Source organism: Mesonia aestuariivivens (genome assembly GCF_019311235.1).
GTDB classification, from domain to species: Bacteria; Bacteroidota; Bacteroidia; order Flavobacteriales; family Flavobacteriaceae; genus Mesonia; species Mesonia aestuariivivens.
On record NZ_JAHWDF010000011.1, the window covers coordinates 1 to 57,223 of the forward strand.

At 34.3% G+C, this 57,223-nt stretch carries 66 protein-coding genes and 1 tRNA gene (1 of these 67 cut by a window edge); 50 read left to right on the top strand and 17 right to left on the bottom strand.

The annotated features are described in order from the left end of the window. Together KW502_RS10645 and KW502_RS10650 are read right to left on the bottom strand one after the other, a co-directional pair. On the bottom strand, window positions 1–3,255 hold a 3,255-nt coding region (locus tag KW502_RS10645), incomplete at its 3' end, for an FIDD domain-containing protein (RefSeq protein ID WP_219040542.1). Between the two features lie 145 nt (window positions 3,256–3,400). Then, window positions 3,401–4,528, bottom strand: coding sequence for a DegT/DnrJ/EryC1/StrS family aminotransferase (locus tag KW502_RS10650; protein ID WP_219040543.1), 1,128 nt, complete (start codon window positions 4,526–4,528; stop codon window positions 3,401–3,403). A gap of 95 nt (window positions 4,529–4,623) precedes the next feature. Here KW502_RS10650 and KW502_RS10655 point away from each other — a divergent pair, with 95 nt between their 5' ends. The 3 genes from KW502_RS10655 to KW502_RS10665 all read left to right on the top strand — a co-directional run bounded on the left by KW502_RS10655 (window position 4,624) and on the right by KW502_RS10665 (window position 6,489). Next, the gene (locus KW502_RS10655; RefSeq protein WP_219040544.1) at window positions 4,624–5,874 is read left to right on the top strand and encodes a 3-deoxy-D-manno-octulosonic acid transferase; all 1,251 of its coding nucleotides are present in this window, start codon (window positions 4,624–4,626) and stop codon (window positions 5,872–5,874) included. Between the two features lie 89 nt (window positions 5,875–5,963). After that, on the top strand, window positions 5,964–6,173 hold the full coding sequence (locus KW502_RS10660) for a hypothetical protein (protein WP_219040545.1): 210 nt from the start codon (window positions 5,964–5,966) through the stop codon (window positions 6,171–6,173). A gap of 37 nt (window positions 6,174–6,210) precedes the next feature. Further along, window positions 6,211–6,489, top strand: a complete 279-nt coding sequence (locus KW502_RS10665; protein ID WP_219040546.1) for a hypothetical protein — start codon at window positions 6,211–6,213, stop codon at window positions 6,487–6,489. Window positions 6,490–6,561: 72 nt separating this feature from the next. Here KW502_RS10665 and KW502_RS10670 read toward each other — a convergent pair whose 3' ends face one another. From KW502_RS10670 to KW502_RS10700, 7 genes are all read right to left on the bottom strand, one after another. After that, complete coding sequence (locus tag KW502_RS10670; RefSeq protein WP_219040547.1) at window positions 6,562–7,326, bottom strand: glycoside hydrolase family 16 protein; 765 nt, start codon at window positions 7,324–7,326, stop codon at window positions 6,562–6,564. A gap of 3 nt (window positions 7,327–7,329) precedes the next feature. Further along, window positions 7,330–9,618: a beta-glucosidase BglX gene (gene bglX, locus KW502_RS10675; protein ID WP_219040548.1), complete on the bottom strand. Its 2,289-nt coding sequence runs from the start codon at window positions 9,616–9,618 to the stop codon at window positions 7,330–7,332. An 85-nt stretch (window positions 9,619–9,703) separates the two neighbouring features. Continuing rightward, window positions 9,704–11,347, bottom strand: coding sequence for a glycoside hydrolase family 16 protein (locus KW502_RS10680; protein ID WP_219040549.1), 1,644 nt, complete (start codon window positions 11,345–11,347; stop codon window positions 9,704–9,706). A 16-nt stretch (window positions 11,348–11,363) separates the two neighbouring features. After that, a complete protein-coding gene (locus KW502_RS10685; protein WP_219040550.1) occupies window positions 11,364–12,986 on the bottom strand; it encodes a PKD domain-containing protein in 1,623 nt (540 codons plus the stop codon). Window positions 12,987–12,999: 13 nt separating this feature from the next. Continuing rightward, entirely contained in the window at window positions 13,000–14,490 is a 1,491-nt protein-coding gene (locus tag KW502_RS10690; protein ID WP_219040551.1) for a RagB/SusD family nutrient uptake outer membrane protein, read from the bottom strand. An 11-nt stretch (window positions 14,491–14,501) separates the two neighbouring features. After that, a complete protein-coding gene (locus KW502_RS10695) occupies window positions 14,502–17,561 on the bottom strand; it encodes a SusC/RagA family TonB-linked outer membrane protein (protein ID WP_219040552.1) in 3,060 nt (1,019 codons plus the stop codon). Between the two features lie 216 nt (window positions 17,562–17,777). Further along, entirely contained in the window at window positions 17,778–20,570 is a 2,793-nt protein-coding gene (locus KW502_RS10700; protein ID WP_219040553.1) for a triple tyrosine motif-containing protein, read from the bottom strand. Window positions 20,571–20,632: 62 nt separating this feature from the next. Between KW502_RS10700 and KW502_RS10705 the strand changes: the two genes are divergently transcribed. Further along, window positions 20,633–20,926 (top strand): hypothetical protein, encoded by a 294-nt coding sequence (locus KW502_RS10705; protein WP_219040554.1) that lies wholly within the window; start codon window positions 20,633–20,635, stop codon window positions 20,924–20,926. Between the two features lie 43 nt (window positions 20,927–20,969). Here the strand turns inward: KW502_RS10705 and KW502_RS10710 are convergent, their stop codons facing one another. Beyond that, the gene (locus tag KW502_RS10710) at window positions 20,970–21,884 is read right to left on the bottom strand and encodes an AEC family transporter (RefSeq protein ID WP_219040555.1); all 915 of its coding nucleotides are present in this window, start codon (window positions 21,882–21,884) and stop codon (window positions 20,970–20,972) included. A 247-nt stretch (window positions 21,885–22,131) separates the two neighbouring features. On the opposite strand from KW502_RS10710, the gene KW502_RS10715 reads away from it, so the two are divergent. Next, a complete protein-coding gene (locus KW502_RS10715) occupies window positions 22,132–23,142 on the top strand; it encodes a LacI family DNA-binding transcriptional regulator (RefSeq protein WP_219040556.1) in 1,011 nt (336 codons plus the stop codon). Window positions 23,143–23,187: 45 nt separating this feature from the next. Continuing rightward, window positions 23,188–24,012, top strand: coding sequence for a glycerophosphodiester phosphodiesterase family protein (locus tag KW502_RS10720; protein ID WP_219040557.1), 825 nt, complete (start codon window positions 23,188–23,190; stop codon window positions 24,010–24,012). A gap of 86 nt (window positions 24,013–24,098) precedes the next feature. Here the strand turns inward: KW502_RS10720 and KW502_RS10725 are convergent, their stop codons facing one another. From KW502_RS10725 to KW502_RS10735, 3 genes are all read right to left on the bottom strand, one after another. Continuing rightward, a complete protein-coding gene (locus KW502_RS10725) occupies window positions 24,099–25,172 on the bottom strand; it encodes a transporter substrate-binding domain-containing protein (RefSeq protein WP_219040558.1) in 1,074 nt (357 codons plus the stop codon). Between the two features lie 477 nt (window positions 25,173–25,649). Next, complete coding sequence (locus tag KW502_RS10730; RefSeq protein WP_219040559.1) at window positions 25,650–26,195, bottom strand: hypothetical protein; 546 nt, start codon at window positions 26,193–26,195, stop codon at window positions 25,650–25,652. A gap of 6 nt (window positions 26,196–26,201) precedes the next feature. Then, on the bottom strand, window positions 26,202–26,684 hold the full coding sequence (locus tag KW502_RS10735) for a hypothetical protein (protein WP_219040560.1): 483 nt from the start codon (window positions 26,682–26,684) through the stop codon (window positions 26,202–26,204). Window positions 26,685–26,731: 47 nt separating this feature from the next. Here KW502_RS10735 and KW502_RS10740 point away from each other — a divergent pair, with 47 nt between their 5' ends. After that, entirely contained in the window at window positions 26,732–27,004 is a 273-nt protein-coding gene (locus KW502_RS10740) for a hypothetical protein (protein WP_219040561.1), read from the top strand. Here the strand turns inward: KW502_RS10740 and KW502_RS10745 are convergent. Beyond that, the gene (locus KW502_RS10745) at window positions 26,997–27,215 is read right to left on the bottom strand and encodes a hypothetical protein (RefSeq protein WP_219040562.1); all 219 of its coding nucleotides are present in this window, start codon (window positions 27,213–27,215) and stop codon (window positions 26,997–26,999) included. The genes KW502_RS10740 and KW502_RS10745 overlap by 8 nt on opposite strands. A 138-nt stretch (window positions 27,216–27,353) precedes the next feature. Here KW502_RS10745 and KW502_RS10750 point away from each other — a divergent pair, with 138 nt between their 5' ends. From KW502_RS10750 to KW502_RS10905, 32 genes are all read left to right on the top strand, one after another. Continuing rightward, on the top strand, window positions 27,354–27,644 hold the full coding sequence (locus KW502_RS10750) for a hypothetical protein (RefSeq protein WP_219040563.1): 291 nt from the start codon (window positions 27,354–27,356) through the stop codon (window positions 27,642–27,644). Then, entirely contained in the window at window positions 27,625–27,825 is a 201-nt protein-coding gene (locus KW502_RS10755) for a hypothetical protein (protein ID WP_219040564.1), read from the top strand. Before KW502_RS10750 ends, KW502_RS10755 begins: the two co-directional genes overlap by 20 nt. A 124-nt stretch (window positions 27,826–27,949) precedes the next feature. Beyond that, window positions 27,950–28,546 carry a helix-turn-helix transcriptional regulator gene (locus KW502_RS10760; RefSeq protein ID WP_219040565.1) on the top strand — a complete coding sequence of 199 codons (597 nt, stop codon included), beginning with the start codon at window positions 27,950–27,952 and terminating at the stop codon, window positions 28,544–28,546. Window positions 28,547–28,744: 198 nt separating this feature from the next. Then, window positions 28,745–28,969 carry a hypothetical protein gene (locus KW502_RS10765; protein WP_219040566.1) on the top strand — a complete coding sequence of 75 codons (225 nt, stop codon included), beginning with the start codon at window positions 28,745–28,747 and terminating at the stop codon, window positions 28,967–28,969. Further along, on the top strand, window positions 28,969–29,172 hold the full coding sequence (locus tag KW502_RS10770) for a hypothetical protein (RefSeq protein ID WP_219040567.1): 204 nt from the start codon (window positions 28,969–28,971) through the stop codon (window positions 29,170–29,172). Before KW502_RS10765 ends, KW502_RS10770 begins: the two co-directional genes overlap by 1 nt. Window positions 29,173–29,312: 140 nt before the next feature. Beyond that, window positions 29,313–29,437 (top strand) — tRNA-OTHER (locus tag KW502_RS10775). 125 nt (window positions 29,438–29,562) lie between these two features. Then, window positions 29,563–29,742, top strand: coding sequence for a hypothetical protein (locus tag KW502_RS10780; RefSeq protein ID WP_219040568.1), 180 nt, complete (start codon window positions 29,563–29,565; stop codon window positions 29,740–29,742). A 1-nt stretch (window position 29,743) separates the two neighbouring features. Continuing rightward, window positions 29,744–31,405 (top strand): hypothetical protein, encoded by a 1,662-nt coding sequence (locus KW502_RS10785; protein ID WP_219040569.1) that lies wholly within the window; start codon window positions 29,744–29,746, stop codon window positions 31,403–31,405. Between the two features lie 28 nt (window positions 31,406–31,433). Further along, complete coding sequence (locus KW502_RS10790; RefSeq protein WP_219040570.1) at window positions 31,434–31,739, top strand: VVA0879 family protein; 306 nt, start codon at window positions 31,434–31,436, stop codon at window positions 31,737–31,739. Continuing rightward, window positions 31,739–31,933, top strand: coding sequence for a hypothetical protein (locus KW502_RS10795; RefSeq protein WP_219040571.1), 195 nt, complete (start codon window positions 31,739–31,741; stop codon window positions 31,931–31,933). Before KW502_RS10790 ends, KW502_RS10795 begins: the two co-directional genes overlap by 1 nt. Further along, window positions 31,930–32,238, top strand: a complete 309-nt coding sequence (locus tag KW502_RS10800; RefSeq protein ID WP_219040572.1) for a hypothetical protein — start codon at window positions 31,930–31,932, stop codon at window positions 32,236–32,238. The genes KW502_RS10795 and KW502_RS10800 overlap by 4 nt, the downstream gene beginning before the upstream one ends. Then, window positions 32,235–32,633, top strand: a complete 399-nt coding sequence (locus tag KW502_RS10805) for a hypothetical protein (RefSeq protein WP_219040573.1) — start codon at window positions 32,235–32,237, stop codon at window positions 32,631–32,633. Before KW502_RS10800 ends, KW502_RS10805 begins: the two co-directional genes overlap by 4 nt. Window positions 32,634–32,644: 11 nt before the next feature. After that, on the top strand, window positions 32,645–33,676 hold the full coding sequence (locus KW502_RS10810) for a nucleoid-associated protein (RefSeq protein WP_219040574.1): 1,032 nt from the start codon (window positions 32,645–32,647) through the stop codon (window positions 33,674–33,676). 139 nt (window positions 33,677–33,815) lie between these two features. Then, a complete protein-coding gene (locus KW502_RS10815; RefSeq protein WP_219040575.1) occupies window positions 33,816–34,145 on the top strand; it encodes a hypothetical protein in 330 nt (109 codons plus the stop codon). Beyond that, window positions 34,142–35,011 (top strand): DNA adenine methylase, encoded by an 870-nt coding sequence (locus KW502_RS10820; RefSeq protein WP_219040576.1) that lies wholly within the window; start codon window positions 34,142–34,144, stop codon window positions 35,009–35,011. The genes KW502_RS10815 and KW502_RS10820 overlap by 4 nt, the downstream gene beginning before the upstream one ends. Before the next feature lie 2 nt (window positions 35,012–35,013). Then, on the top strand, window positions 35,014–35,331 hold the full coding sequence (locus KW502_RS10825; RefSeq protein WP_219040577.1) for a hypothetical protein: 318 nt from the start codon (window positions 35,014–35,016) through the stop codon (window positions 35,329–35,331). Further along, on the top strand, window positions 35,321–35,551 hold the full coding sequence (locus KW502_RS10830; protein WP_219040578.1) for a hypothetical protein: 231 nt from the start codon (window positions 35,321–35,323) through the stop codon (window positions 35,549–35,551). The genes KW502_RS10825 and KW502_RS10830 overlap by 11 nt, the downstream gene beginning before the upstream one ends. 222 nt (window positions 35,552–35,773) lie before the next feature. Next, on the top strand, window positions 35,774–36,031 hold the full coding sequence (locus tag KW502_RS10835) for a hypothetical protein (RefSeq protein WP_219040579.1): 258 nt from the start codon (window positions 35,774–35,776) through the stop codon (window positions 36,029–36,031). A gap of 216 nt (window positions 36,032–36,247) precedes the next feature. Continuing rightward, a complete protein-coding gene (locus tag KW502_RS10840; protein ID WP_219040580.1) occupies window positions 36,248–36,472 on the top strand; it encodes a hypothetical protein in 225 nt (74 codons plus the stop codon). 368 nt (window positions 36,473–36,840) lie between these two features. After that, window positions 36,841–37,062: a hypothetical protein gene (locus KW502_RS10845; RefSeq protein ID WP_219040581.1), complete on the top strand. Its 222-nt coding sequence runs from the start codon at window positions 36,841–36,843 to the stop codon at window positions 37,060–37,062. A 240-nt stretch (window positions 37,063–37,302) separates the two neighbouring features. Further along, entirely contained in the window at window positions 37,303–37,557 is a 255-nt protein-coding gene (locus KW502_RS10850; RefSeq protein WP_219040582.1) for a hypothetical protein, read from the top strand. A 685-nt stretch (window positions 37,558–38,242) separates the two neighbouring features. Further along, complete coding sequence (locus tag KW502_RS10855) at window positions 38,243–38,707, top strand: hypothetical protein (RefSeq protein WP_219040583.1); 465 nt, start codon at window positions 38,243–38,245, stop codon at window positions 38,705–38,707. 54 nt (window positions 38,708–38,761) lie between these two features. Beyond that, window positions 38,762–39,304: a hypothetical protein gene (locus KW502_RS10860; RefSeq protein ID WP_219040584.1), complete on the top strand. Its 543-nt coding sequence runs from the start codon at window positions 38,762–38,764 to the stop codon at window positions 39,302–39,304. Window positions 39,305–39,376: 72 nt separating this feature from the next. After that, a complete protein-coding gene (locus KW502_RS10865) occupies window positions 39,377–40,534 on the top strand; it encodes a head maturation protease, ClpP-related (protein ID WP_219040585.1) in 1,158 nt (385 codons plus the stop codon). Window positions 40,535–40,547: 13 nt separating this feature from the next. Beyond that, a complete protein-coding gene (locus KW502_RS10870) occupies window positions 40,548–41,546 on the top strand; it encodes a hypothetical protein (protein ID WP_219040586.1) in 999 nt (332 codons plus the stop codon). Between the two features lie 17 nt (window positions 41,547–41,563). Then, on the top strand, window positions 41,564–41,989 hold the full coding sequence (locus KW502_RS10875) for a hypothetical protein (protein WP_219040587.1): 426 nt from the start codon (window positions 41,564–41,566) through the stop codon (window positions 41,987–41,989). Between the two features lie 3 nt (window positions 41,990–41,992). Then, on the top strand, window positions 41,993–42,571 hold the full coding sequence (locus KW502_RS10880) for a hypothetical protein (RefSeq protein ID WP_219040588.1): 579 nt from the start codon (window positions 41,993–41,995) through the stop codon (window positions 42,569–42,571). A gap of 9 nt (window positions 42,572–42,580) precedes the next feature. After that, complete coding sequence (locus KW502_RS10885; RefSeq protein WP_219040589.1) at window positions 42,581–42,901, top strand: hypothetical protein; 321 nt, start codon at window positions 42,581–42,583, stop codon at window positions 42,899–42,901. A gap of 119 nt (window positions 42,902–43,020) precedes the next feature. After that, window positions 43,021–43,782, top strand: coding sequence for a hypothetical protein (locus KW502_RS10890; protein WP_219040590.1), 762 nt, complete (start codon window positions 43,021–43,023; stop codon window positions 43,780–43,782). 146 nt (window positions 43,783–43,928) lie between these two features. Further along, on the top strand, window positions 43,929–45,209 hold the full coding sequence (locus KW502_RS10895) for a DNA modification methylase (protein WP_219040591.1): 1,281 nt from the start codon (window positions 43,929–43,931) through the stop codon (window positions 45,207–45,209). Beyond that, window positions 45,202–45,837 (top strand): thymidylate synthase, encoded by a 636-nt coding sequence (locus KW502_RS10900; RefSeq protein WP_219040592.1) that lies wholly within the window; start codon window positions 45,202–45,204, stop codon window positions 45,835–45,837. Before KW502_RS10895 ends, KW502_RS10900 begins: the two co-directional genes overlap by 8 nt. Window positions 45,838–45,929: 92 nt before the next feature. Then, on the top strand, window positions 45,930–46,238 hold the full coding sequence (locus tag KW502_RS10905; RefSeq protein WP_219040593.1) for a hypothetical protein: 309 nt from the start codon (window positions 45,930–45,932) through the stop codon (window positions 46,236–46,238). A 35-nt stretch (window positions 46,239–46,273) separates the two neighbouring features. Here the strand turns inward: KW502_RS10905 and KW502_RS10910 are convergent, their stop codons facing one another. From KW502_RS10910 to KW502_RS10920, 3 genes are all read right to left on the bottom strand, one after another. Next, entirely contained in the window at window positions 46,274–46,591 is a 318-nt protein-coding gene (locus KW502_RS10910; protein ID WP_219040594.1) for a hypothetical protein, read from the bottom strand. Window positions 46,592–46,782: 191 nt separating this feature from the next. Continuing rightward, a complete protein-coding gene (locus tag KW502_RS10915) occupies window positions 46,783–48,333 on the bottom strand; it encodes a terminase large subunit domain-containing protein (RefSeq protein ID WP_255554213.1) in 1,551 nt (516 codons plus the stop codon). Then, window positions 48,311–48,925, bottom strand: coding sequence for a hypothetical protein (locus KW502_RS10920; protein WP_219040595.1), 615 nt, complete (start codon window positions 48,923–48,925; stop codon window positions 48,311–48,313). Before KW502_RS10920 ends, KW502_RS10915 begins: the two co-directional genes overlap by 23 nt. Window positions 48,926–49,029: 104 nt before the next feature. Between KW502_RS10920 and KW502_RS10925 the strand changes: the two genes are divergently transcribed. From KW502_RS10925 to KW502_RS10975, 11 genes are all read left to right on the top strand, one after another. After that, window positions 49,030–49,383, top strand: a complete 354-nt coding sequence (locus KW502_RS10925; protein ID WP_219040596.1) for a hypothetical protein — start codon at window positions 49,030–49,032, stop codon at window positions 49,381–49,383. Beyond that, complete coding sequence (locus KW502_RS10930) at window positions 49,383–50,729, top strand: hypothetical protein (RefSeq protein WP_219040597.1); 1,347 nt, start codon at window positions 49,383–49,385, stop codon at window positions 50,727–50,729. The genes KW502_RS10925 and KW502_RS10930 overlap by 1 nt, the downstream gene beginning before the upstream one ends. Next, window positions 50,729–51,670: a DUF6712 family protein gene (locus KW502_RS10935; protein WP_219040598.1), complete on the top strand. Its 942-nt coding sequence runs from the start codon at window positions 50,729–50,731 to the stop codon at window positions 51,668–51,670. The genes KW502_RS10930 and KW502_RS10935 overlap by 1 nt, the downstream gene beginning before the upstream one ends. 52 nt (window positions 51,671–51,722) lie before the next feature. Beyond that, entirely contained in the window at window positions 51,723–52,619 is an 897-nt protein-coding gene (locus KW502_RS10940; protein WP_219040599.1) for a hypothetical protein, read from the top strand. A gap of 2 nt (window positions 52,620–52,621) precedes the next feature. Next, window positions 52,622–54,517, top strand: a complete 1,896-nt coding sequence (locus KW502_RS10945; protein ID WP_219040600.1) for a pyocin knob domain-containing protein — start codon at window positions 52,622–52,624, stop codon at window positions 54,515–54,517. A gap of 3 nt (window positions 54,518–54,520) precedes the next feature. Continuing rightward, complete coding sequence (locus KW502_RS10950; RefSeq protein WP_219040601.1) at window positions 54,521–55,180, top strand: hypothetical protein; 660 nt, start codon at window positions 54,521–54,523, stop codon at window positions 55,178–55,180. Then, window positions 55,180–55,554 carry a hypothetical protein gene (locus KW502_RS10955; protein ID WP_219040602.1) on the top strand — a complete coding sequence of 125 codons (375 nt, stop codon included), beginning with the start codon at window positions 55,180–55,182 and terminating at the stop codon, window positions 55,552–55,554. Before KW502_RS10950 ends, KW502_RS10955 begins: the two co-directional genes overlap by 1 nt. 1 nt (window position 55,555) lies before the next feature. Continuing rightward, on the top strand, window positions 55,556–55,966 hold the full coding sequence (locus tag KW502_RS10960; protein WP_219040603.1) for a DUF5675 family protein: 411 nt from the start codon (window positions 55,556–55,558) through the stop codon (window positions 55,964–55,966). Then, a complete protein-coding gene (locus KW502_RS10965) occupies window positions 55,963–56,322 on the top strand; it encodes a hypothetical protein (RefSeq protein WP_219040604.1) in 360 nt (119 codons plus the stop codon). Before KW502_RS10960 ends, KW502_RS10965 begins: the two co-directional genes overlap by 4 nt. After that, window positions 56,243–56,605, top strand: a complete 363-nt coding sequence (locus KW502_RS10970; RefSeq protein WP_219040605.1) for a hypothetical protein — start codon at window positions 56,243–56,245, stop codon at window positions 56,603–56,605. The genes KW502_RS10965 and KW502_RS10970 overlap by 80 nt, the downstream gene beginning before the upstream one ends. Before the next feature lie 118 nt (window positions 56,606–56,723). Beyond that, on the top strand, window positions 56,724–57,223 hold the 5' portion of the coding sequence (locus tag KW502_RS10975; protein ID WP_219040606.1) for a hypothetical protein. 91 nt of this gene lie beyond the right edge of the window; the window shows 500 of its 591 coding nt (coding positions 1–500); it begins with the start codon at window positions 56,724–56,726; its stop codon lies beyond the right edge, outside the window.

The following is a 57,223-nucleotide window of genomic DNA, read 5'->3' on the forward strand; positions in this document are numbered from 1 at the left end:
ATTACTCGTGTTCTCATAAGCGCTATAGTCATTGATAACAATACCATTATCTAAATCTGATTGACTAGCATAATAATCTACCGTATAAGCTAATGAACTCTGCCCTGATAATGCTTCTACATCACTGCTTAGTAAATTGAAAATTCCGTATAATGATTCTTCTTCTTGACAAGAATATTTATCTACTATTTGTCCTATTACCACTTCAGTTATGCTGATGTTAAATTGGTTCACCACAAAACAATTAATAGGAGTATTTGATGTAGAGCTAATTCTAACGTAAATATCTTGGTTTAAATTAGCTGGAACGTAGTTAGTTGAATTTATGATATTATTTGAGTTACCTAAAAGTGCATCACTTTCATTTTCATAATAAGTTGCAATAAAATCTCCTTGATTTGCATTAGAAAAAATCACCTCTGTATTTTCTTCTAAATTAATGGTTTGATCTCCCAACCCATTGTCACATGCAAACAAATTTAGTGGTAAATTAAAGTTAGCCCCATTGTAAAAACCTTCGACTTCAAAAGAACTAAATGCATAACAACTAGCATTAAATTGATTTTCAACTTTCACAAAAATCTCTTGTGGATTTACTGAATTCGTGAAATTTTCAGGATCAACTATTGGCAATTCATTAGAGAGATCTTCACTGCTCGCATAATACTTAACTATAAAGTCACTAGGCTCTTGATCACCTATAGCGTTAATTGTATTTTCTGTAAGGTTAAAGTTAGTTGTTCCAGATTCATTATCACTACACTCATATAAAACATCTAAATCACCCACATAAGTTGTAAACAAAAAAATATTAAAACTTGATACGGTGAAACATTCTGGATGTATCGTATTTTCTATTCTTATAAAAATTTCTTGCGGACTACTTAAAGAAGTGTAATCTGAAGGATTTAAAATTGGATTATCACCAAGATTTGCTTCGGACTGATTTTCGTAATAAGAAACGTTGAAGGTTCCTGAATCCTGATTCCCAAAAGCTAATGAAGTGTTCTGAGTCAAATCAAAACTTACATCACTTCCTTCTACCTCACATTCTTCTATTTCTAACAAATTTTGAACTTCTGGTGTTACATAAGTTTGAACTTCAAAATTTACAATTTCACTACAATTTTCTAGACTTATTAAGACAAATAACTCTTCTTGAGAATTAGTCGTTTCATAATTAACAGGGTCTGTAATTTCTTGTGTATTATTTTCTGCATCTTCTTGAGATGGATAATAACTAACATTGTACTCATTTTCAATTTCTGCTTCAACTTGTGTTAAATCAATTTGAGCAATTCCATTAATATCAGTACAAGCTTCTAAACTACTAATAGTAGGAACAGCTATGGTATTAGTTAAGAAAATATCTTGATAATATTCATTATTGTTATCATCTGATTCATCTACCTGATTATTTTCATCGACAATCACTTGAAGTACAAAATCAGAAGGATTGTTATCTGCAGGTAAATTATTTAAAACAGGGATAGTTATGGTTTGAGTCTCTGAGCCATCTACAGGAATAACAGCAATGGTATTGGTAGATAACAAGAACTCGCCATTTGCATAAAATGACACAAAAGTGTTAGCTGGCAGATCTTTGGTACTGTTCATATTGAAAACTGTAAACTGAATATCTAATTCATTATTGCCACAAATCTCATCTCCAATAACATCATCTACCTCAACAGTTGCATCTGGTAACTCACTCCTTATATTCATCACTAACGAGTTGATAAAAATAGCATCTTGCTCAGATAGCAAAGCAACATTTGCAGATTGATCTCCTACATTTATATAACTGGAAATATCATACACATCCATATCCATATTATAAAAATTAGTTTCTCCTGTAAAACTATTAGTACTATTAAAAGCATTATCTGCTGGATTTAGCGCATTGCTTAAAATTTGACCATTTAAAGTTAATGATTCTTCCATACCAGGAAAAGGCTGTGCATCTCCTTCCCAAGCAAGAAAAGCCAATTTTGCTGCTTCGGTATCTATAACATCAAAGCCCGTTAATGTAATTTCCATTAGGTTATCATTTGTATTCACAAACCTAAAACCGTCATAAACACTTACATTGTTATTATTAAAATCTGGATCTTCATAAATAATAACAATAGACCAGCCACCAAAACTCAGTCCTGAAGAACAATAATCTGAAGAATCTATAATATCAATACCAGAGACTGTATAAGTACCATTTCCCGCATTTTGTAAAATTGAAGTGACATCTGCAAATTCTCCAAAAAAATATTTATCACCCGAATTGTTAATAATTCCATTAAAACTACGCTCGGAGTTAATTGTTTGATTATTTAAAATAACCTCAGCATCTCCAAAACCAGAACCTGCCCAATACATATAAGCTGCTTCAATGGTCTGATCTACTTCTAAATTTAAAGTTGCAGAAGTCGAATTTGTATTAGGGCAAGTTGCCGAAGGATTATTTTCTTCATCATTCATGGTATTCCCTATCATCGTAAAATCATACTTACCATTAAATTGATGATACAAACTAAAATCATTCACATCTGCAACATCAACATTAACAGAAGTAATATATTCACAACCATTTTGAGTAGCGGTTAGAGTAGCCGTATAGCTTCCAGGAAAATCGTAAGCTTCAGTTATATCACTTCCTGTTACAGTTATATTATTTCCTAAATTCCATTCGTAAGTAATCAATCCATTTGAAGGATCTAAACTTGAATCTGAGCTAAAAGTAAGTTGTTGATTTGAATAGACTTGATAAGTCCCGTTAGAAAATTCTGAGGGAGTTATATCTTGTATCATTATAATTTCTTGAGGACAAGAACTAAGACAAGAAATTTCTGCCTCCCAACCTGGCAAAGGTGAAAAATCGCCATCCAAAACAAATTCAAAAGTTAAACAGCCTGAAGTATTACTTCCACTAGCAACAACAGTACCTGGACTTACTGAACTTGTATATTCTCCAATAAGCGGTGCATTTATGTTGCTACCATCATATATTCTTAAATAATCTGTAGAAGCGATCACAAAACTTGTAAACTCCATTTGAATACGCTCATCTCCATCAGCACATACCGTAATTAACTGGTTATTACCGTTATTATCAGAGTAAGTACCAGATTCACCTCCATTATCATAAAAAAAACCACTGCAGGTTTCTATATATGCCGTATTTCCTATTGAAATATCTTGAGCAAAAACTAGTGAAGAAAAAAAGAAAAAAAGAAAGACTAAACTGTATTTTTTTTTCATAAACTTAGAATGAATTGATTATGCTATACACTTAAAACAAATTAAACATAAAACATCCTAACTTATATTACTAAAAAAACAATATTTTAACAAAAAAACCCAGACTAAAAAAGGCAATCTGGGTTCTAAATAAAAATCTTATTTTTTAAACCACCTTATTTATTATACAGGTAATATATTCAATTTGCTCGTTATCGAGCTCAGTATGCATCGGTAAAGAAATTACTTCTTTAACCAATTGATTGGTTATTGGGAAATTACGCTCTTCATAACGATCATCTCGATAAGCGTTCTGTAAATGCAACGGAATTGGATAATAAATACCAAAAGGAATGTTATTCTCTTGAAATACTTTTGCTAAATCATCACGCTTTCCATTGGTAATTCTAATGGTGAATTGGTGAAATACGTGACTATCTTGAGCTCCTGAAATTTCTGGTGTTACCACATTTTTATTTTCTTTTAAACCTTCTACATAAAGTTTAGCCGAATTTCTTCTTGACGTATTGTAAGCATCTAAAAATGGAAGTTTCGCTCGTAACACAGCCGCTTGAAAACTATCTAACCTAGAATTTACTCCGACTACATCGTGATGGTATCGCTCATACATTCCGTGATTCACAATACCTCTAATAGTATGTGCTAACTCATCATTATTCGTAAAAATTGCTCCTCCATCACCATAAGCACCTAAATTTTTAGATGGGAAAAAAGACGTTGCTCCCACATCTCCTAAAGTTCCTGCTTTTTTAGAAGTGCCATTTTCTGAATAATAACTTGCGCCTATAGCTTGAGCATTATCTTCAATTACATAAAGGTTATGTTCTTTAGCAATTTTTAAAATCTCATCCATATTTGCTGGTTGCCCATACAAATGTACGGGTACAATTGCTTTTGTTTTTGGTGTAATTGCAGCTTTAATCGCTTCTACATTAATATTAAAAGTATCTTCATCTACATCTACCAAAACTGGTGTAAGATTCAATAAAGCAATCACCTCTACGGTTGCGGCAAATGTAAAATCTGCTGTAATCACCTCATCGCCGGGTTTTAATCCCAGTCCCATCATAGCTATTTGCAAAGCATCGGTCCCGTTTCCGCAAGGTATCACGTGCTTTACGCCTAAATATTCTTCTAAATCTTTTTGAAATTGATGAACTTCAGGACCATTTATAAATGAGGTATTCTCAATGATATTTTCAATTGAAGTATTTACTTGCTCTTTTATGTGTTGGTATTGCCCCTTAAGGTCTACCATCTGAATTTTCTTCATTATAATCTTTTTCTAACTACAAAAATAAGAAATTAAGTAGCCATAAGCACCTAATTTTTAAGTAAAGCTTTATTTTAGCAAGAAATTTTACACGCTTGAAGTTTATCTACAATTTTCTTATTGTTTTCACTGAAAGAATAGCACTTCCCTTATTGGGGCTATTCAATACTAAACTGAATAAATTTTCATCAGGAAGAAAAAATCTATTTTCAGAATTAGAAAAAACAAATTTAAAAAGTGAAAAAGTAATTTGGTTTCACGCAGCTTCTTTAGGAGAATATGAACAAGGACTCCCTATCATGGAAGAAGTAAAAAAATGTTATCCTAATTATCAAATTGTTATTACATTTTTCTCACCGTCAGGATATGAGGTGAAAAAGAATAACTCTTTAACCAAATATGTTTATTATTTACCATTAGATACTGCTAAAAATGCTAAGCGATTTATTTATTTAGTTCAACCTCAATTAGCTATTTTTATAAAATATGAAATTTGGCCCAACTTTTTAAAAGAATTAAATATTCACAAAATTTCAACACTTTTAATTTCGGGACTTTTTCGTGAAAACCAAATTTACTTTAAAGCATACGGAAGTTTTCTAAAAAAAACGCTTTTTAATTTTGAACATATTTTTGTCCAAAATCAAAGTTCGCTTAATTTGCTACAACAACATGGTATTAAAAATTGTAGCAAAAGTGGAGATACTAGGTTTGACAGAGTGCATTTGCAATTAAAAAAAGAAAATGATTTAGACTTTATAGAAAAGTTTAAAGACAATAAAACCTGCGTGGTTTTTGGTAGCACTTGGCCTGAAGGAGAAGATTTTATAGCAAACTATATCAATCAATCTTCTACAACGACCAAATATATAATTGCGCCTCATCAAATTAAACCTGAAAAAATTAAAACGCTCCAAGAGAAAATAAAGAAGCGTACAATTATCTTTTCTGAATTAAATAAAACTCAACATTTAGATACTTACGAAGTTTTCATTATCGATACTGTTGGTTTGCTTTCTAAAATCTATAGCTACGCCTCTATTGCGTATGTTGGAGGTGCATTAGGGCATACTGGCTTACACAACATCTTAGAACCTGCGGTGTTTGGAGCACCTATTTTAATTGGTAATAATTATCAAAAATTTCCAGAAGCTAAAATTTTAATAGAACTTGGAGGGTTAACTGCTATCCAAAACTATAAGCAATTTAAAACGCAACTTGACCTGCTTATTCTGCAACCTGAAATAAGAATTGAAAAGGGAAAAATCTGTAGTAATTACATTCAGGAAAACAGAGGAGCTACAGATAGAGTTATGAATTACCTGCAAGAAAACCACTTATTTTAAATAGAATTTTAATAAAATTTTATCATTGATATTTATTCATCAAATGTTAAAATATATACTTTAGCATTTACTAATCAATATCAAATATAATGAGACATACACTTTTAATACTAAGCTTTATTGGCTTTTCGCTTGCATTTACTTCTTGTAGAGAAGAAACAAAAACTAAAGAAGTAGTAAAAGAAGTTGAGACTAAAAAAGAAGACAAAGGTATTTTAGAACGTGCCGGAGAAAAAGTTGACCAAAAAGTATCTAAAGAGGTTAACGAAGAAATAGACAAAATAGACAAAATAGACTAAATAGACTAAACCAAATTACAAATTAAAACAAACAATCATGAAAAAATCAATTTTATTACTAGCGATGTTATTTACAATTAGTACTACTTTTACTTCTTGTAGAGACACAAAAAACACAGAAGAAGAAGTAGAGCAAGAAGCTAACGAATTAGAGAATGATATCGACGACGATGCAAACTCTGCAATGGATGATGTTGAAGATGCTGCGGAAGACACAGGAGACGCAATTGAGCACGCTGCAGAAGAAACAGGAGATGCTGTAGAACATGGAGCTCAAGAAGTAGAAGACGAAGTTGAAGGAAACGACGATATGTAATTTTCTTATTTCTCGATAAACAAAAAAGCCTCTTTTTCATAAAGAGGCTTTTTTGTTTAACTCATTTTTAAATTATTGATATACATGTATATAATCAATATAAAATCGCTGCGGAAATATAGAGTCATCTACCTTTGGACCACCAAAATTTCCGCCTACCGCCATATTCAATAAAAAATAAAACGGATGGTGGTAGGGATAGGTTTTATCATTCTTGTCTTTTGGAGAAAAGTAGTAAACCTCTAAATCATCGAGGTAAAATATGATAGCATCTTTACTCCACTCTATTTTGTAAGTATGAAAATCTGCAGTTATATTTTTGACGCTCGTCTGTTTAGAATTAATGGTTTCACCAAAACTTGCTGGGGTATGTAAAGAAGTATAAATAGTGTCGGGCTGTTTGCCTACAAACTCTAAAATATCTATCTCTCCAGAAGCCGGCCAACCTACTTCATTTATATTTGCTCCTAACATCCAAAATGCGGGCCACAAACCTTGTCCTCCAGGAACTTTAGCTCTAATCTCTACAGTTCCGTATTTAAATTCAAACTTATCTTTAGAGTTTATTTTACCACTATAGTAGTTTTTACCTACTTTATCGGCAGTAATGATAAGCATTCCATCTTTCACCTTTACATAATCTTTATGATATATTTGACGCTCGTTATTTCCCCATCCACAAAGGTTTGGGCAACCGTTACCTAGCTCGTAATTCCAATTCTCTATGTTTAAATTATCGCCGGCAAAATTTTCTTCCCAAATGAGTTTTACATTTTGAGCAGAAGCTGAAAAAATAACTCCGTAAACTGTTATAAGATTGATGATTAATTGTTTCATTTTCTATTTATATTGAAATTCTACTTGTTGGAGTTCTGTTGAATTTGGACCAATAAATAAATAAAATTTACCGGGATCTGTGCCCCATTTTTTATCCCTTCCAAAGTAACTCAGCAATTCTTTATCAATCGTAAATTCTACTTTTTTAGACGCGCCCGGTTCTAGGTATATTTTCTCAAAACCCTTTAATTCTTTAATAGGTCTCGTAATGCTAGCAAATAAATCCCTGATGTAAAGCTGAACCACTTCTGCTCCAGCCATTTTTCCGGTATTTTTAATTTCTATGGAAGCCTTAATTTCTTCGGATCCAGAAAAAGAATCACTAGAAAGCTGAATTTTTCCATATTCAAAATTGGTATAACTTAATCCAAAACCAAAAGGAAATAAAGCATCCCGACCAGCATCGGTATAATGTGAATAGGTTACTTCTGAATTTGCATTGGGTCTTCCCGTACTTTTCTGATTGTAATATAAAGGCTCTTGTCCTACATTTCTAGGGAAAGAAACTGGAAGTTTTCCTGAGGGGTTGTATTTTCCGAATAAAACCTCTCCCACCGCATTACCATGTTGTGAGCCTAAAAACCAAGTTTCTACAATAGCTGGAATATTTTGATCGCTCCAAGTTAAATCCATGGGTCTCCCATTCATTAAAACCATTATCATATTTTTATTTACTTTCTGGATTTCTTTCATCAGTTCGTTTTGAACTCCTAAAAATCCAATATTGGTTTGGCTTCTTCCTTCACCAGATTGAAATGCATCTTCCCCAACTACTAAAATTACCAAATCTGAATTTTCAGCTAAATTTATAGCTTCTTCAAAACCAGACTTGTCATTTTTATTAATGGTTAATGGAGAAAGAAAATTGCGTTCTCCAGTACTTAACTTTGCTCCTTCTGCATAATTTATTTTTATTGACGTTGGAGCGTGCTTTTTAATTCCTTCTAATACAGAAACTGCTGAATTTTGAATAGCTTGTGCCCTCCAGTTTCCTAAAGGCGAATCTTTATCGTTTGCTAAAGGTCCAATAACTGCAATAGACTTCACCTTATTTTGAATAGGAAGAATATTATTTTCATTCTTTAACAACACGATAGATTTTTTTGCTGCTTCTAGGGCTAATTGCTGATTTTTATCAGAATAAACTTCACTCTTTTCAAAAGATTCATCACAATACTTATAAGGATCATCAAAAAGTCCTAAGTGAAATTTAATTCGTAAAATCCTTTTTACTGAATCGTGTATTAAATCTTCAGAAATTTCACCTTCTTCAACTAGAGAAATCAAAGAACTTTCATAAGCTCCACCTTCCATATCCATATCACTACCGCCTTTTATAGCTAATAAAGTAGCTTCTTTTTTATTTCTTGCTACTCCGTGCGAAATCATTTCTGAAATAGAGCCCCAATCGGAAACGATAAAACCATCCCAGTTCCAGTCTTCTTTTAATAATTCTCTTTGTAAATAACTGCTAGAGGTTGCAGGAACGCCGTCTATCTCATTAAAAGAGTTCATAAAGGTGGCGACACCAGCATTAGCTGCTGCTTTAAACGGTGGTAAAATAGTATTTTGTAGTTCGTAAACACCTATATTTACGGTATTGTAATCCCTACCAGCCTCTGCAAAACCATAGCCTGCAAAATGTTTGGCACAGGCAGCAATTGTATTTTCACTGGCTAAATCTGAACCTTGGAAACCTTTAATTTGCGCTACTGCAATTTCGGCATTTAAAAACGGATCTTCTCCGGCACCTTCCATTATTCTACCCCAACGCGCATCTCGAGAAACATCCATCATTGGCGCAAATGTCCAATGTATACCAGAAGCTGCAGTTTCACGAGCAGCTGCTGCGGCAGTTTTTTCAGCTAAAATCATATCCCAACTAGCAGTCTCACCTAACGGAACCGGAAACATGGTTTTATACCCATGAATAACATCATAACCAAAAATCAAAGGAATTTTTAATCTAGAATTTTCTATGATTAAACGCTGTGCTTCCCTTGTATTTTTTACGGAAACGACATTTAGCATAGAGCCTACCAGTCCTTTTTTTAAGCGTTCTAGTTTTTTCTCGTTCGTAGTTCCTGTAGCCGGACCGGTAACATCCCAACTTCCATTGTACTGAACCATCTGACCAACTTTTTCTTCAAGTGTCATTAAAGCCAGTACAGAATCTACTTTTTGTTCGATATTTTTTTCTTGTTGTGGTGACTTATTAGATTGACTTGAAACTTTACAAGCGTTCAAAGACAAAGCAATCCCCACAACAAGAAGTATGATATTTTTTTTCATTACTTGATGTATAAAATTGAAAAAGGCAGGCTTATTAAAATTCCTACCTTTTTCTGCTATTTAAAATATGAAAACAAAATTATGATTATTTATATACGCGAACGTAATCAATTTCCATCGTGTCTTGTGTATAAGCAGGATCGATAGTTCCACCTAAAGTTCCCCCCATTGCTACGTTAAGGATCAAGAAAAATTCGTGATCTACAAATGGGGTTCCTGCCATATCTGTAAACTCATGGTAAACCTCATCATCGACTAAAAAAACAATGTGATCTTCGGTCCACTCCATCGTATATTTATGAAACTCTGTAGCTACATTTTCTACGGTAGTCCCCTGAGAAACTCCATTGCCGCCAGAATTTCCAGGAAAATGTAGCGTTCCTAGAACTTCACCTAAGTTATTACCCACGTGCTCCATAATATCGATTTCTCCGGTAGCTGGCCAGTCTACCTCATCAAAATTTTCTCCTAACATCCAAATGGCAGGCCAAGTTCCTGCTGCAGAGGGTAGTTTAGCTCTCACCTCTACTCGTCCATATTGAAATTGAAATTTATCTTGTGTGGTAATTCTGGAAGAAGAGTAATTGAACCCATTTATTGATTCTGCAATAGCATTAATTTTTAACGTACCATCACTTACTTCTGTATTTTGATTGGTATAATATTGAGCTTCACCATTACCCCAACCATTATCTCCATTACCAATTTCATAATTCCAAAAATCGGTATCTAATGAACTATTATTAAATTCTTGAGACCAAAAAGCCTCTTCAGGCGAATCACCTGGGAACTCAGTTTCAAAATTGTTTCCAGAACCACCTCCAGTAGGATCTGTAGTAAATTTTAAGTACCAAGCCAGTTCTGAATTTGATGCTGGAATAGCCCTTACGTGCATATATTCTTCAGAAATTTCTAAAATTTCATAAATATTTGTACCAATATAGTAACTCATAAATCCACCGTCTGAAATAATTATCTGAGTTCCCGTAGTTTCATCTTCAGATAAATTTGAACCGGCCGATGACAAGTTTACAGTTTTAGTACCAGAGGTATCAAAGCCTAAACATTGATCTTCACTACCGCCACCACCACCTACGCTTAAGAAATCTACATTAAAGAAAGTTGCTCCCATATTATCTTGTACAAAACTTATTGTTCCGCCATTTTCTGAAAATTTAATTTCATCGTCATAGAAACAACCTTCACTTTCTTTTTCAAATGGTGCTGCAGCATAATAATCTGGCGTAGCTGTTATAGATGGTCCAACACCTATATGTGCTGGTAAAGCAGCAGCAATATACCAAGTTTTACTAGTTTCTCCTGTTAAAAAATTCTCTGTCTCAGGATCTTCAAAAGCACTAAAAACGGTTACCTTTGTTGATGTACTCGTACTAGCTCCTCCAGTACCTCTCGCAACTACTGTTACCACATATTCATGAACTCCAGTCTTTTTAAAACCATATTCTATATCGCCAGAAGGTACTAGCTCAGAGGTGTTATCTCCATAAAAATATTCGTAAGAAATTGCTCCTTCTGCATTTGCAGTGAAACTCACTAAACCACTACCATCACCGTTTGGAAACTCTTCTGAAGTATTCAAGACTGTTGCATCTAATGTAAGATTAGTTGGTGCTGCAACCTCACCAAATTCTTGGTCATCTTCTTGACAGCTATAAAAAGCTGCAAGCGAAAACAACATTAAAAAACTTAGTTTATATATATTTTTCATCTCTATTGAGTTTAAATTAATTATGAAAATATATGTTATCTACATATATCGTATGAGCACCAGTTGGATTACCAGAATAAATTAACTGACCTATATGTTGGTTTGTAGTTAACCCAGAAAAATCTGTTAAAGGTATATCTAACTGAATCCATTCACCTTGATTAAAGTTGTCTATAGCAACCTCGTGTTCAACATCATCTCCCCCACCAAATGCTCCATCGGCACCAAAATCCACAAGTTTTACACGTATTTGAGTTGAGTTTGCAGTCCATACATCTGTATGAAAATGAGTCATTGAACTTACATCTAAATAAGGTGCAGGAGTTTCTATACCTACATAGTTTAGAACTGAATATTTTTTAGTTGGATTACCTGCTATATCTACTTCTTCATACGTAGCATCTGACCAACTTGTTGCCCAAGTTGAAACAGGCACATCTGAGTAAGCATCAGAAAACATAGAAATCACATTTGTTTCTGGTATTTGTGGTGTTGGAGCAGCTGATGTTGGAGCATTTAAAACTCCTGCTGTTTGTTCTATATTATCTACATAAAAAGAACCTGCTGTAGTACCAGCCCCATCTATAAACATTGTCATTACTGAATATTGACCAATAGGAACGAAACTTTCTCCGTTATCTGTTGCGCCGTCAACATAGCTCTTAATAGCATCTTCAGCATAATTAAAGGTCAGTTCTTCCCAACCAGAACCTGAATGACTTACGGTTACCTCATTTTCTCTCTCTCCGTTTACACCAGCCTCAAATTTCAAAAGAACATCTACCGGAGTATTCGACCAAAAATCCATAACTACATTTTTCTCTTCTCCACCAAAATCAATAGGAATCCCTAAATTAAAAGAACCACCTTCCCAATTGTTCCCTGCATTTGTAATTTCTCCAACTAGATTTTGATCTGGGTTACTTCCACTCAAATCAGGATTTTGAACTACTGCATAAGTTACTCCATTAAAAGTTACAAATTCATAATTGATATCTGTGTTATCAAAAGTGATAGGAAATGCAAGAGGGTTTACTATTTGTACTTGCTGGGTGTAAGTTGTTGTTTCTACGCCTCCGCTTAATGCTACTACCGTTACATCGTAAGTACCAATAGTAGCATATTCGTGAGTGATTGTTTCGCCAATCATCATTGGTGTTGGCTCTTCATTAACAACATCACCAAAATAAACTTCAAATGAAGCTGCATAATCTGCTTCTGCTGAAACGTTAATCGCATATGGGTTTGATGGATTGTTAGTGATTGTAACTTCTAAGTTTTCAGGAGCAGAAAATGACACTACTAATGTTTTTGTCGTTGAAGCAGCATCTCCTGCCAAATTCATTGCTGTAACAGTGACTTCGTAAGTCCCTTCTTCATAAGTATGCATCATACTGCTACCAGTAGCAAATGCTTCTGAAAATTCACTACCATCACCATAATCAACCATAAATGTATTTGCTCCTTCTGCACTTGGGTAGATAGTTACTTCTCCAGAATTATCTTGTTCGATTTGAAAATCGACCGAAATATTTGTGGGAGTTGAAGAAATCACTTTTTCTAAACCTTCATCTTCAGAACAGCTTGTTATTATTATAAACAGTAAACTGAACAAAAAATAATTAACAATATTTTTCATAATTCTAATTTTTTTAATATCCTGGATTTTGTTCCCAATTTCCGTTGGAAAATTGCAATTCTTCTAATGGGATTGGGAAAACTTCATTTTTCCCGGTAGTGAAGCCTTGTATATTTTCTGCGGCTCTTCCTGTCCTTACTAAATCGAAAAATCGATGACCTTCTCCCATCATTTCAGATCTTCTATCTGCATAGATATCTTCTAACAAAGAGTTTCCACTAGAATCTACATTATCTAGGCTGGCACGGTTTCTAACCATATTTAGGTAATTTCTTGCTTGACCTTCATTTATATTACCTCTAACCATTGCTTCTGCAGCCATTAACAATACGTCTGCATAACGAATAGCTCTATAATTATTTGGTTGTGTAAGGTTGGTATCTCCTTTATTATCGTTTTGACGAGGCAAATATTTTCTATTATAATAACCTGTATGACCAGTTATGGGATCTTGGCTTCCTATATTGTAAGATGCACCTGTAGATGAAGCCCAAGATTCTATATCTAAAACAGTTACACCTTGCCTGAGATCACCACTTTCAAAAGAATTATAAGCTTCTTCTGTTGGTAGATTAAATCCATATCCTGATTCAAAAACAGGACCGTTATAACCTCTAATTCCACTAAAACCAACCATTACGTTACCTTCACTACATTGTAAACAATCAAAACCAGCACCTTCTGCTCCTGTATATTGAATTTCAAAAACGGCTTCTGCTGAATTTTGACCAATAGAATCAAACAGTGTTTCGTAAACCTCATCCCCTTCAGTACCATACAAATGATATTTTCCTGAATTAATTACACTATTAAGTTGATTAGCAGACTCTTCAAATCTTTCTTGGTATAAATAAACTTTACCCAATAATGCTTGTGCAGAACCTCTGGTTGCTCTACCTATTTCTGGAGCATCTACTGCGATATTTTCGATAGCATATAGTAAATCGTCTTCAATGAAAGCATACACTTCTTCTTTTGGTGATCTTTGTATAGAAGTCACTTCACCTAAAACAAATTGACCTTCGGGTTTAATTGGTATTGGCCCGAACCATTTCAATAATTCAAAATTAAAATAAGCACGCAAAAACCTTGCTTCTGCAATGATTTGCATTTTACCATCAAACTCAATATTATCCTGGTTTTCTATAATAAAAGCAGCTCTTTGTACACCTGCAAAATTCCAATCCCATATATCATCAAGATTATCATTAATTGGGGTATGTTGCATACGGTCAACTTGTTGCCAACCAATTACATCGTTAGCGCTTTCACCTCCTGCATTTGCATTATCTGATGCTATCTCTCCCAAAATTACATTCACATATGTTGACTGTAACACATCGTAAGCACCGATTAATGCCTTAGAGTAATCGTCTGGTGACGCAAAATAGGTATCTGAATTAATTGCATACGGTGGATTAACATCTGTAAAATCGTCTGAACAACTTATAACTCCTACTATCGTAAGTGCTAAAACTGTAAAATATTTATATATTTTCTTCATTATCTTTTTTTTTAAAATTGAAGGTTAACTCCTAATGAATATGTTCGAGGTAAAGGATAGAACCCGTAGTCGATACCTTGGCCGATTGGATCTCCGGTAGAAGCCGTCGGATCGTAACCCATATATTCTGTAAACGTATAAACGTTATCTACCTTACCATAAACTCTAAACTTATTTATAAAAGCTTTCTCTGTTAAGCTTTTAGGAATGGTATAACCTAATGTAATTGCTTGAATTCTTAAAAAAGAAGCATCTTCCACAAAAAAATCTGAAAATGCATTATTAGAAGTCGAGGCAATCGTTGCTCTTGGAACTGTATTACTAGTTCCAGGTCCGGTCCAACGATCTAGTCTATAACTCAATCTATTTACATTTGGTTGATTTCTCTCATAATTTCTTACCATTTCTTGGCCAAAACTTGCAAATGAGAAAGCAGATAAATCAAAATTCTTATAGTTAATTTTAAAGTTGAGTCCCATAGTTACTTCAGGAATAGGATCTCCTAAATTTGTTCTATCATTTTCATCGATAACTCCATCTTCATTTAAATCTACATAGCGAATATCTCCAGGCTGTGCATCTGCTCCTAATACTAATTGAGAAGGATGTGCATTAACTTCATCCTGAGTTTGGAAAACTCCGTTAGTTTGGTAACCGTAAAAATACCCCATTGGGAAACCAACTTCCATTCTCGATGGAGCGGGCTGTCCTACGCCGAAATTTCCACCTTCAATATATCCAGTACCATTATCTACTTTTGTAACTTCGTTATCTAAGAAACTAATGTTATATCCTGCTGAGATAGAAAAATCATCTGAAAATTTTTGCTTATAATTTAATGCGAATTCCCAACCTTTATTTACCACTTCTCCAGCATTAATCGTAGGACTTCCAGCTCCTGGAGCCCCTGTGCCATATATTCCTGAAACTGGAATATCAGGTATTAATAAGTTATCTCTTCTATTATGAAAATAATCTCCAACAAAAGAGAATTTATTGTCTAAGAAATCTATATCTAACCCGACATCTAATTTTTTAGCTTCTTCCCACTGCAAATCTGGATTAGCAAGAGCGCCTAAAGCATTCCCGTTAACTAAAGCCTGATCAGGTCCTAAAACATAAGTAGCCTCTCCATTTAATAAAGATAGATAAAGAAAATCATCAATTTGATCGTTACCCAAGACTCCATAACTACCTCTTAATTTTATTAAATTAAAGAAATCTGATTTAAAATATTCTTCTTCAGTAATCACATAACCCGCAGTGACCGAAGGGAAGTAAGCTACTTTATTGTTAGGAGCAAATTTAGTAGAAGAATCACGTCTCATCATTGCCGAAAGTAAGTACTTATCTTTATAAGAGTATTGTAACCTTCCAAAATAAGAAAGTCTACGTAATAAATAAGAATAAGAACTATTAGTTTGATCTTCTCCAACTCCATAAGCAGAACTTAAGTCTGCAAATTGCCAGCTATTCGCATTTACATCATTTCTACTTCCATATAAACCTTCACCTTTAGTTTGATATACTGTAGTTCCTAATAAAAAAGTAATGCTATGATTTTCACCAAAAGTATTTTCATAGGTATTGAATAAATCAAACGTATAATCATAATCGTTAATCTTACCTAAAGTAACTGAACTTATAGGAGTAGTGTAAATTTTACCGGCTCCATAATTAAATTCAGGAGTAAAATCACGATGCCTAGTATTTGTACTATTAAAACCTACACGACCTTGCAAGTTTAAGTTTTTAGCATAATCTATGCTTGCTTGCACCGTACCGCTTAAACGATCTGTTAAACTACTATTGTAAGTATTTCTAATTTGTGTTAATGGGTTTACTACCTCGTTACCCAAATCAATAGTTCCGTCTAAGTTATCCTGAGATGTATCTATAATTGGTGCTATATTATTTGCATTAAATAATACTGAACCCAATGCGAAAGAGTTAATATCTTTTGCATCTGCACTACTATAAAATAATTTTGTTGAAAGATTTATTTTTTCTGAAACATCTACATCTAAAGCAAGATTAGCGGTATTACGTTCAAAATTCGCTTTATCTGGTGCAACAATTCCCTCTTGGTAAAAATTAGAAGCACTCAAGCTATAACTAACTTTCTCTTCACCTCCTCTGACAGAAAAATTATGACTTCTAATTATCGCCTGATCAAACACCTCATCTTGCCAATCTGTTTCTATACCCAAATTATTAATGTTAGAAAATGGCGTATCTTGTCCAGCACTTGCATAAGCCTCATTTAAATACAACGTATATTCTTTAGCATTTAGCAAAGAAAGTTTACGAGTGGTTTCTTGTATACCTGTATAACCTTCATAGCTTACTTGAACTTTTTGGTTTTTTCTTCCCTTTTTAGTGGTTATTAAAATCACCCCGTTTGCACCAATTGTACCATAAATTGCAGCTTGTGCATCTTTTAGCACTGTAAAGCTTTCTATATCTGAAGGACTTATGGTATTTAACCCTCCCTCGTATTGAAAACCATCTAAAATAATTAACGGTTTGCTTTCGCCGTTAGTAGAAACTCCTCTTATACGAATATTTGCAGTAGAACCTGGCGCACCGCCATTCATCGCTACATTTACTCCAGAAGTGGTTCCTTGTAATGCTTGAGCCACATTAGTTGGCTCTAAATCGTCAATGGTCGTTTCACTAATAGTAGAAACAGAACCAGTTACTTGTTTTTTAACTTGTTGACCATAACCGACCAACACTATTTCTTCTAAAGCTTCAGAATCTGGTTTTAAAGAAACATTAATAGTTGATTGATTAGTAAAAGAAATTTCTTGTGTTTCAAATCCTATATAAGAGAACACTAGAATATCTCCTTTATTAATTTTCTCCAAAGTAAAATTACCGTCAAAGTCTGTAACTACACCCTTATTGGTGTTTTTAATTAACACATTTACTCCGGGCATTGGCATTTTTGTTTTTGCCTCTTTCACATTTCCTGAAACAGAAAACGTTTGAGCGACAATAACAAAAGGAGATAAAAACATTAAAAATAATAGTAAAATTTTATTCATTTGTTGATGATTTGATTTCATACTAATTTATAATTTTAATAAACGCATCAAATAAAAATAACCTCAACAAAAAACATACATCATAAAAATTTCTAGTTTTTTTTAATGATTAATTAATTAAAACCCTTTAAAATAAGGAATTCTGAAATTCAAATTTTAAAAATAAAACATCTAAATTTCAATAAGTTAAAATAATGTTGTGGCAATGTTGTGGTAAAAACACTATATGTTGAGGATCTAAAACGTCAAAATATACTCTACTAAACCTTGTTCGTGCGGTAATTCAATTTTTTTACGCAAACGATATCGTTTTATCTCAACGCTTCTTACTGAGATATTAAGCATAGGTGCAATTTCTTTAGAACTCAAATTTAATCTCAGGTATGCGCATAGTTTTAAATCGTTAGATGTTAAGTTTGGATGTTTCGATTTAACCGATTGCAAAAAGTCTTTATCTGCATTATCGAAAGCCTCTTTAAATAATTTCCAGTTATCCTTCTCTGCAATTTTAGAATTGATAATAGTAATCACTTCTTCAATATCAACATCAGAACTTATCTTCATCAATTTCTGCTTCAGGTCTAATAAAAATTCATTTTTTCGAATAATATTCATCGTAGAAACTGCCAATTCTCTATTCTTAGAGATTACTTCTGCTTCTAACTTCTGATTTTTAAGAGTTATAATTTCTTGTTGAGCAGTGATTTCTTGTAATTTTAGTTGCTTTTTGTTTTCCGCAATAATTTTTTCTTGCTCTTTTTTATAATAGTTATTATAAAGTCGATTTGTAGTATAAACGATTAATAAAAATGAAACGAAATAAAATATTAAAAGTAAATTAGATAAATACCAAGGTTTTTTGATACTGAATTGAAAATTTTCTATCTCAGTTTCTTGTCCATTTAAATTCCCCTTAACACGAAAGACATAATCTCCATAAGGTAGATTTCTAAACCTTGCTTCTCCTTCATTACTCCAAGCGGTCCAGTGCTCATCATACCCCTCTAATTGATAACTATATTCTACATCTGTTAATAAGTGATAATGAGGGATAGCAAATGAAAAATTGATAGAATTACTTTTATAAGGAATTTCTATCAACTTTTCTGAAAGTGACATACTGGTGTACTCTTCACCTTTAGTTGCCGCTTTAAAACTTGTAATTATAATACTTGATATTTTTTGTTTCTCAAAAGGAATCTCAAAGGTTAGATAACCCGAATTTGCTCCTAATAGGAACCGGTTTTCACCAATAGAAGCGATATTCTCAAAGCCTACACCAATTTCTCTAGAATTATTAGGTATAGGAATTGCATTGAGTACGTAATCATTTTGAAGTGCATTTTTTGAAATTTGATAAATATTTTTTTTACCAAAACTCCATAATTTATTATTATCAATAACTTTTGATACTCCTGTCGATCGCTGATGATTATTAAAAAGCTGATTAAGCTTTAATGCCTCTTCAAATGAATTTTCTTGATCGTCGTATTTGTAGATTAATTTTGCCGTAGCAATATAAATTTTATCATAAAAACGAAAAATACTAGATCCTGTATCTTCTTGAGCTGGTAGTTGATAATTATCTAAAACTTCTATTTGATGACTTCGAACATCAACCTTAAGCCTATAAACCCCTTTATGATCGTGACCTACCCATATTTCGTTCAATAAACTATCGACTACAATATTTCTAGAAGATAAATCGTAACCTGCAAATCTGTGAAAAGATTGTATACGGTCACCTTCGATTTTCGCATAACTCATCCCATTATAATGACCTTGTAAAATTCCATTTTTATAGGGTTTTACTTGCCAAGTTCCAGACTTATTATAGATATTTTTTGCGAAAAAGTCTTGAATTAAGAAAGTGCCCTTATCATGACCTACCAAAAGCCTACCGCTAACTTTTTGTATACTCCAAACCTGCCCACTTGTCTTAGGAATTAATCTAAAATTTGCTTTTGAATTTATTTTCTTCGCGTAAAGTCCTTGATTGGTGCCTAAGTAGAGCACATCATCATTATTTTGATAGCTACAATAAACAGTACCAATATCACCATAAGTGTCGTTAAAAATTTTTACTGAATTGTTTAAATTAATAAGACTTATACCATTATCTAAACCACTCCATAAATTCCCATTAATATCATAATACAAGGATAATATAGTATTATTTAAGATACTTGGTTGCTTGAAGTTCGTTACAGATTTATTCTCTAGGTCATAAATTCTTAATCCATTACCTATAGTTCCCAAAACTAAATATTGGTTATTAACAAGTTTTGCCAAAAATATAGAAGCATCGGAAAATAGGTTAAAATTATCAAGTTTAAAGTCAACTAACTTTTTTCCTTTTACTTTAAATAACTTATTATTTCTAGTGATAAGATAAAGACTATTTTTGTAATTGTATAGACCTACTAAAATTTGATTATTTAGTTCAGAATTAGGTATATAATTAGATGTCTTTCCATTATAAATTACGTAGAGGCCTTCGTTTTCTACTTGATAATAGATTTTATTTCCCTCTTTAAAAAGATTAACAACCGTATTAGTTGTTGGAATTATTACTACTTTGTTAGTTTTAATATTATAGCTATACAACCTGTTCAAACTCTGAAAAATAACATAATCTTTAACGGCTTCGATATGCCAAATTTGTTCGCCGTCTATAAAAGGTTTATCTAACAAGAAACTAAGGCTTTTATAGGTTAGCTCACCATTATCTTCTTCCTCCCAAAAACCAAAGTCCATATAACTTCCTGTAAAAATGAAATCAGCTACAACAGCCACTGATCTTATAAATGAACCATTAGGGGTTTTATTCAATATCCACCGTTCTCCATCATAACTTAAGAGCCCTGCACTATTAGCTATATATATTTTTTTCTCCTTGTCCTGAGCAATCATCCAATTCTGGTTTCCAGCTTGATAAGATTTAGTTGAAAAATTTAAAATTGGTGGGAGCTCCTGTGAAAAAACAGAATATGTTAATAAAAAAATAAAAATGATACAAAAATATCTCATAGTTTTAATACTTGACCTTAAATATATTAATTTTACAGCTTAAATTTTTTAAACCACTAATTATGAAAAAATTATTCATTGCATTTTCAGCGCTATCAATCTTATTAGCTACTACTTCTTGTAGAGAAACCACTCAAGAAAAAACTGAAGATGCTGCAGAAGCTATAGGAGAAGATGTTGAACATGCAGCAAAAGAAACTGGGGATGCTATTGAAAGCGGAGTTAAAAAAACTGGTGACGCAATTGAAAGAGGTGCAGATAAAATAGAAAAAGCTGCAGAAAATGCAGAAAGAGAAACCAAAGAAGAAATTCATGAAGAAGTGCACGAAGATGATCATGACACTAAAAACTATTAATCAATAATTTAATAAAGCCGAACTCTGTCAGATTTCGGCTTTATTATTTAAATAATATTGCAGCTATTGGCACTAAGACTAAAGCCATAAGCATAGAAAGTAGCACCAATAACGCAGATTGTTTCTCGTTAGATTTTAAAAACGAAGCAAAAACCGTAAGGTTTGCAGCAATAGGGAATAGCGTCAATAAGATTAACACCTTTGTTTCTTCTATACTTAATCCATTCACAAAAAAATACTCAACACCTAGTAGAACAGTCATTATTACAATAGAAGCAACTACACGAAAACTAAGAAGTTTTAAATAATAACTCCACTTTAAAACTTTAAAATCTACTTGTTCTATATTTATCCCTATAATAAGCATTCCGGCTACAGAGACAATGGTTCCAAAAACATCTACCACAGGTTCTACTTCAGAAGGGGTATGAAAACCAAAAATCTTTAATATTACCGCTAATATGAAAACATAAATAAAAGGAACCTTAAATATTTCTTTAATAGCATGTTTCCTACTAAAACGAGTGCGGGCTACTTGAAAATAACCAATAATATTCCCGTATAATGCAGAACCTATGTAAATACAAATTAGTGTGGTAATCGCTTCTTTTCCAAAAAGTGCATGTACTACTGGTATTCCAAAAAAAGCTACATTATAAAATGAAAATCCGCTTTTTAATAAGCTTCTACTCTCTCCTTTTCCAAAGGTTTTATGCACAATTATAGCAGGTAAAATCATCGCAACAGATAAACTAAAAGAGATGATTGGTAAAATTGTTAGGTTTTCTAGCGTCGCTTCTAATACATGATTAATAACCAATACTGGCATAAAAAAATACAGTAAAGGTTTAGATACTATATTTTTAGGGAAAAAATTAGTTCTAGCCAACAAATAGCCTAAAGGAATACATAACAAATAAGGAATTAAGGTTTTGTATAATTCAATAAATACGTTCATTAATTTTTATTTTATCAATATTAAATCATTCAGCCTTCTTGTATCTAATGCTAAAACTACATTATTTGAAGCTATAGAATCTTGTAATTTAAATTTAAAACTTCACACATTTTTACTGTCTTAAATACAAGTAATTTCATCTTAAAAATTTACTTTTAAGATAAGTTAATTCTAAAACCCTTATTAAAATTGTATTTTTAGTACTTTTGAAGAATTATTATCTAGAGGGCTAATTCATTTTTTTATTATGAAGAAAAAAATAACAATTAAAGAAATTGCAAAAATATTAATGGTTTCTGTTTCTACAGTTTCTAAAGCAATGAATGACAGTCCCGAAATTAGCGAAAAAACAAAAAAGAAAGTAAAAGATTTAGCTAAGTTTTATGGTTACACGCCTAATCATATAGCTGTTAGTTTAAAAAATCAATCTACATTTAATATTGGTGTAATTATACCTGATATTCAAAATCCCTTTTTAGCTGAAGTTTTAAAAAATATTGAAATTACAGCCAAAAAGAAAGGCTATAGAATTATTACATTTTTTACTGATGAAAAATTAAAAGAAGAAAGAGAGAGTTTAAACATTCTCTCAAATGGAATGGTAGAAGGAATTATTGTATGCCCCTCTGAAGAAACCTTTGTCGAGAGAGAATTTAAACATTTTAATAATATTGCAGAAACCACTCCAATTGTCACTTTTGATAGAATACACAAAGAATTAGATTTTAATTCTGTATCTGTAGATGATGACCAAAGTATTTTAAAGGCATGTGCTCATTTTAAAGAAAACAATTTAAAAAATATATTATTCGTTTCTTCAATAGGCTGGCTTTCTGTAGGAAAAACCAGAAGAAGAACTTTTAAGAGTTATATGGAGACTGAAAAGGCTATAGAAGGAGAAACCATAGAAGAGCATAATTTAGATGAACTAAGAGCTAAAATTGAAGCCAGAATTACAGATAACTCTTTACCTAAAATAGAGGCCATCTTAGGAGCCGATATAGAATCTACCTTAATTGCTAGCGCGAGTATTTCTAGAAATAAAATTAAATTTATTGATGAAGTTTCATTAATAGGTTATGTAAATAAAAACCATAATGAACTTCAATACCCAAGGGTTTCTTACATTAATCAATTTCCAGAAAAAGTAGGAGAAAAAGCGGTAGACTTATTAATTAATAACTTAAAAGAAGACCACAAAAAAGCAACCTTAGAAATTATTAAAACAGAAATTGTCACCAAAGACACTTCAAAATAATTTTATTCTGAAAAAAGCTTTTCAAGCTATTTAGTAGGTTATCGTATGGAAGTACAAGGACATCGTGGAGATCGCGGCAATTTTCCAGAAAATAGTATCCCGGCATTTATCAGCGCGGTAAAAAAAGGCGTCGAGGTCTTAGAAATGGATGTTGTTATCTCTAAAGATAATAAAGTGGTAGTTTCACACGAGCCTTATATGTCTTCGCTCTATATGCTTCAACCGAATGGAAAATCCATTAAAAAAGAAGAAGAAAAAGACTTTAACCTTTACCTCATGAATTACGATGAAATTCGTGAATTTGACGGAGGTTCTAAAAGTAATAAAAAATTTCTTCAACAGCAAAAAATAAAAACACACAAACCCTTACTTTCTGAAGTTATCGATACTGTAGAAAACTACATTAAAATCAATCAACTTCCAGCAATTAAGTATAATATTGAATTAAAATCTGAAGTAGAAGAATATAACATTTCACAACCTTTACCCGAACAATTTGTTGCTTTAGTCATAAATGTCCTCCAAAATAAACAGCTTGAAAACCGAGTAAGTTTACAATCGTTTGATGTTAATATTTTAGAAAAAATAAACCAAATATTTCCACAATTTGTTTTAGCCTACTTAGTAGAAGAAGGGAATTTTAAAGACAACACAACCCTATTAAGTTTCAAACCAGATATTTACAGTCCGTTTCACCAATTACTTTCAACTCAAACTATAGTGAATAATATACAACAAGAGGGAATAAAAGTAATCCCGTGGACGGTAAACACCCCAGAAGCGATAAAAAAACTTATCGAATTTGGCGTAGATGGAATTATCAGTGATTATCCCGAGCTTGTTCTAAAATTAAGAGAAGAGCATCTTTAGCTGAAAAATTATTACTTATAAAAACAATTTTATAAGTAATTTCTTTTTGGTTGAAAGCTTTGAGACTAGTATTTAGAAATTCACTTTTAATTGTAATTTTCCATTAACCTGCTCCACTGCATAGATTTCATAGTACTAATTAAAACTGGGTTTATTTCTTTAACCAATTTTGAATCCTTCGGAAAACTATAACTAAAATAATCTTTTTTCAAAGTTTTCTTCAGCACCTGAATTTCATCTGAAACTTGTTGACGTTCTACTTCATAATTAAGAATAGGCTCATCGTAAATAAATAAATCTTCAGGATTATCTAATAAATATTCAATACCGCTAGCTCCATTTACTACTTCCTCATGCTTAATTCTATATAAATTTAAAAACTCTTGAGAACTAGAACTTCCTACGGTTACAACATCAAAACGATCTAAATCTGCCACCGAATTAATTTCATTATTCATATTCTCTACGGTTAATGCAGAAGCGATACTTGCCGTTAAACTAGAAATAATAATAATTGCCATAAACATCCAAACCAAGGCTATTATTCGACCGCCGGTAGTTTGTGGAGATTTATCTCCGTAACCAACCGTAGTCATGGTAACCGCACTCCACCAGAAGCCTTCTTTAAGACCTTTAAAACCTTTACCACCAAACTCGCCTTCATTTTTTTTGCGTTCAAACAACCACACCAAAAAGCCAAAAATAAAGATGATACCAATAAGCACAAGAATTGCAGAGATAAACTCCCAACTCCATAATTTTTGAATTACGGCAAAAGCATTAGATTTCTTCTTTTGAGCAATAGCGGTATGTGAAATAAAATAAGGCTGCGAAAAATCCATTTTCTGCATTCGCTGATCGGTAACCGTAATTGGGTTTATACTAAAATCTACTTCGCCTTTTTCTACAGCCTGAAGCAATTCAGCTAAAGAATTATAGGTTCTGTATTCGTAATTCCAACCCAACTTTTTATTCGCCATTTCCCAAGATTCAATACTCAACCCAGAAAAACCGTTAGAAGATTGCTCTACAAAAGGCGGCGTTTCTCTAATACCAATGGTATATTTTTTTGGCTGATTGTTTTGAACAGAATCTTGCGCTAAACCAGTTAAGCAAACTAGCAATGAAAATATAAATGTGAAGAATATTTTTTGACTCATTTTTTAAATGTTAATTCATTAAAATTACAAAACTGTCTATGAGGTCCTGATAATTAATAGAGCTATCGAAACTAAGAAATTTTGAAGTGAAATTTTAAAAATATTGTAAAACAAAAAACCCTCTAAAATCGTAAGATTAAAGAGGGTTAAAGTACTCGGGACGGGACTTGAACCCGTACGAACTAATGTTCATTGGATTTTAAGTTCTGCACCTATACTTTTTTAACCCCTAACCTATTGATTATCAGTTTAACTAATTTTATTAAAATTGTAATTCTTAAAAATTTCTATGTCCGTTTCTATTTCCAAGGTAAAAACTAATAATTAATTAGTATTTTTAGCCTATCTCACCACATTTAAAGTATTGTCAGGCTTGACAAGTCAAGAAAAATTACAGGCTTATCTCATCTACTTAGAAAATAAACATTTATACACTAAACAGGAACAAATCCAATTAGAAAAAGCTTTTAAAGACGATTAACCACCTAAAATTGAAACGGCTAAGTTTAAACCTTCATTTTTGTATGCTTCGAGCTTAACTAGATAATTTTCTCCCTGCCAGGTTCTACCTGTCCAGAAATAATCTTTCTGTTTTAATTCAATTTTTTCTCCTTTTGATAAAAACTTTTTATTTGAAGAGTCGTCACCTAAAAGTTTTAGCAAATTTTTAATCACAATCTCGATGTATGGAATATCTTCTTTAGTTAACTTTTTTACCATTACATAATGAATTTCATTCTCTTCAAAAAAAACTCTAGCAGTGATTCTATTGAAAAGACCTACTTCTTTTTTTCTTAATTGTTTATGGTAAGTAGAATACAATTCCTCAGATTTTGTTAGCTTCCAATCTGCATCATTAAAATTTTGTAAATCAGTAATAAAAATGTCATTAAATTTTTTCGGATTTGAAACTAATAGTCGTTTTCTCCTAATTTTTTTTATATAATTAAAAATCATCATTAAGCCTATAATTGGCGTTGCTACGACAACAACTATAAAAATAAAAAGCAACAATCCTTTCATATTAAATTATTTATGTTCTTGCAGGTATTTAGAAAGCGCTTTGGTGGCTTTGCTAATTTCTTCTGCGTTTATGTTTTCTATAAAATCGATAATCTTTTCTTGGCGGTGCAATGTTTGGAAAACCCCTTCACTTAGCACCTCAAAATTTTTAGTAAAACCAACACTAATTTGGTTTAGGTCTCTCTTTAAACTGCTTAACGTAACTTCTTCTCCATAAGCTACACCCGGTTCCTCTAAACTTTCGGCTTTACCGCTTTTTTTCATTGATCCCTCGCCTGTTAATAGCCAATCAATTCCAAATTGCGGATATTTTTTATTAATTATTTCAGCCAAATTCTTACTTATCGCAGATTTTCCTCTAAGAATTTTATAAATCCTTTCGGGTCTTTCAAAGCCTAAAGAGTCTGAAAATTGCTTAGGATTTTCAAAATCCAAATCCTTGATAACAGTTTCAAGTACTTTTATTGATTTTTTAATCCTTGCATCCATTGCACTAAAAAAGTTGTATATTCGTTTAAATTCTAATTATTTTAATTATGTCTGATGCTGAAGTTGCTGCTCATTTAACAGAGTTTAGCCATAATAATGCTGAGATTAGCAAAGCCTATGCGCCAGAATTTGTTATACCTGTGTATAACATTTTTGTTTCTATTACTAAAAACGACAAAGAAGCAGCCTTGGTGCTTACCAAAAACTATGTATCACGTGGTTACGACTGTTTAAATAAAAAATGGCTTAAAAAAGAATACCCTGCGCTTTTTAAAAAAATTTTTGAAGGTATCACAGCACCGCAAACAACTACTAAATAGTTTCAATTGGTAAATCTTCTGGTTTTGGAGGTTCGCTTTCTATCTCTGGTATAGTAATAGTAAAACTATAGCTTAACAACTTCCCGTCTTTGTCTACCTTAACCTGTACTTGGTTATTATTAGCTTTTAAAGCTTTGTCTACCACTTCACTCTCTTCTCGTGCTTTTTTAAAATCTTCTAAAGCCTTATGAATACTGCCTTTTATCTCCATATCTAAAATTTTAACACAATTATTTTACAACTTTTTTAGTGTACTGCACTTTTTTTGTTGTATATTTGCTTCACTAACACGAAACAAACTTAATACAAATATAGGTAATGGGTTTTGTTTAGGCAATAGTAGATTACTATGATAACGAAAGAGGAAGCACAAACACTTAGAGAGTTAACCGGCCACGATTACACCGGGCAGCTTGATGAATTTTTTAGAGCCAAAAACATTCGCAACCGTAAAAACGAGTTTTATTCAAAACAAATGCTAGGTAAAGTTTTTAGCGGTTTGTTAGCCAATAAAAAAGTGGAGACAGGTATTTGGCAGTTTGTAGAAAATCTGGTTGCTAAGAAAAAGGCAGAAGATGAAAAACGTAATTCGCTTTTAAAAGAAGCTAAAAACCTTACCAATGTACAAGAAGCAAGTTAATCACCAAAAAGCCTTTGACCGCGCTCGCGAGCTCAAGGCAGAAAAAGCAGCCTATCGTGCAGGTAATATATTTATGGTATGTATTGCCATTATAGCGATCACTTTGCTATGTATTGCTATACGTAATACAACACTAGAAAAAGAAAATATCGTTTCTCACCACATATTTAATGAACCTTAGGTTACTCGAGCAAACCCTGCTCTTCGCTGTTTGAGATAACAGCACAAAAAAAGTCCTGAAGTTGGACTGGAAATCGCTTCAGGACTTAAAATTAATATTAACGCTTAATTAATAAAAATTATACATGGACAAAAGTACAACAAACAACCAACAAGTGCAACACCTAATTGCGGGGTTGCTGCAAGAAGACACCAGAATAGAATTTTTTGGTCGACCAGAAACTATGGAGGTACAATTTATACAAAACGGCAAAACGCACGAGTTTAACCAACTCGAAAAAAAAGACTTTATGTTGCTTGCCAATGCCTTCAACTCAAACAAAGAAGCTCAAAAGCATATTAATGCTTTACAACATAACCACCAACTACTCTCTTTTACCAGACGGGTAGAGTTGTACACGTATTTTATGTACGGTGGCCTAGACGATACGCCAGATATTATTAACGGTGAGCTGCAAGAGCCAGAAAATTACCGACACACGCTCGATTGCTTTTCACTCAACTTTAAAACGATCAAACTAAACGGAAGCCCCTTAAAGCCAAGAGAATTGAAGATGCTAGACTTATTTGCAGAAGATCATAAAGATGAAGTAGTTGCGCAGGAAATGGGAATAGCAATTTCAACCTTTAACCAACATAAAAGGGCATTTTTTAAAAAAGTAAAAGTGCAAAGTAAACCTGCATTAATGATGAGCGCTATGCGCGAAAAGGCAATAATCTAATGAAACTAAAGAAGGACCGCATATTCTATAAAACGGCAATTGCCCGCTTAAAAGCCAACCTAAAAAGGCTTGAGAAACTTTCTAATGTTACCCCACAACAGAAGGAAGAACTCCGACAAATCTATAAGCGACAGTTAAAGATTTATACCCACGAAATGCGCGTCCTTTTTTAAAATACCTAACTATAAAACCTTTGTGATGAAAGATTATCAATTAATAGAATTTTTACTGCGGTGCGATTTTCTGGAAGATGAACTTCGAGTAACGGCAGATAAAATTTGTGTAGAAACTTTAGTTGCACCTTCAAACATTGAGTTTTTAAAAGAAATGGAAAAAACGGGTAGAAAATTTAGTTTGATCGCTAACGAGATCCAATTCGAGCGGCATCAAATTAACCGCCCAAAATTAAAAATAGCACAGTAATGAGTCAACTCACTGCAAATAGCGTGATGCCGATTGTTTCTTCTTTACCTAAGAAGGAGCAAGAAGTGCTATTGCAGCGATTACAAGAACTAGTACAACCAAAACCAAAGAAGAAAAAGAAAACGATCTACGATGATATGCCTGCCATTTGGCACCCCGATAACCAGGAACAACTCATCGCAGAATTGATGCACGGAAAATAAAATATACACTTGCCGGATTATTGTGAGAATAGGGAACCGCACCGGCTATAGTTCTTCCCTCCAAAACCTTTGAGGTTATTGAGGCAAACCAATTGTCTAACAAAGGCTAAAATCGGGACAGCTCGGAAAGACGAGTAAAAGGAAAAGTGGTGAAATCGGTTAGACGCACCCAATCTTGAGGGATTCAGAAGAGGCGAAGAGATTAAGCCGTTTTTTGACAAGGTCCTTAGACTTCTGAATGCAGGTTCGAGTCCTGCCTTTTCCACACCCATTGGCAAAACGCCGATAATCGGGCGAATCGAGTACAAATAACTCCCCGCCCGATTAACCATATTAAAAATTTACTCCGCATTTGCGGGTAAGGGATTTTATAACCTAAAATGAAGAGTTATGAAGGTAAAAGAGTTGAAAAAGTTTTTTGAAAAAGTAGATGAAAACTTAGATGTTTTCATTCCGGACGGATCTGGAAGCTTTGAAATTGTTTATGCTGAAAATGCATTTGTTGAAGAAAGGCTCATCATTGAAATAGACGAGACTGAAAATTCTAGAAACGTATTAATAATTCATTGATATGAGCACGCCTAGATCCCTTGGAAGTATTACCAACAGTATTTTGCAGCTTAACGGTTTGCAAAATCAACCCGCGACCACTTCAGAAGAAAAACAGAGTGAAAGCCAACAGTTTATCTTCCCTATTCTTACCAATCAAGATTTTAAGGAAACTCTCGCTAATTACAACCAACATATTAAAAAATACAATATGCAGGTTTGGATCGAGAATGCCGAAGTAAGAAAATTCAACAAAGAAGTGATCAGGAACCGCAGAAATGCAACGATCACCGCAGAGCAAAAAGTACAAGAACTACTCTGGAAAGAACAGCACAAACACCTCGCTCCTGAAGCTTTTAATGAAGCGGTCGAGAAATACAATCACAAACACGGCCCGCAACTTCGCAAGCGTAATTTACGCCAGGAAGTAAAACCAGATACTGAAAAATACTTCCTCGCATTTCTCCATCAATACAATATGCAGCTTTTTAAGCGCAAGCAAGTGCGCAAAAAGCTTGGCGTTGAAGTTTTGGGCGATTTACCTAAAATGGATCTATACCCAAACAAGATCGTCGAAGCCGAACGCAACGGATGCCGAAACTTACCGGTCACTGTCGAGACCATACGCCACCATAGAGAGCGTTTAGAAGAATGTGGCGCACTAGGAGGTTATCAATTTCGCGGAGCCAACAGAGCCATTAAAATAGCCTTTAACAGCGATATTTTAGTGATTACCGACAATGGAAGCTCGAAAAATCGTACTACTGAAAATCAAGCAGTTACCCCAGAGAGAACCAACAAAGTTCAACATAACAATGTATCTAGTAGAAAGAATTCTTTAGATAAGTATAAGATAAGAGATAAAGGAGATGTCGCTAACGCGCCATCAAATAATATTGATACTAAAGAATCTACAAAAAAACCCATCGGCAAGGAGCCGAAAAAAATTAAGACCGCCGAAAAAAAATCGGGCAATGCATCGAAAAAATACGAGCTCAGCGAGGTTCTAGCGTGCAATCTAGAAGAAAAAGCCACACTGGGCCGCGAACTTTCTGCCGGTAAATTCGACAATTACAATTCACTTTCAGAAAAAATCGCCCAGCAAGAAGCTTATTACGGAGCCTTGCATCCAGATGATTTTAAAGAAGTTGCGATACAAGATATTTTTAAATTCTCGGCGAGCATCTTTTCAGATCTCGATTGCCACCCTGGTACTTGGGTGAATGCTTATAAGCTTTGGATGAACGATAAATTTATAAACTTCAATGGGCAAAGACTCAACAAACCTAATATTTACGAGCGTTGGATGAAGTGCATTCAGGTACTAAAAGAGGTTAAAATTTGGAAGAAAAACCACCCAGAATGGCAACCGCACTACCCTAGCATCTATTTTGATCCTGCCCGAAGCTTTAAAGAAAATAACAGTTTTGAGTACGCTTACCGCTTCTTTAGACTCGATGATGAAAAGGTCGAAAAGTTCTCCAGACGTAAAATTTGGGCAGAAAAAAGCCTGAGAGCAAAAACCGATGTAAAGAAAGCTCAAGACAAAATTAAAGATTACCTCATTGGCCGCATCAGCTTAGATCAGGTGTACGAATATGTGAATTTTAACTGCAATAAGCAGGTGCAAGACAACCTTAACGAACTGATTAAAAAGGAATTTGAAAAAATTCAAAATGTTTAAAAATTATTAACGCTTAATTATGGAAACTATGAATCTCTTAAAATTTAAAGATTGGAAAAAGAAAGCCGAAAATTTATTTGGTGAAAACATTGAAGACTGGAAATTTCAATGCCCAAGTTGCAAAGGTGTACAAACCTTAAAAGACTTCAAAGAAGCTAAAATAAAAGATCCTGAAACAAAATTTTACTTCTCTTGCATTGGAAGATGGGTTGAGAATAAAGGATGCAAATGGACACTTGGCGGGTTACTTCAAATCCATAAAACTGAAGTCATTAATAAAGATGGAGAAAGCATTCCTGTATTTGAATTTGATAATTCAACAGTTGAAAAGTAATGGAAACACTATTAAAACTTATTCAAGAAAACGCCCGAAAGACTGGAAATTTAAGCGGCATTAGCTTGGTAAAACTAGCCAAACAAACTGGCTATTCTTCAAAAGAAACCATTCATAAAGTAAAAGAACTTGTAGAGAATGGCACAGTACAGATTCGAGAAGGGATTAATAATCATTTAATTTTTGTCGCATGAGAACTGCTAAAAACTGCACCTGCGGAAGAAGTAAAAAAGTGTACTGCCCTAACTGCAGCAGAATAAGAATGATTATTTGCCTTAAAAACGGTCACGACAACTTAAAACTTACTGCAGCTAATGGCAATAAATACAACCCGGTTTGGTACAACTTTCTAAAAGACAATCGTAAAGATATGGGGACCATTTGCAAGAAAATGGAAGAAAAAGTAAGGCTGCATCCTGAATATGGCCAAGCGGCAAACGTGCTGCTGTTTTACTTAACCGGTAACCGATCTAACTATATACACAAAGTACAATTATGATAAAACTTGAAAAAATATCGCTCACCGAGTTAACCACAGATAAGATATTGTTGCTTAACCAGGCTATTGAAAAGTACATCACAATTCTAAGCGAAATTACCGATCGCGATAACTTAAGTCAGCAACACATACATCTCAATTTGGCGAATTTGCAACACTTTGAGTTGACAAAAAAGCTGATGCGAAGAGATCAGCCGGTTCACAGCACGATCAAATTTGAAATTTCGAGTGCTTTTGTGGTTTACGATGCTTTGCAGAATTACACCAACTATGTAAGTAATTCACTCGATAGCTCTAGAATAGGCCAGATGATTATGGAGCTATTCTCTAAACTCCCCAACACTTCAGACAAAGAAGAGCTGAGCATTAATTCAAAACTAAATTTTAACGCTTAATATTTATAACTATGAACATCAATTTGTACAATGCCCAATTAGAAAACCTTTACATTCACAAGGTAGGCAACCGCGCTCGCAACGAGCAATTGTTTTTAAGCCAAGAACCTTACGAGCTTAACGACGAGATTAGACCACTACTTAAAGAATTCTTCTTAAAACCATTCCGCGAAAAAGACTTACAGTTTTATAAGTTTTCAGAAGATTCAATTTTGCAAGAAATTTTATCGAAAAAGGATGATTTACCATCTTTTGGCGATATAGAAAAATCTATCGCAACGCATTTATATTCCTGCGGAAAGCATCCGCACATAAAAACCGGTGAGCTTTACGTATGTGGTCTTGAGAATATTTTGATTGAGAATGAAAAAATTTATGCTCTTGGTATTTTTAAAAGTGAAGTAAAGCAAGAATTTATACAGTTTGAGCAAACCGAAACTCGTCTGGATGCCATTTTAAAAGAAGGCGTTAACCTGAATAAATTAGACAAAGGTGCCATTATTACTATTGAAGATGAGCCTCGTGTTTTATTTATCGACTCTAACCGTTACGACACCAAATATTGGATTGAAGATTTTCTAGGAGTAGAAGAAATGGAAGACAGCGATTTTCACACCAAAAAGTACTTGAAGTTTTGTGAGAATTTTGCCAAAGACGTCGTGCGCCCGGCAGAAGATAAGCAACAAGAAGTACTATTTATGAACCGCGCCGTGAATCATTTTGCATCGCACGATGAGTTTCAGGAAGATTCATTTTTAAATGCAGTACTCGAAAACCCCGAGTTGATCCCGGAGTTTAACAACTACAAAATTGAAAAAGGCGAAAAATACAAAATCGAAGATCTTACGGAGTTCCCCATTTCTAACACCGCCGTTACCACGATTAGAAAAAAGCTGAAAAGCGTGATCAATCTAGACACCAATATTCAGATCAAGCTCGACTTCATTAACCCCGAAAGCGCAGAAAAGTTTATCGAGAAAGGTTGGGACGATGAGCGCCAGATGTATTACTACTTGGTTTATTTTAATAAGGAAGAAAAATAATAATGATTTTAAAACTCAAACAACTTTTCTGCAGCCATAAGCAAACCGTTTTAGTTGTGATTGGCGGCTCGGTGAACGTTGAAGTCCTCGCAAATAAATGCCAAAGCTGCGGAAAGTTGTTACATAAAAGACTGGAACTATGAGTATCACTAAAATTACCGTTAAAACAAACTCTTGGGATTCTGAAATACAAGAATTTATTCCCACTGAAAAAGAATACACTACAGAAGATCAACCATTTTTAGAAGATTTAGTGCTTGAGCATTTAAACGATCAGAGCATTAAAGATTACGCACTCGAAAATTGTGATGTTGTAGAAGAGCAATCTAAAAAAGAAAAAGACACAACCATTTTTAAAACCCATTTGCTAATTGAAGAATTAAAATTAAGAGGTTTTGAAGTTTTAAAATGTGAAACTTTAGCCGACACCGATCGTTTTGAGAAACTTAAAGAAAAATTAGAGCTATGAGCGGTAACAACACAAATCTAATCGCATTTAATTATTTTGGCGGGAAGTTTAGTTGGCTTCATAATTTATACCAATACTTTCCAAACCAATACGATCATTTAGTAGACCTCTTTGCAGGAAGCTATGTGGTTTCTTTAAATGCACCGGGAAACATTATTCGAACTGCTAACGATATTAATGATGATGTAACCAACTTCTTTGAAGTTTTAAGAGATTACCCAGAAGTATTGGTTTCAAAATTAAAACTTACTCCGGTATCTGTTTCAGAATACAATAATTCTTGGGAAGATACAGACTGCAAAATTGAAAATGCCCGTCGATTTTATGTGCGTGTACGCCAATCATTTTTTGGTTTAGGAGCTCAGCGAAAAAATAAAGGTTGGCATATGGCAGTAAGTGGTGTAAATGCGACTGGTGGCGAAACGGTAAGCCGTTGGAATAATTCTTTAGACAAGTTAATTGAAGTCGCTTATCAATTACGATCAAAATTTCAGATTACTAATTACGATGCAGTAGAATTGATCGATAAAACCAATAAACCAAAAACCTTCTTCTATGTAGATTATCCCTACGATTGCGAAACCAGAAATTCTAAAAACGATTACAAGTTTGAATTTTCTGATGAAAAGAAAATTGAGTTATCAGAAAAGCTTCATAAAATTGATGGTTTAGCAATGGTTTCTGGATATCCGGGAGGAATCACCGAAGAACTCTACAAAGATTGGCGACAAATAAGATTTCCTAAAAAAGCCAATCACATAAAAGCTACGCTACGTAAGAAAAACAAAAAGGTAGAAGTACAGGAATGTATTTGGATTAACTACGATATTTCAATCACGAGAATGTCTCAACCAGAATTATTTTAACTATGGAAGAAACATTTAGAATAGGTTGGATCATCTTTTGGGCTGGTGTTGTTGGTTATGTGCTTGGCTTGGTTCACATCTCATTTTCAGGTATAAATGGGATACCAAAATATAAGTCACCACCACCACCTCCAAAACCAATAAAAACCAACAATTTACCCAACGTCAAAAACTCTTACATAGAAAATGGTTGGCTATGTTTTGAGTTAATCAATGGGGATCGTATTCGGTTAAACTTTAATGATCTCGAAGCTTTAAACAAAGTGATTAAGCGTTGCGATCATAAATTTGAACAAATACATCATCAAGATGAGAGTTAAGAAACATTTAAGCACAAGTATTGAAGGTCTTTTGAGAAATATGAAAGGCAAAAAGATAAATTTTATTGAAGGTGAAGACGGTAAAATGATGACCGACTTAGAAGCTAGACAAGAAATTGCAAGATTGCAAGCAAAAGGCCACAAGTTAATACCCTCTTCTGTCGATTGCGAAGGATTTGATCCTTTTGGCGGAGGTTGTCCCGGACACCCAATTGAGTAATTTAAATTAGCGTTGGATTTTTTATAATTACACGCTAACCGATTTGTATAACCGTCAGTTACATAGCTAAAGCCTTTAAATAAAGGAAATGAACAGCAAAAATAAACGCTTAGTTACATTGTAGTTACATAGTAATTGCGGTTATGCGTTGTTAGGTGTAGTTATGAAAAAAATAGAGTAGGCATAGCCGGAACGGCAGCCAAACACAAAAGAAAAATTTGAATGAGCAAGAAGCTAAACCACATTGAAAGCCAATATCATTTTAAGCTTAGAAAAAGACTGATGCAATGGCATAGAAACAAGCAAAAAAGCATTAAAATTATAGAACTTTTGGATAGTAATTACCAGAGGTTTAGAAATAAAGTTTCAAAAAGATTATCTGATGAAAACATAGACTTTTATGATGCGATAAAAAAAGCTAATGTAGACGAGCTTGAAATTTTAGATATGGTAATTCTTAACGAAAAATTGAATTATTAATTAGCGTTGGCTTTTTTATAATTACACGCTAACGGATAAGTATAACCGCTTTAATTTTTCCGCCGTGGCGCGATAGCGACAAACCCGCATAGTTCGGCTTAAAATGTTAAAATTACAAAATAAATAAAACAATTTGTGTTTTTATTTGGCAGTAAACAAAATGTGTTATATATTTGTAGTGTACAAAAGAAACAATAACAACAAAATTTAAACATTATGAAAACTTTTAATGATATCTTAAACATTGCAAACAACGAGGAAAACACATTATGGGCAGAAGGAGTTGCTTTACTAAATTGGGCGGACAAAAATGCAAGTAAAGAAGATAAAGAAGCTTTTGCAGATTGGGCAGAAGGAGATTTTGAAAATGTAGAAAAAATAGGAAACTACTCAACAACTGAATTTTTTGAAAACGCTCCTTCTTGGGAGGAATTAAGATAATATTATGCCCTACTGGTTTTTAAACAAAGAAAAAGATGAGCCGAGAATATTCGGCTCTCTTCCTGTTTTGTGCAAAAGCACAGGACTTGAATACCCTAAAATGCAGTACCGATTTCGTAATAACGATAAATATGAAAATGAAACTGTGAGAATTGAAAAATTACCCTTAGAGCGTTCTTCAACGTCTGAGTAAGTCGGCGGAAAATTATTGCTGTTATACAATGTTGGCAATCCGTAGTAAAACAATTAGCGGCTGGACGTGCGTCTGAGTGAGTAAAATCTCTAATTAAGCGCAAAGGCGTTTTACTATTGTTGCCAACTTATAAGTATAACACAAGTAACGATGAAAATAAAAAGTAAGATACATTATGAAAACAAATAAAATCAAATTTATTGGCGATGGAGATGATCTTTTTAAAGATACTATTCATTTTTCTGCAGCAGTAGGGGGTGATTATACTTTATGCGGGTTGACCCTTGACGGCGATAATAAAACTTGCGGAAGTTTTGAAAACACTAAAGATAAAGTTAACTGCAAAGATTGCCAAGAAATTGTAAGCTACTGCAAATCAATTATAAAAACTTGGTAGTTATTTGTGTTATACATAGTTGGCTACTTTGTTTTCGTGAGCGTAGGCAAATTGGCATAGCCAAGAAACAGAACGCCGTTCTTCACGCTCCGAGTAAGAATTAAAAATTGAGCGTTGGAAGTAAACATTGTTGCCTAACTACCGAATAACACAAGTAAAAAAGTTTGTAAGCATTTACATACGTTTATTTGTGATATTCGATGTTAGCATTTTTTTTATATTTAGCACAAACTAACTTTTATGTGCTACATCGCATCCAACACCAAACCCGAAAAACAAATCGTTGAGCGTTTTGAAGCTACGATGCTTATTCCGGAGCTTTACGAACCTTATTATTTTGCTGCCGGTTATATGTACCCAAATCTTACCCAAAAACAAATTGAAGAGTTTATCCCGCACGCGTTTATTAACGAAGATTTTAAAGAACATACCGTTCCAAACTTTTACTCTCAAGATGTAGATACAAATTCTAAAAGAGTGATTCTGCCTAACTAAACTTTTTAAATTGCAAACTTTTCTTTACAAAAAGAAAAGTTTTGTCTATTTTTGTAATACAAAAACCAATAAAAAACCCACCTGTTACAGCAGATGGGTCTTAAAAAATTAATCTCCGTACGCTCGGAGTTCCTTAATCAGCACGATCATAAGGAAAATACATAACACTGTATTCATCACTATAAGTATTTGAGTACTAAATTAAAAACCTGAGACTCCTACCTCTCGGGTTTTTTTATTTTCCGAAGAATCAACCTAGATTAACTCTGTTACTAGGATTTATACAAATTTATTTATTATTCAACTCTGATAAAAGAGATCACGTTATAAAGCTTATTTAATCGTTTATAAAACAAATTTAAGCAATAATAACACACGTTATTTTTATTTATGTTAACTAATCTATTAAAGAAATTTTTTGCTTTTAATGAAATTTATACTTATGTATAGCAAATATAAGCATTAAATACACACCCTTATTTTTGAACAATGCCCAGATAATTCAGTAGTTATAAACAATCTGTGTATTAATAAACATCAATTTTTTTTATAAAAGAGATTACCCTATTGAATAAAAAAGAATAGAAATTTTATTTTTTAAATTTAAAAACCTAGCAATAACGTTAATAAAATCTTATTTTGTCATTGGATTTTTTACTTATATTTACACTTAATTTTTCTTCAAATGGCAGACTACTCTATCACGCAACACATTCCTGTCGCAGATCACGTGTACAAATTTCTACTCAAACGCTGCGGGTCTGATGCTATTGAAGCCTCGCGCACCAATTTTATCGGGAGTTTAATCTTATCGCTTCACGGTCGCAATACCGATGTAAAATATTCAAAGACCAGAAACTTCTCTAAAATTTTCAGCATAAAAGTTCCTTACAGTTTATACGATAAAACGGGAGTACACATTAGCGAGGTAAATGCACAACTTTTTAATGACCAGATCGACAAACTATTTAGAGATGAAATATTTGTGCATATGCTCATTAATAAAGATCAAGACAAAAAGCATTTTTTAAAAAGCTTAAAAAGCTTTCTTACCATTTACGACATTACTGAAGAAGACATAAAATTAGAAACGCTGCACCGAGATTTTAAGAGAAAAAAAGACGATTACGAAGAAAAATTAAGTGCTTAAAACCAACTGGGACAATTTTCGAGCCCTCGAAAATTGTCCCTAAAATATTTATCTATGATTTACGATTTATGCAACCTGTACAGCGATGAAAATTTTGATACCTTTCATCATATAAATATTATCGAAGTTTCACAGCTTCCAAAGTTTAATCACTTAGACAGCACCACCAATATTCTTCAAATCATCAACTCGTTGCCCGATGAGTTTCAAGCGATGCGCATCCCGCTAATGCCTGAAAAACATAGCGTAGACAGCAAAACAAGAATCAATAATCATAAAAAAACGTGGCAAAACAAAATAGACTTCCCATTACTCCCACAAGATAAAGCTTTGCTGCAATTGTTAGAAAGTTATAATAATAGACTGGTGATCGCTTTTTTGAGAAAATATAGATCCGCAAGATTATACGGAACCTCGATGCAACCCCTACTCTTTTCTTTTGAAGAAATGAACAGCCCAACCCCTGCCGGTATAAAAGGCTATAACATACAATTAGAGGGCGACACCTATGGAGCGCCCGTATATTTTACGCCTGAAGAAATTGGAAGCAACCCAATTATTCAAGGTTTAGCCTTCCCGTTGGCCGGTTCACTTTAATGTCCTTTTAACGCGCTTACTTCCCTTATAATATTGTGATTCAATAATAGTATCTAATTGAATCGCAACAGCGTGGCAAAACCAAAACCATATTTTAGTATTGTAAAAAACGAAGCCGATCGCGAGGCTACCATATATATTTATGGAGCCATCGGCGGGATTGATTGGAATACCTGGGAAGAAATTAACACGGCAAACACATTCTCTAAAGAGTTTCACGACATAGAGAAAGATGCCGACACTATACATATTCGCATAAATTCTCCCGGAGGTTATGTGTTTGAAGGTTTAGCCATTTACAACACCATTGTTGCTTCTAAAAAGAAAATCATTACCTATAACGATGGGCTTGCTGCATCGATGGCAGCACTTATTCTATTAGCCGGTGATGAAATTCACGCTTTTCAGAATTCGTTGTTAATGATCCACAATTCTAGTTCTGGATATTGGGGCAACACCAAACAAGTAGAAGAGCAACTAGAAGCAGGTAAAAAAATTGACAAAGCTTTAGGTAAATCTATTGAGGACCGTTTAGGTATTTCTCAAAAAGATGTGGAAGAAACTTACTTAAACTACAAAGACAATTGGTTTACCAGTGATGAAGCACAAGAAGCCGGGTTTTACGATAAAATTATCGACGGCAACGAAGCTTCGGTTCCAGAAGATATTATGAAATTAAATACTGAGCAGCGATTTAAAAAATATGCTGCGATGGCTTTCAACATTCCTACCACAAAATCTCAAACATCAAATCCTAGAAATACAATGAGCAAACCAAATTCTTATCCGAGTTTGGAAGCTGCCCTTGGTTTAGAAAATCCATTGGCAACCACTGAACACGGATCTTATTTAAACGAAGAGCAAAAAGCAGCTCTTGAGAAAGAACTTTCTGCGAATGCTACGACAATCAAAACCGCACAAGATGCGCAAAAAACGGCAGAAGATAATCTGGCTACAGAAAAAGACGAGCGTAAAAAAGCAGTAGACGCAGAAACGGCAAAAGTTACCGCAGCTACACAAAATTTACGTGATGCTGCCACCTTAGCCGGTGTAGAAAATTTAGCAGAAGACGCTTCTGCAGAAGACATCGCCAAAGCACTTACCGCACAAATTGAAGTGCTTAATGGTAAACCGGGAGCAACCCATACCACGGGAGGCGCTCAGGAAGACGACGAAGACGAGACTCCATCTTATGTAGATAAGTCAGCTTATAAATCAATGTTGAAATAATTCAATTTAAACCATGACAGTAGAAGACATTACTAAAGAGTTAGGGGAATACGTAAAAAGCAATGCGAAAGTAGTACCCGCTATGACTTATACAGATGAAGTCATCTTAAACAAATTCTGTAAAACGATTACCAAGGTTAAAGGAAAATATCCTTCTTGGCATAGCATTATGACTAATGTGGTTCAAGGCTATAAAAATGTTTGGCAATCACTTGGTGAAGCTCAATTAAAAAGCAAAAAACTTGAGGCTTTCCGCCAGAAAGTAAATTTTGAAATTGATCCGGATGATGTACAACATACATATTTAGCCGGTGATTATTATGATGAAGAAAAAGATCGTGTAAATATGCCGATCTCTCAATACATCATTGAAAAGGAATTAAAGCCAAAAGTAATTGATGATATTAACTGGTTATCAATTATGGCGGTTAGAGATGATGCAAATGCCGACGGTCAGTTTGGTAAGTCTTTAAACGGAATTAAACAAGTAGTTGCTAATGCAGTTGCAAATACCGACCACCCTGCCTTTAAAATTCCTTTATCTGCATTAACCGATTCAAATATCGTTGAAAGAACAACAGATTTTGAAACTAAGCTTCCAGAAAAGATCGCGCCTAAAGTTAAAGTGATTTTTGTGAGTCACGCTAACAAACAACGCTACATAAGAAATTATGTTGAAACTTATGGACAGAATCAATTTCAAAAAGATTCAACAAAAACTTTCTTCGGAAGAGAGATCGTTGGGTTACCATTCTTAGATGATGATACGATTTTTGGAACTGTAGATAATAACCTTGTGAAGTTGATTGATAAAATCGACAATCCTCCAAAAATTAATATGATTCAAGTTCAAGACTATATCATAAAATTATTTATGGAGTTCTGGTTAGGTTACGAAGTAATGGTTAACGAATTATTATTCGTTTCTAATTATTCAGATGTTACTTATGGTTTAGGTGATACTGATAAAAACCAATTGTATTTTGGAATTGATGGTGTTACTGCACCGTAATCTAAAAATCTAGTTAGATGAATAAAGCAGAATTAGTAAAAAGATGTGAAGAACTCGGGATTGCAATAAATCCCGAGAATATTCCTAAAAATGATGAATTAAAAGAACTCATCAATAACAAGGAAGCTGAGATCGCTGAAAGAGAAGAAGCTTCAGAAGAAACTGAAACCGAAGCCGAAACTAAAACCGAAACTGAAGAAGAAGTGGTTACTGAAACTTCAGAAGAAAGTGAAGAGGACGAAGAAGCAATTTCAGCAAAAGAAAAAGAAGCTGCGAGCGTATTTGAAGACGAACGCGGATTGAAGTGGGAATTTAAAAAGAGTGCTCCCAAAACCATTAATATCGACGGCAAACCGATGACGCAAGAAGAAATTCTTCAAACCAAAGACGTGATGGCCGAGTTGGTATATGGTAACTCAAATTTTTTAATTCAAAAACATTAAAAAATGTCAGATAACTGTACAGATACAATTCCTTTAGAGAATATAGATTTTTGTCCAAATACAGAGACAGCTCCCGGTGTAAGTGAAACTGGAGTATACGGTGCAGCAGTATCAGATTTTGAAACTATTGCCAAACCTGCAGATTTGAGTACTGCCACAGACTTAGCGAGCTTAGCAACTATTACTGAAGCGCATACTTTTAAAGAAGGTCGTGGTTTTCATAAAATCTATATTAATCCAGATAGTGGTTTAGTAGATACGGCTCACGGTGGTGAAAAAGGGAACTTGAGTTTAAATAACTCATTTACCGGTACATTACAAGGAACGGGACCAAAAACCGCAGGATATGTAAGAAAGTATAAAAATGTTCCGATGATTTACATTGTAAAAGAAAAGTCTGGAAATGTAAAACAAATCGGATCTGAACTTTCTCCGGCTTATATGATCGAGGTTACAGCAACTTCAGGACAAAAGCCAGGTGATAATAAAAATACGATCGTGAAAATTCAAGACACACAAAATTATGCTGCTCCAGAATATTCAGGAACGATTCAGGAATTTCCTGCACCAGCAACTCCATAATTGTAGATTATGAGTAAGTATTTTGATATCGAACCAGGGAAATATGACATTCCAAAAGTTGGCAAGGTGAACACCTTTAGCAAAGAAGTTTCAGACGAAAAAGCTTTAGCAATTTACAGACTTCCGAGAAAAATATTTCCTTGGATTAAATTAAATAAAGAGTCACTCGGCTATTTAAAAAAACAAAAGTTTGTAGCCGAAGATGTGGCGAAGATGATCTTAAACGCTCGCACGATTGAAGAAGTTGAACTTCTTGCAGAATTGAGCGATACGAAGAAAGTTGAAGGTGTGATCAACACCAAGTTAAACGCATTAAAAGCAGACAAATAATTTTATAGTTAGTTAATTTAAAAAAGCCACTGCATTTTGTAGTGGCTTTTTTTATAGGCTGTATCGAGCGTAGTCGAGATGTCCTTTTTAAAAGCTCTCGATCTTCTGAGTTTAGCATTATGAAAATAGAAGATTGGTTTACATCGATGGATTATGATTTGGGAGTAAAACTTTACCAAAATGCCCCAAATGCAAAAAATAGAACGCTCACTCAATTAAAAAGAGGTAAGAGCAATCGAAATATGTCTTTATTAATTAGTGAGCTGAGAAAGCTTAAAAAGGCAAATTTACCTCTAACTAAAACCACAAGTTCTACTAAAACCAAGCCTAAAAAGGTAAAGTTACCGCAAAACGATGCTGCTATTCATTTAGAGCTTACCAGAAAGCAACAAAAAGAAGATAGCGCGAAGAGTTACTTCCAGAAAATTAAATACGGTGAATTGCCGCCAGAACTAAAAATAAGATTTCGATTTCTGAAAGAGCTCTTTTACGATATGTGCGATTTAAAATATGCACTGAATGATTTACCGGAGGAAGCCGAAAATGAAGCCTTAGAGATCATTTTACAAATTGAAGATCTAGATGATCAGCGAACCAACATTTGGGAAGAACTGGAGTATTGGCAAACCCATAAAACGCTACTGCCCACAAAAACCGAAAATGATTATTCAGCCTTGGATCCGCAAAAGCTGTTATTGAAAAAAGCCAGTTTAAAATCTTCAATACATAAAATGAATAAACGCTTGGAAGCTTGGCGGGTAGCAGCATCAAATGAAACTGATAAACTGAAAATTAGAAAGATCAATCAGCAAATAGTACGTACAGAAAAAAAACTACATCAAAATAAAATCGACCTGCAGAAGATAGAGGATCTTCTATAAAAAACCCTCCTGCTTATCTAATAGTTTCTCACCACTTTAAATAATAAAACCTCAATCGGTCTACAGGAGGGCGTAATGCCTTCTGCCGATTGAGGTTTTTACTTAAAAAGTGGTGAGATTACAAATATATTAATAATTAAAATAAGATGAGCAAAACAATTACCGCGCCTTTAGAATGGCGCAATGAAAAACGAAAGGTCAAAGAGTTAGTTCCTTATGAATTCAACCCCAGAATTTTAACCGAAGAAAAGAAAGAACGCTTAATTAAAAGCATTGAGAAATTTAATCTTGCTGAAGTCCCGGCCATCAATACCGACAATAAAATAATTGCCGGCCACCAGAGAATTAAAGTCTTGATGTTATTGGAACGTGGCGATGAAGTTATCGATGTACGTGTACCAAATCGATCGCTAACCGAAGAAGAATTTAAGCAATACAATATTACATCGAATGTAGCTGCCGGATTTTGGGATACCGATGTTCTTGAGGAGCATTTTGCAGATATTGATCTGGAAGAATTAGGATTGATTGTAGGCGATATCGAACTCCCCGAAGATTTACTCCCGGAAGAACTTAACACCGAAGAAGAAAGTGATTTTGAACCAGAACCACCTGAAGAACCCATCACGGTGAAAGGTGACGTTTACGAGTTGAAAAGCTTACAAAAAGGTATTACTCACAGAATTATTTGCGGTGACAGTAAACTTCCTGAAAACTTTACAGAAGTTTTACAAGGTGAAGGTATTGATCTAACCGTTACCGATCCGCCTTACAATGTAGATTACCAAGGTGGCCAGAATAAAAAACGAAATAAGATCGCCAATGATAAAATGGAAGCAGATTCATTTTATCAATTCTTAGAAACTTATTATTCATTAGTTTTTGAACATTCAAAAGCCGGAGCTGCAATTTATGTATTTCACGCAGATACGGAAGGCGTTAATTTTAGAAAAGCATTTACAGACGTAGGCTTTAAACTTTCGCAATGTTTGATCTGGAAAAAGAATTCTATCGTTTTGAGTCGTCAAGACTACCATTGGTTGCACGAACCTTGTTTATATGGTTGGAAAACCGGAGCTGCCCATAATTGGTATTCAGACAGAAAACAACGTACCGTTTTAGAATTTGACAGGCCTTTAAAAAGTGAGGACCATCCCACAATGAAACCAGTACCACTTATTGAATACCTGGTTAAGAACTCAAGCAAACAAAAACAAATTGTATTCGATGGTTTTCTAGGTTCCGGCTCCACATTAATTGCTTGCGAAAAGAATTGGAGACAATGCCGAGGAATTGAACTTGAACTTGCCTATTGTGATGTAAACGTTAAGCGCTGGGTAAAATATATGCGAGAAAATCATCTGCAATTTGAAGTAGTTAAAAACGGACAAAAATTAAAATCTGAAGAAGTTAATAGTTATGAATAAATATCACAAAGCCTTAAATAAAATCATCCAAAAAGGGCAAATTCAAAATAACAAAAAAGGGAAAATAAAATATTTACTGAATTATAATCTGCATTTAGAACCAATTGATTTACTTGATATTTTGGAAGGTCATGCGATTGCCAGGAATAAATTAAAAAATGAATTAGAGCTATTTCAAAAAGGGGAACGATTAACCGAAAAGTATCGTGAGGCCGGAATTGAATGGTGGGATTACTGCGGTCCTATTTTAGTGAACTCTTACCCGACCTATTTTGAAAAGCTCCCACCGCTCATTAGAAAAATAAACCAGGAAAAAAGAAATAGTAAAAATTATGTATTGTTTCTCGGTGCTACCGATGCGGAAAGTAATCAGCAACCATGTTTAAGTTTAATTCAGTTTCAAATCGATAATGGTAAGTTAGTATTAAGCGCCTACCAAAGAAGTAGTGATGCAAACTTGGGATTGCCCGCAGATATCTATCATTTGTATTTGATAAGTAGGCAAATAAATATGCAATTAAAGAGTATTAATTTATTCCTGGGCAATGTTCATATTTATGAAAATAATCTTCAGAAAACTAAAGAATTATTGAAGGGTGAAAAGGTAAGATTTAGTTTAAATGTTTAAGAAAACAATAGCTTTAATTTAGCTTTATAAACTATAAATCAACGAATTATATTGTTAACTTAGATGTAGTATTAACGCTTAAATAATTAAAAATGAAACTTTATTTAGTACCTAGAAATTTAACTAAAGACCCAATTAACAAACAAGGTCAAATCGGTATTTTTCAAAAACAAGAAGATGATATCATCACCTTAAAATTTGCAGACGGACAAATTGGAAAATATTTTGAAGATGCAGTAAATGAAGTAGAAGATGATTGTTACAACCCTGAGTTTTTATTTCAAACTGAAATGGGGTTTTTACTTTCACTAATTGCACAAGGAAAAATCGATGCAAAAGAAGCTGCTAAAAAGGAATTAGCACGAAGAGGTCTGGATGAAAAATTAAATTTTATAGGATAGATTGTAATAAGCTTCCTTAAATAAAAAAACAGCCGTTAAAGAACGGCTGTTTTTTTATTCATAAAATAAGCATACGCCGTTTTCTCCGGGAAAATCTCTCTTCCTGTTTCTTCATCAATTTCCGGTGGTATCGTATAACTGAAAATTTTAAAGCCTAACTCCTGTAGTGCTTCAAATACATCTTCCTCGTAAATATATTGCCCCGGTAAAATCCTTGTTATTTTATTGGTGATTACAGAAAGTGAAAGTTTTTCAGTTTCATCGTCGGCTTCGATCGGTGAGCTTATGGGCTCAAAATAGGTCTCCAGAAAACTTCTTATTTCCTGGTCCCAATCTAATTTTGGTAATGACATAAGTGTGGTGAGATTTATATTTAGCTTTCATATTATCATTCTCATATTTTAAAAATCAAAATATTGATTTTCAGTTTTTTAACCCTAAAAATACTTTTTTAGAGTTTCATTTTTTCGCCGATTGAACACGCCGTGACCTATACTCGTATGACTTTTGCCGTTTAAAAATTCAGGGAAATATGAAACGGGGTTTAGAATGTCGAGATTGGGAGGTCTTCGGTTTTGACGTAATTACCAACATACTTATCCCAGAACATTTCAAAGATGGGATAATCAAAGGTATCACTCAAGTGGGTAGCGTGTTCTTGCTCCACCTTCTTTCTTTGTTCAGGACGTTTATCTTTTTCGATACCACGTCCTCGATCATATGCTTCTGCGTGTTCTAATGAAACGATCAGGTTGGGGCAGTTGGTTTTATTGATTCTAATCTTGGGCAGTTGCTTTCGTCCATCATCCTTAAGCATTATATTCAATAATCTGAATTTATCTACATAACTCGGGTTTAAACCGGTGGTCATATTGTGAACGGTCCAACCGTGATTCTCCATGATTTCTTTAGCCTGGTCGGCAAAAGTCATCTTACTATTTGCGGTCCGATTATTACCTGTGCGGTCATAATAAAAGTAAACCGTTTTGTTTTGATGGCTTGAATAGTATGGCAGGAACTCTTCAATAAACAAGTGGTCTAAGATCTTGGGTGACTTCACGAAGAATTCCTTCAATACATACCAAGTATTGTCTTGTAGTTGGTGCACGGTCATTGCGTTAATATTTGCACCCCAATCTACAGAGATAATCAAAGGCTCAGACTTAATTACATCTGCATCCTGCTTTGAGTTAAAATGCTTATCATCATTGGTAAGCGGGTCGCCATTAATATCGCATAAAGGAATACTCTCTAAATAATCGTTGTCTTTATTCGTGTAGTAGTGATCTTCTGTAAGCTGCGGGTAAAAACCGTCTGCTATTTCTTTAGGACGTATATTCAACATCTCAGCGTTGTAAATCAACTCACTTGAATAAGAGTCGCGCATGTACTCGAAATAGTCACTACGTACATTGTCAAGGTTCCAGTGAGCCGTAGCAGAGTGAAAGAAATACTTATCAGGTTGTTTTTTAGCCAACTCTTCTCCATCAATAAACCACTTCCCTTTTTTTGTTAGTGGAGTCGAGCTTACGTAGGTTTCAGAAAGTAGCCAAGGGCTATCGCCATAAATACCGGTTTTGCTCGCACGGTTGGTGTTCTTTACGTTTATCGATAGCTTTTCATTGTCAAGAAGCGCAGCTTCATCAGCAAGAATACCAGAGGAATTAATACCACGTCCACCATTTGAACTATTAGGATTGTCTAATCCTACCAGTTGAAAAACGGTACCGTTAGAGAAATGAATTATATTCTTCCAATGGTTTGGTTTTTCGTAAGGCATTTTAAACCCCATTCGTTTACCTTGGCTTGAGCCAACCACATAATCAACATCTTCATAGATGCCAAAAAATTCAAGCGCCGCCTTGGTAGATTTTAATGTATTCGAGAGTACTTGCGCATAAGTGTTCCCAACTAAAATAAAAGTGGCACGAGGTAAATGTTTTACCATCATCAACATAAAGTAAGCGAGAATGGTACTTTTACCGGTACCACGCCCCCACTCTAAAAACTTTACTTTTGCCTTGGCCATAATGGCAACCATCTGGGCAAAATTCAAGGTGATCTTCCCGCGTTTACCTCTTATCTTCTTCGCCATCTTCAGAGGTATTTTTTAATTCTTCAAAATCAATCTCTACGGTATTATCAACATTCATATTGACTGCGCCTCCACTTGCTAAAATTTGTTTAATCAAGCGTTCTTGTTTATTGCTCATAATTATATTGTAATCTTGAGCTGCGATTTTATCTAGATCGATAGGCGATTCTTCCTCGTGAAGTCCTAAAAGTTTATCAATTTCTTTATCTACCTTATAAGCCAGTTCGAGGTCTCCCTTTTTTAATGCATTTTGATAAAGTTTGTGTTTTCGTTCAATAGAAATATATCGCCACGCTTCCCGATCAAATCTTTTAAAGGATCCGAATAACATTTCACATCGTTGCACATCTCGATAGGCAGTCGCTTTGCTAATGTCAAAAAGTTGCTGAAGCTTCTTTGCAGCATCTTCCGGACTTCTAAATTCCAAAAGCATAGTGAATGCAGCTTCCCATCGCTTCTTTAATTTCTTATCGGTTTCAGATAAACGAGCCAGACGAACTTCTTCAGGCGTCTTATCGTCCATATAATACGCGAGAATGTTTTCAAAATGCGTGTCGCTCGATGCTACTTTTAATTCGTTGTTATTCGCCAATTTTTGCAGGTTTTACTGTAAAAGTGCATCGCTAAAGAGCGATAAAAAAGGACAGGCGCTTTGCTGTCCTTTTTTGATGACTATTGCCGTGGCATATTCGTATTATGAAAGAAACCGTCTACCTTAAAGATGTACTAGAAGAAATGCGTACGCCAAACAAAGAAGGCCGTGCCATTAAATTTGATATTGCAGTTAGAAGTTTCAATAAGTTCAGCAAAGAAGGCGGTAAATTTTACCGCTACGAGAATGCCAAATTGGTGATGAATGAAAAAGGGAACGACCCCGACAGTATTTACGCTCTTCAAAATTTCAAGCCTTCAGAAAAGCGAGAAATCGTCAAGAAGAACCCCAACCACTTCAGCAATAAGACTAGGAATATAAAACTGGAAAACGGCAATATCAAGAAGATCAACATTAAATACATCATCGAGTTCAACGGCAAACACGTAATACCATAATGACACACGTTAAGCACATCAATAAGCATCTTAGTTACGGAATGGGTACCACTGCAGCATTTCAAATAGATAGCAAGAAGGACCATACCTATATTAAGCCGGAAGAAAAAACCATTAATGCTTCGGGTAAAATTGCAAAGTGGGGCGACGATAACCGCTACCCTCAAAATTTTCTGGCAACCGTACGTAAAAATGGTGCTGCCGGTGCTTCGTATAGATTTCTCAAAGCAACGCATTATGGCCAGGGATTCAAACTTCATCGTTTAGATTCTACAGACGATGGCAAAGAGCAAAAACAAATTGTGCCGGTATCTTCAATCCCCGATATCAACCAATTTTTTAAACGTTCGAAAATGCAACGTTTTTGGATTGAAATAATTCACGATCTCGAAACCTTCAACATTGCCTTTCCAGAGTTTGTGTTAACTAATGATTTCAGTAAAATTCATTCAGTTAGGAGGCAGCAGACCGCAAAAATGCGATTCGAGCTAATCAATGAAAAATCAGGATTAATAGAAAACGCTTACTTCTGTCACAATTGGAAAACATCTACAGATCCAGACGATAAAAACTATGTACGAAAAATACCGGTGATGGACTCGTATTTTTCTGCGGAAGAAATTAAAGAGTATTGCAAATCGAAGAAGATCCACAAATTTGTAATGCCCATCTTTTACCCTTTGATGGATGAAGTTTATTATCCAGAACCCGATCACCATTCTCCCTACCGTAACGGATGGATGGAAGTGGTTAATAACATTCCTGAATACAAAAAAGCATTCTCTAAAAATCAGCTGAACATCAAATATATGGTGTACATCAGCGAAGAATACTTTTTACGCACTTATGGATCCGACTGGGATAAATTCAAACTCGATAAGAAAAAAGAAATTCGTCAGAACTTAACCGATTCGATTGATGATCATTTGGCCGGTAACAAAAACGCAGGAAAATCGATACAAACCACCGTTTTTAAGGACCGTGAAGGTAAATGGGTAAAAGGTATTGAAGTGGTACCACTTGAAACCAAAAACGATGGTGATGGTAAAGGTTTACTCGATGCCGGTACCGGAAACCAAGAAATTATGGGAGCCATCGGGACCGATCCAAATTTAATGGGTACGGGAATACCCGGCAGTAAACTTGGTGGAGAAGGCGGTTCTAACAAACGCGAAGCCTTTAGCATTCTGAATTCATTATACAAACCTAAACGTGAAATCACTTTAGATTCTTGGCGATTTCTAAGAGATTACAATGGGTGGGAAGAATCGCTCGAAGGCGCATTTGCTGTCGAAAACCTTACCACCTTAGATAAAAACCCTACAGGAACTCAAACAGAAATGTAATGGCAACACTTGTAAAATCTATACAAACGGTACAAAAACACGCAACGGTAAGTTATAATGCGAGTTGGAATGTTTTTGAACCTTACATCAAACAGGCTGAACGCAAACACTTAAAACCTGCTATTAGCCGAGAATTATTAAGTGCTCTAATTGCTGAAGAAACTCCCGAAGGTTTACGAGCAGATGTTATTGAGCTACTCGAAGAAGCAGCTGTAAAATTAGCATTATTAGCATATAGTAAAACTGCGATCATATCAATTGGTGATAGTGGCTTAATGATTTCTCAAAGCCAAAACTCAAAACCTGCAGAATGGTGGCAAGTGCGAGACTTGCAACGAGAGCTATTCAAATCGGGAAGCGATGCGATCGATGAAGCGCTTGAGATTATGGAATCTTCAGAAACCGACTTTGAAGAATGGGTAAACACCGAGAGCTATACCAAATTCAAAGAACTGTTTACACGTCAAACTAAAGACTTTCAGCGATGGTTCAACATCAATAACAGCCGTCTTACTTTTCAGCAATTAAGGCCACACCTCCTAAAGGTAGAAGATAAATATTTTTCAGCATTGCTAGGAAATGAGACGGTTTTTCAAATAAAAGGAGGGATTAATCCTGAAGAAAAGAAAGCACTTGAAATTTGCCAATCGGCTCAAGTAATGCTTTGCTTGGCAGAAGTTGCCGAAGAAGGTTTATTTCTCATCGATCGCAGCGGGCTGTTTGTTGTTTCCGATGAAGTACAGGGTGAAAGTAAGCAAGGATTAAGTCAGCGAGAGCGAGAAAACTTCAGTCTCAAAAAACAGCAAGACGGCAACGAATATTTAAGAAAGTTGGTGAACTACCTCAAAGACAATCCAGAGGTTTTCGTGCAATACGCTCTAAAAGCCGACACAGAGAAAATTAACCCGGTTTACAATACGAAAAGTACAGTCAGTTTTTAATGTCCTTTTTTAAGGTGTTAGCAAAACAGAAATTCGATAAAAATTATTATAAATGAGTGCATTAAGGGCCAGTGAAGAATTAGCGGAAAAAACGAATGTAAATCCGTCAGTGAATAGACAAAAGGAAGCTACTGCAGAAGATTTTAGAGAGATCGCTCAGATTTTTGAACATCACGCCAACCGCCTTGATGAACTTCAAAACGAATTATACCATGCCGATTTTGTAGGCTACTTTGGCAGTTTGTCACTTTTACAAGCTACTTACCCAAACGCTCCGGAAAATGCTTTTGCTATTATTGTTAATGGCTCAAACATTCCACAGCAAATTTACCGATGGGAGAATGATGAGTGGACACTAATATTTGGTACAGATGCATTAGTAAGTTATAATACTAAATCACAATTTCCTCTACAGGGGGTTACCGACAAACTTTATTTTGCCAGAGATTCTATGAAGTTGTATTTGTGGTATAACAGTCAATACTTATGCATAAATGAAAAAGAATCTCTCTTTTACGATCAACTAGATTTCATTCTAACAGATGTAATCGCTAATGCAAGCAATCAATTTTCTGGCGCTAATTTCTATATTATAGAAGCTGACCAAGAATCAACTCCTTATCATTTTGCAGTGAAAAATAGCTTAGCCGGTAGGTTTACTGATTTTGCAATTCAAATTATAAATGCAAGTGGTCAGCGCCAAGATTTAAAAGGTTTTGATTTTGAATATAATGGCTATAAAATATGGAAACTTCCAAATATAACTAACTATTCTGACCTTCAAAACAATCCATTTCAGGTTTGGTTCTATAACGATTCATCAATTCGCTACGACATAGAGCAAGATCTCACGCCCCCACAACAACAACAAGCTCAAGAAAATATCGGGTTAATTTCCGATGAAATACCCGACTGGACGAGCGAAGCAGAAAACGAAATTAATTTTTAAATATGAATTTTTCAGAAAAAATAATTCAAAATATAAGCTCTTTCAAAGCTTTCATTGTAGCGAAATTAAACCTGCTAAAAAGCTACATAGATGCCAATGAAGTTAAAATAGCTGATTTGGAAGGGATGGTTTTGTATGCTGACATGGCAAATCAAAAAATATTAATTAGAAATGCTTCAGGTGTTTTGATTAGTGAAGTCGGTGTAGGATGGTTAAATAACGAGGGTACCACTTTCACTTATAATGAAAGTACTGAAAAGCTAGAATTGAGAAATGATGCGGATGAATTGTTGAGTGAAATACCCGTTAGTTCATTCGTTTCAAACCTTGCAAAATCTATATCGCTCTCAGGAAGCAATCTTCATTTGAGAGATACAGAAAATAATATTCTAAGTTCGGTTACTTTTCAAATTACCAACATACAAGGATTGCAAGCAGCACTTGACCTAAAAGCGAATGATTCGGAAGTAATCCACAAAACAGGAAATGCAGACCAATTAATAACTGGAAATGATACAGAAGTAGAAAATTATACATCTTACGGATTAGGCGTATTTAATCTGCCTGTCAGACCTCTTGTTGATGGTGTTGTGACTTACGGTGAGTCAGGTATTTACGCTGCTGGCGAAAACACGAGTTTTCTCAACTCTCCCAGATACATATCTCTTTCAAGGAATAATCAAACTTTTGCCCTTATGTTTTCGATAAGCACAAAAAGGGCTGGGCTTCAATTTTTTGACGGAACACAGGAGGAAATATGGCATAGCGGAAAATTCACGCAAACCGAAATAGACCAATGGAATGAAGCTTATAGTTGGGGGGATTTCCGTGATTTTGGGTTAGGTGCCAATGCACCAGCAATTAGTGATTTAGATAGTGTTGCTGAAATATCGAGCTTAAAAAGTGGTTTTTACTCAGCACAGGGGACCACGTTAGGTAGACCACTTGGCGGTGGTGGTACTGTAATGATCATTAAACATAGTACTGGGTTTTTCTCAATTACATATAGATATATTTCAGATGGTGGTACAGTTCGCACCTTAGAAAGAAAATTGTCCAACGGTGTGTTTTCAAATTGGAAAAAAGTTTGGAACGAAGAAGATTTCACCCAAACCAATATTAACGAATGGAATGAAGCCTTTCTCAAAACACCAGTTGCAGTTTCATTCACTGGTGATTCAAACCCAACGTTAACGATCACAAGGCAAGATGGTACACCATTAACAGCTTCGTTATTAGCTAACCAGCAATTAGAATTCACGGACGATGTGATTAATTCTGGTAGCTTCAACGATAATAATGATGGTGTTATCATGATTATTACAGCAGATGGAAAGATCATCGATTTTTCTATTGATGGTCGCTATTTACTTCTTTCAGACCCAAGAATCGCTCAATGGAATACAGTCACGCAAAAAGCGAATGCTGACGACTCAAGATTTCACAACCATGGAAATAAGACGGTACTCGATCAGATCACGCAAGAAAAATATAATAGTTGGGAAGAGCAAAAAACAATAGATCCTGCAAATATTTCTGAAAGCAAACCCTATTCTGGTAAGCTTATTAATGTAGGTGTTATTTTCAATTCCAATTATACAGAAAACAGTATAGTGTATCTCACAGCAGATAATAATTGGAAATTAGCTTCCGTGGCAGATAATTCAGCCACAAAAAAATTAGCTATGTATGTAGGTGGTGTGTTGTTAACTGAAGGCATTGTGCAAATTGGATCAAACTCTTATGGCACAGGAAGCTCAATCTATCTATCTACAAATGGAGAGATTACAGACCAGCCTGTAACTGCAGCTAATCAATATAATAGAGTTGTAGGCTATTATCTAGGAGATAATATCGTGGAATTTTCTCCAGATAACACTTGGATTCAAAATAATTAAGAAATGATTATACAGGCTACAAATATATATGCGATGGATTCTGGTCGTGTGCCTAATACAAGTTATTGGGGAGATCTTAGAAATACTTCTTATTACGCTCATCTAGACAACAATGTGTTAGGCTGTTATCTAGGAGATAATAATAACCAATACACAATCACTAGAGGGTTGATGACTTTTGATGTTTCTGCCATCTCTTCAATCCCTGAAAATGCGTCCGTAAAATTAAAAGTAAAATTGAACACGTTACAAGGCACTAGTATTTCAACTTCTACTGTATCATTTTGGGATGGTGATTTGAGCAATCAAGATGGAGGCTCTATAGAGGCTAACAGATTCTCTGCTTACTTACAATCTCAAACTCGATTATCAGATATAGTAGAAGTTAGCGATGAGCGTGTATATACATTTACCCTCAATGATAACGCAAGACAATCTATAATCAGTCAACAAAATATTTGGCACCCCACTCTAATTAATGAAGATTACGATTGGGGCGATACTCCACCACCGCCAATACAAAGTAATTTAATTGGTGTGTACGGCACAGATCTAGCAAGCGCTCAATTAGTGATAGAAAACTTACCCAAACCATTGAGCCTTGAGAACTGGTCTAATATGAATGGGATCTTGAGAAATAATATTGAAAAAATAAATAGTTAATGAAAACAATTATAGACAATTGGGAATGGTTTATTGGTGTTTTGGCGCCAGTTATTACTTTTTTCACGGGCTACAAATTCAGAAAAGCAGATCTTCAAAAATCGGAAGCTGATGCATTAAGCAATGTCCAAGCTGTTTATGATACGCTTACCAAGCAAATCAAAGAAGATGTAGACCATCTTAGAAATGATTTGAAAGAAGTGAAGATTGAAAACAGGGATCAGCGAAAGTCTTTGATGTTACTCCAAGAAGATAATAGAAAGCTTCACCGTGAGATTTCTAAGTTAATGAGCGAAAACAGTCAGCTGAAAGAAAGACTAGCCAAGCTTAGTGTCGAAAATGAGAAATTACGAGAACGCTTAAAAAATAAATAAGATGAAACTACACATTAACCGTTACAGCCACGAAGAAAAGCAAACCATCGGAAAGCTGTTTGTTTTGAACAATAACAACGAAGTGAAAGCAGAATTTGATTGTCTTGAACTTCCGTGGAAAAATAATCAACAAAACATCAGCTGCATTCCTGAAGGTATATATCAAGTCAAGAAGCGAACGAGCCCAAAATTTGGAGAGCATTTTCACGTGCTTAATGTTCCCGGAAGATCTTACATTCTAATTCACAAGGGGAATTACTACACCGATATACGCGGATGCATTTTACCTGGTTTGAATTTGAGTGATGTCAATCGTGATGGTGTGATCGATGTAACAAATTCTACTCAAGCAATGGCGCAGCTATTGAAAATGATGGGTAGCGAATTTCAATTAAAAATCACTTCAAAATGAAAATAGATAAAACCTCAGTTTTCGCACTTGTTTTGGTTTTCGGATTAATAGCTTCTGTAGCTTACAACTATCAGCAATCAATCGAAAATAAAGCATTGAAGAACAGCAACTCGATCATCGATAATCAGCTTGAAGAAAAGAAAGAAACCAACTTCATTAATATCGACAGCCTTGATGAAGTGAAAGAAAAGATCCTCGACAGCATCGAAATTTTGAGAGCTGAAAAATTAACTATCCAAAAGCAAATGTCAAACCTTGACAAAAAACAAACTCAAGATGAAAAAGTTATTCGCAATATGCGTGATGCTGATAGCATTCAACAGCTATTCTCAAGATACTATCCAGATCACGATTGAGCAAGCAAAAGATGCAATTGTAGCCAAGCAACAAAACCGAACACTCAACAAGAAGTTGATGATGTTAGAAAGTGGCTATGCCAACCTTGAAGATCATCTGCGATTAATGCAAGAAGCACTCGAAAATGAGCAAATGAAATTTAATCTTCTTCAGGAAAATTACAACATTCTCAACACGCAATACGAAGCCGAAAAAGCGATCAAACCAAAATCGAAATGGTGGGAGTTTGTTTTGCTTGGTTTGGGTGCTTTCGGTCTTGGGTTTACGGTTGGGAGTTTGTAGGAGAAATTCATCCTAAAAAACTTTTTTTAATTATTTGTGTGATTTATTTGCACACAATGTAAAAAGGTCTTATATTTGAAACATCAAACAATAAGTAATACATTAAAACTCGGAAATTATGGAAACTAGAAACAGATTAGTAAATCAAGAAACAAAAGAAAATTATTCATCACAAGATAGTGCAGGAATTTGGGAATATTATATTGAAGAAGGAGTTTTAAAATCTTCTGTAATTGGAGGTATTTCGGGCGATGATTTAGAACCGTCAGAAAATTGTGATAGCTTAGAAGATTTTGAAGCTGAAATTTCAGAACAGTTTACAGATCCTAGAGAAGATGAAGTTGAATTAGCTTTTTCCGGGTTGACCGAAGAAGAAAGAAAGGAGCAAGATAATTGGATTAAACTTAGGAATTTAATTAATAACGGTTATATAGTTCACGATCCGCAAACGGGTGAAGAATGGTTAACTAACATGGATGATTTATATATCATGACATATACCAATGGTGATACTTCAGAATGGAACACGGAAGAAGCAAAAGAAAGCGGAGTTGAATATGATGCTGAAGGTTATGTTCCTTCAGAGGTACAGGCTGGATATGTTAAAAAAGAAATTTA

Excerpts from the sequence above, each read along its gene's own strand:
- KW502_RS10855 (WP_219040583.1), top strand. The coding sequence starts at position 38,243 with ATGGCAGACTACTCTATCACGCAACACATTCCTGTCGCAGATCACGTG.
- KW502_RS10890 (WP_219040590.1), top strand. The coding sequence starts at position 43,021 with ATGAAAATAGAAGATTGGTTTACATCGATGGATTATGATTTGGGAGTA.
- KW502_RS10725 (WP_219040558.1), bottom strand. The coding sequence starts at position 25,172 with ATGAGTCAAAAAATATTCTTCACATTTATATTTTCATTGCTAGTTTGC.
- KW502_RS10800 (WP_219040572.1), top strand. The coding sequence starts at position 31,930 with ATGAGAACTGCTAAAAACTGCACCTGCGGAAGAAGTAAAAAAGTGTAC.
- KW502_RS10750 (WP_219040563.1), top strand. The coding sequence starts at position 27,354 with ATGATAACGAAAGAGGAAGCACAAACACTTAGAGAGTTAACCGGCCAC.
- KW502_RS10805 (WP_219040573.1), top strand. The coding sequence starts at position 32,235 with ATGATAAAACTTGAAAAAATATCGCTCACCGAGTTAACCACAGATAAG.
- KW502_RS10860 (WP_219040584.1), top strand. The coding sequence starts at position 38,762 with ATGATTTACGATTTATGCAACCTGTACAGCGATGAAAATTTTGATACC.
- KW502_RS10670 (WP_219040547.1), bottom strand. The coding sequence starts at position 7,326 with ATGAAACAATTAATCATCAATCTTATAACAGTTTACGGAGTTATTTTT.
- KW502_RS10735 (WP_219040560.1), bottom strand. The coding sequence starts at position 26,684 with ATGGATGCAAGGATTAAAAAATCAATAAAAGTACTTGAAACTGTTATC.
- KW502_RS10660 (WP_219040545.1), top strand. The coding sequence starts at position 5,964 with ATGAGACATACACTTTTAATACTAAGCTTTATTGGCTTTTCGCTTGCA.
- KW502_RS10715 (WP_219040556.1), top strand. The coding sequence starts at position 22,132 with ATGAAGAAAAAAATAACAATTAAAGAAATTGCAAAAATATTAATGGTT.
- KW502_RS10785 (WP_219040569.1), top strand. The coding sequence starts at position 29,744 with ATGAGCACGCCTAGATCCCTTGGAAGTATTACCAACAGTATTTTGCAG.
- KW502_RS10695 (WP_219040552.1), bottom strand. The coding sequence starts at position 17,561 with ATGAAATCAAATCATCAACAAATGAATAAAATTTTACTATTATTTTTA.
- KW502_RS10895 (WP_219040591.1), top strand. The coding sequence starts at position 43,929 with ATGAGCAAAACAATTACCGCGCCTTTAGAATGGCGCAATGAAAAACGA.
- KW502_RS10815 (WP_219040575.1), top strand. The coding sequence starts at position 33,816 with ATGAGTATCACTAAAATTACCGTTAAAACAAACTCTTGGGATTCTGAA.
- KW502_RS10820 (WP_219040576.1), top strand. The coding sequence starts at position 34,142 with ATGAGCGGTAACAACACAAATCTAATCGCATTTAATTATTTTGGCGGG.
- KW502_RS10850 (WP_219040582.1), top strand. The coding sequence starts at position 37,303 with ATGTGCTACATCGCATCCAACACCAAACCCGAAAAACAAATCGTTGAG.
- KW502_RS10795 (WP_219040571.1), top strand. The coding sequence starts at position 31,739 with ATGGAAACACTATTAAAACTTATTCAAGAAAACGCCCGAAAGACTGGA.
- KW502_RS10970 (WP_219040605.1), top strand. The coding sequence starts at position 56,243 with ATGAAAAAGTTATTCGCAATATGCGTGATGCTGATAGCATTCAACAGC.
- KW502_RS10790 (WP_219040570.1), top strand. The coding sequence starts at position 31,434 with ATGAATCTCTTAAAATTTAAAGATTGGAAAAAGAAAGCCGAAAATTTA.
- KW502_RS10960 (WP_219040603.1), top strand. The coding sequence starts at position 55,556 with ATGAAACTACACATTAACCGTTACAGCCACGAAGAAAAGCAAACCATC.
- KW502_RS10705 (WP_219040554.1), top strand. The coding sequence starts at position 20,633 with ATGAAAAAATTATTCATTGCATTTTCAGCGCTATCAATCTTATTAGCT.
- KW502_RS10875 (WP_219040587.1), top strand. The coding sequence starts at position 41,564 with ATGAATAAAGCAGAATTAGTAAAAAGATGTGAAGAACTCGGGATTGCA.
- KW502_RS10760 (WP_219040565.1), top strand. The coding sequence starts at position 27,950 with ATGGACAAAAGTACAACAAACAACCAACAAGTGCAACACCTAATTGCG.
- KW502_RS10650 (WP_219040543.1), bottom strand. The coding sequence starts at position 4,528 with ATGAAGAAAATTCAGATGGTAGACCTTAAGGGGCAATACCAACACATA.
- KW502_RS10950 (WP_219040601.1), top strand. The coding sequence starts at position 54,521 with ATGATTATACAGGCTACAAATATATATGCGATGGATTCTGGTCGTGTG.
- KW502_RS10825 (WP_219040577.1), top strand. The coding sequence starts at position 35,014 with ATGGAAGAAACATTTAGAATAGGTTGGATCATCTTTTGGGCTGGTGTT.
- KW502_RS10740 (WP_219040561.1), top strand. The coding sequence starts at position 26,732 with ATGTCTGATGCTGAAGTTGCTGCTCATTTAACAGAGTTTAGCCATAAT.
- KW502_RS10930 (WP_219040597.1), top strand. The coding sequence starts at position 49,383 with ATGACACACGTTAAGCACATCAATAAGCATCTTAGTTACGGAATGGGT.
- KW502_RS10910 (WP_219040594.1), bottom strand. The coding sequence starts at position 46,591 with ATGTCATTACCAAAATTAGATTGGGACCAGGAAATAAGAAGTTTTCTG.
- KW502_RS10945 (WP_219040600.1), top strand. The coding sequence starts at position 52,622 with ATGAATTTTTCAGAAAAAATAATTCAAAATATAAGCTCTTTCAAAGCT.
- KW502_RS10730 (WP_219040559.1), bottom strand. The coding sequence starts at position 26,195 with ATGAAAGGATTGTTGCTTTTTATTTTTATAGTTGTTGTCGTAGCAACG.
- KW502_RS10940 (WP_219040599.1), top strand. The coding sequence starts at position 51,723 with ATGAGTGCATTAAGGGCCAGTGAAGAATTAGCGGAAAAAACGAATGTA.
- KW502_RS10690 (WP_219040551.1), bottom strand. The coding sequence starts at position 14,490 with ATGAAGAAAATATATAAATATTTTACAGTTTTAGCACTTACGATAGTA.
- KW502_RS10965 (WP_219040604.1), top strand. The coding sequence starts at position 55,963 with ATGAAAATAGATAAAACCTCAGTTTTCGCACTTGTTTTGGTTTTCGGA.
- KW502_RS10905 (WP_219040593.1), top strand. The coding sequence starts at position 45,930 with ATGAAACTTTATTTAGTACCTAGAAATTTAACTAAAGACCCAATTAAC.
- KW502_RS10840 (WP_219040580.1), top strand. The coding sequence starts at position 36,248 with ATGAAAACTTTTAATGATATCTTAAACATTGCAAACAACGAGGAAAAC.
- KW502_RS10880 (WP_219040588.1), top strand. The coding sequence starts at position 41,993 with ATGTCAGATAACTGTACAGATACAATTCCTTTAGAGAATATAGATTTT.
- KW502_RS10870 (WP_219040586.1), top strand. The coding sequence starts at position 40,548 with ATGACAGTAGAAGACATTACTAAAGAGTTAGGGGAATACGTAAAAAGC.
- KW502_RS10780 (WP_219040568.1), top strand. The coding sequence starts at position 29,563 with ATGAAGGTAAAAGAGTTGAAAAAGTTTTTTGAAAAAGTAGATGAAAAC.
- KW502_RS10665 (WP_219040546.1), top strand. The coding sequence starts at position 6,211 with ATGAAAAAATCAATTTTATTACTAGCGATGTTATTTACAATTAGTACT.
- KW502_RS10835 (WP_219040579.1), top strand. The coding sequence starts at position 35,774 with ATGAGCAAGAAGCTAAACCACATTGAAAGCCAATATCATTTTAAGCTT.
- KW502_RS10680 (WP_219040549.1), bottom strand. The coding sequence starts at position 11,347 with ATGAAAAATATATATAAACTAAGTTTTTTAATGTTGTTTTCGCTTGCA.
- KW502_RS10755 (WP_219040564.1), top strand. The coding sequence starts at position 27,625 with ATGTACAAGAAGCAAGTTAATCACCAAAAAGCCTTTGACCGCGCTCGC.
- KW502_RS10935 (WP_219040598.1), top strand. The coding sequence starts at position 50,729 with ATGGCAACACTTGTAAAATCTATACAAACGGTACAAAAACACGCAACG.
- KW502_RS10925 (WP_219040596.1), top strand. The coding sequence starts at position 49,030 with ATGAAAGAAACCGTCTACCTTAAAGATGTACTAGAAGAAATGCGTACG.
- KW502_RS10810 (WP_219040574.1), top strand. The coding sequence starts at position 32,645 with ATGAACATCAATTTGTACAATGCCCAATTAGAAAACCTTTACATTCAC.
- KW502_RS10770 (WP_219040567.1), top strand. The coding sequence starts at position 28,969 with ATGAGTCAACTCACTGCAAATAGCGTGATGCCGATTGTTTCTTCTTTA.
- KW502_RS10955 (WP_219040602.1), top strand. The coding sequence starts at position 55,180 with ATGAAAACAATTATAGACAATTGGGAATGGTTTATTGGTGTTTTGGCG.
- KW502_RS10830 (WP_219040578.1), top strand. The coding sequence starts at position 35,321 with ATGAGAGTTAAGAAACATTTAAGCACAAGTATTGAAGGTCTTTTGAGA.
- KW502_RS10845 (WP_219040581.1), top strand. The coding sequence starts at position 36,841 with ATGAAAACAAATAAAATCAAATTTATTGGCGATGGAGATGATCTTTTT.
- KW502_RS10685 (WP_219040550.1), bottom strand. The coding sequence starts at position 12,986 with ATGAAAAATATTGTTAATTATTTTTTGTTCAGTTTACTGTTTATAATA.
- KW502_RS10765 (WP_219040566.1), top strand. The coding sequence starts at position 28,745 with ATGAAAGATTATCAATTAATAGAATTTTTACTGCGGTGCGATTTTCTG.
- KW502_RS10885 (WP_219040589.1), top strand. The coding sequence starts at position 42,581 with ATGAGTAAGTATTTTGATATCGAACCAGGGAAATATGACATTCCAAAA.
- KW502_RS10720 (WP_219040557.1), top strand. The coding sequence starts at position 23,188 with ATGGAAGTACAAGGACATCGTGGAGATCGCGGCAATTTTCCAGAAAAT.
- KW502_RS10915 (WP_255554213.1), bottom strand. The coding sequence starts at position 48,333 with ATGGCGAAGAAGATAAGAGGTAAACGCGGGAAGATCACCTTGAATTTT.
- KW502_RS10900 (WP_219040592.1), top strand. The coding sequence starts at position 45,202 with ATGAATAAATATCACAAAGCCTTAAATAAAATCATCCAAAAAGGGCAA.
- KW502_RS10710 (WP_219040555.1), bottom strand. The coding sequence starts at position 21,884 with ATGAACGTATTTATTGAATTATACAAAACCTTAATTCCTTATTTGTTA.
- KW502_RS10700 (WP_219040553.1), bottom strand. The coding sequence starts at position 20,570 with ATGAGATATTTTTGTATCATTTTTATTTTTTTATTAACATATTCTGTT.
- KW502_RS10745 (WP_219040562.1), bottom strand. The coding sequence starts at position 27,215 with ATGGAGATAAAAGGCAGTATTCATAAGGCTTTAGAAGATTTTAAAAAA.
- bglX (WP_219040548.1), bottom strand. The coding sequence starts at position 9,618 with ATGAAAAAAAATATCATACTTCTTGTTGTGGGGATTGCTTTGTCTTTG.